A 55,636-nucleotide genomic window follows, 5' to 3' on the forward strand; every position below is an offset into this window, starting at 1 on the left:
CTCCATCAGCCTGGCCCATCCCGATGCGACCGCCGCGTTGATTGCCGGGGGATCGGAGATCAACGCGCACTTCTCCAGCCCGCCGTTCCAGTATCAGGAACTGCTGAACCCTAACGTGCACAAGGTGCTCAGTTCCTACGACATCCTCGGTGGGCCGGCCACGTTCAACGTGCTCTACACCACGCAGAAATTCCACGACGAAAACCCCAAGACCTACAAGGCGTTCTATGACGCATTGGCCGAAGCCGAGACGATCATCAAGGCTGACAAGCCAGCGGCAGCCAAGGCGTATATCCGCGTAGAGCAGTCGAAGTTGCCGTTGGACCTGGTGCAGAAAATCGTCCAGGACCCGGAAATCGACTTCACCATCGTGCCGCAGCGTACCTACATCTACGCCGAGAAATTGCAGGCACTGGGCGTGCTGAAAAACAAGGCCGCCAGTTGGAAGGACTACTTCTTCGAAGAGGCCCATGGCGGCAATGGCAGTTGAGAGGCCCAAGTTCAAGCGCGAGCTCAGTAAGCGGTCGTTCTGCAGGTGGGCAGGGCTGCGCCGCGATAGAAGGACAGAATTGCCAGCAGTTGAACGGTGACGGCCACCACCACCACGGCAACAATCGCCTCTTGCGGATCGACAAATGCCGCGCGTATAAGGCCGAAGCCGGCGGGTGCGAAAGCGTAGATGGCCTGGCTGAGGGCAACCATCAGAGCGATGACCTTCGCGGTATTCTCGTGGCTGAACTCGGTTTGCGCGATCAACGGTGGCAGCGATGTGGCGTTGCCGATCCCGGAGCCGATCAGCACGACTGCTATCCAGGCGACCGCAGGGTCCAATTGCAGGCAAAGCAACATCAAGGTGCCCAGCAGTTGAACCCCATAAGCCAGGCAAGCCAAATGGCGACGATTAATGCCTTGGCTCATCCAGTGCGCGGCGATGTATCGCCCGCCCATGCGCTGGAGGCGCTGCTGGCGATCAGTTCATTTGAACTGCCGGCGTTCAAGCCGTCCACTCCGTGCCATCTGCGCCATGCCCGTAGTTGCTACGATCATTTGGCCGGTGAGTTGGGGGTAAAGGTGCATGACGCCTTGTTGGAGCGCGAATGGATGGCGCTGCAGCAGGGGATGTACCAATTGACGCCAACGGGCATGGAAGGCATGGCAGAACTGGGCCTGGATCTTACCGCTCGAGTCCAGGCGCGCCGGCGCTTCGCCTACCCATGCCTGGACTGGAGCCAACGCTGTGCCCATGTGGGAGGAGCGCTGGGGGCGTTACTGCTGGATCATATGCTGCTAGGCGGGTGGCTGGCGCGAACGCTTGATTCGCGCGCGCTGACGGTGACTGCCAAAGGGCGCAGGCGTTTGGCCAGCGTTTTTGATATCCAATGCGGTGACCGCAGCCAACGCCCTGTAACGGAATGATCAGCGGAAAAACTCACCGGGCGTGGCCTCGAATTGCTGCCGAAACGCATTGATAAACGCCGACGTCGACTCATAGCCACACCCCAGCGCCACATCCGTGACCCGCTCGCCTTGCTCCAGGGCGGGCAGGGCGCTCAATAACCGCAGGCGCTGGCGCCAGGCGCGGAACGTCAGCCCGGTGTCGCTCAAGAACAACCGACTGAGTGTCTTCTCGCTCACCCCCAGTTTCTGGCTCCACTGGCCCAAGGTTGTTTGCTGTTCCGGGTGCGCACTCAGGCTGCGATAGATCGACCGCAAGCGCGGATCCGATGGCAATGGCAGCATCAGATCGACGTGCGGCGCCGCCGCCAACTGATCCAGCACCACCTGGGCCAGGCGCCCGTCCGGCCCATCCTCGGCATACTCCACCGGCAGTTCGCTGAAGCTGCGGATCAGCTCGCGCAGCAGGCTGCTCACCGCCAGCACATGACAGCGCTCCGCCGCCCAGGTGGTGACGCTGCAATCCAGGTACAGGCTGCGCATTTCGGTGTGGGGCGAGCTGAACACGCGGTGCGGTACACCGGCTGGAATCCACACCGCGCGCTGGGGCGGTGCGACGAAGCGGCCGACGCTGGTCTGGATCTCCAGCACCCCGGAAATCGCGTAGGACAATTGCACCCACGGGTGACTGTGCCGGCGGGTCAGGGCGCGGTTGGGCAGCGATTCGGTGCGCCCATACACCGGCCGTGGCAGGCTGGAAAGGCCTGGCACGCTACGGCGCACCGTGTTGGCATGTCCTTTAGGCGGCATTTGTTGGCTCATTGGCGTTAGTCGGTAACAACCCGTTACGTTAGAGTCGCGATGACGCTCTTGGCAACCCCCGGAAGATCCTGCTTATGACTCGCCCCCGTTTCCTGCCTGACAACTTCACCCTGACCCTGATCGCCACGGTGATTCTCGCTTCCCTGCTGCCCGCCAGCGGCCAGACCGCCGTGGCCTTCGGCTGGGTCACCAACCTGGCCATCGCGTTGCTGTTTTTCCTGCACGGCGCGAAGCTGTCGCGCCAGGCCATCGTGGCCGGCGCCGGGCACTGGCGCCTGCACCTGCTGGTGTTCAGCCTGACCTTTGTGCTGTTCCCGCTGCTGGGCCTGGCGCTCAAGCCGGTGCTGTCGCCGCTGATCGGCAAAGACCTGTACATGGGCATGCTCTACCTGTGCGCCTTGCCGGCCACGGTGCAATCGGCGATTGCCTTTACATCGCTGGCGCGGGGCAATATCCCGGCGGCGATCTGCAGCGCGGCGGCGTCCAGCCTGTTCGGCATCTTCCTGACACCGTTGCTGGTGACGCTGCTGCTCAATGTGCACGGCGAGGGCGGCTCGACGGTCGACGCGATCCTGAAAATCAGCGTGCAATTGCTGCTGCCGTTTATCGCCGGGCAGATCGCCCGCCGCTGGATCGGCGCGTGGGTCGGCCGCAACAAGTCCTGGCTGAAATTCGTCGACCAGGGCTCGATCCTGCTGGTGGTCTACGGCGCGTTCAGCGAAGCGGTGAATGAAGGCATCTGGCACCAGATCCCACTGTGGGAACTGGGCGGCCTGGTGGTCGCGTGCTGCGTGTTGCTGGGCCTGGTGCTGGTGGCCTCCACGGTGCTCGGCAAGGCGTTCGGTTTCAATCAGGAAGACCGCATCACTATCCTGTTCTGCGGTTCGAAAAAGAGCCTGGCCACCGGTGTGCCGATGGCCCAGGTGCTGTTCGCCGGGGCGAGCATGGGCGTGCTGATCCTACCGCTGATGCTGTTCCACCAGATCCAGTTGATGGTGTGCGCGGCGTTGGCACAGCGTTATGCGAATCGGCCGGAGTCGATTCCGGAATTGATGGGGCAGGTTGACCCTTGATCTACGCCGAAGGCCTTGTCGCTGTTACGACCAGCGGTATATACGAGCGGATGCCCTCGGCAAGCCCATTCAATCGGGGTCTACGTGCTCATCATGACCGCACCCTGACCCGGTTGAGGTGATTTTGAGCGGGATGAGCGTCAACAGCCGGGCCGGAAACCTATAGAATGCCCGGCGGCGGCGCTTGTCCTGGGTGGCCGTCTGATCATCGTCCGAGTACCGCGCCCTTCAATGACCATTTCAGCCGCAACGCCCCAAGCCAATTGGCAACCGGTCTTCGCCCTCGCGTTGGCCGCGTTTGTGTTCAACACCACCGAATTCGTGCCCGTCGGGCTACTCAGTGCCATCGGCGCCAGCTTCGACATGCCGGTGTCCAGCGTCGGGCTGATGCTCACCATCTACGCCTGGATCGTCTCCCTGACGTCGCTGCCGGTGATGCTGCTGACCCGCAACGTGGAGCGGCGCAAGCTGCTGATCGTGCTGTTCGGCCTGTTCATCGCCAGCCATGTCCTGTCCAGTGTGGCCACCAGCTTTGGCATCCTGATGCTCAGCCGGGTCGGCATTGCTTTGTCCCATGCGCTGTTCTGGTCGATCACCGCCTCGCTGGCGGTGCGCCTGGCGCCGGAAGGCAAGCAGGTGCAAGCTCTCGGCCTGCTGGCTACTGGCACTTCCCTGGCGATGGTGCTGGGTATTCCGTTGGGCCGTCTGCTGGGCGAGGCCATGGGCTGGCGCACCACGTTCCTGGTGATCGGCGCGTTCGCCGCTGCGCTGGTGTTCTGGCTGGCGCGTACGTTGCCGTTGTTACCGAGCCAGAACTCCGGCTCGCTGCGCAGCCTGCCACTGCTGTTCAAGCGCCCGGCGCTGGTGGCGCTGTATGTGCTCACCGCGATGACGGTGACTGCGCAGTTCACCGCCTACAGCTACATCGAGCCCTTTGTCGAAGGCGTGGCCGGCATGAGCGGCAGCGCGGTGACCCTGATCCTGCTGGTGTTCGGCGGCGCGGGCATCATCGGCTCGCTGCTGTTCAGCCTGGTGCACCGTTTCAACCCGCACCTGTTCGTGGTGGGCGCGGTGTTTATCCTGAGCGCCTGCCTGGCGTTGCTGCTGCCCTTGAGCGGAGCCGAATCTTACCTGGTGGTGCTGAGCATTTTCTGGGGCATGGCGATCATGGGCTTCGGCCTGGCCATGCAATCCAAGGTGCTGGTGTTGGCGCCCGACGCCACCGACGTGGCCATGGCGATGTTCTCCGGCATCTACAACATCGGCATTGGCGGCGGCGCGCTGATGGGCAGTTGGGTCGGCAGCCAGTTCGGCTTCGCCTGGATCGGCGTGGCCGGTGGGTTGCTGGCGGCGGTAGCCCTGATCGGGTATTGCCTGGCGATCAGGAAATTTGGGCAGGGCGTTGTAAGCCGCTAAGACCAGACAAGTCCTACACGACATATTGATACCCATTGCTACCGTCGCCTCGGGCCGCCCACCTCCCGTGGCGACGGCACTTGAGCAGCAATGGGAGTTGATTGTGCAAAAACGTTTGACTGCAGAGTTCATGGGTACTTTCTGGCTGACCTTCGGCGGCTGTGGCAGCGCCATCCTGGCGGCTGCGTTCCCCGGGTTGGGTATAGGTTTTGTGGGGGTTTCCCTGGCGTTCGGGCTGACGGTGTTGACCATGGCCTATGCGCTGGGCGGTATTTCCGGCGGGCATTTCAACCCGGCGGTGACCATCGGCCTGTGGGTGGGGCGCCGTATCGAGGGCGCTGATGTGCTGCCGTACATCGTGGCGCAGGTTGCGGGGGCGATTACTGCTGCTGCCGCGTTGTTCCTGATTGCCAACGGGCAGGCGGATTTCTCGGTGGGTGGTTTTGCTGCCAACGGCTATGGCCCGCTCAGCCCCGGTCATTTCGACATGAAGGCTGCCTTGCTGGCCGAACTGATCGCCACGTTTTTCTTCGTCTTCATCATCATGCGTGTGACCGCACCCGGCGCGGTGCCTGGCTTTGCCCCGATTGCCATTGGCTTGGCGCTGACCTTGATTCACCTGGTCCTGATCCCCGTCACCAACACCTCGGTCAACCCTGCGCGCAGCACCGGGCCTGCATTGTTTGCCGGAGTTGATTACCTGGCACAGCTCTGGCTGTTCTGGCTGGCGCCGATCGTGGGCGGCGTGATGGGCGCGGTGGCGGCTCGAGCAATGGATGAGTGCCGTAAAAAAGTGCCCGCCTGAGCCCCAGCGTCGCCATGCCGATTATCTCGGCGGCGACGTTGTGCACGGCGTAACGGTCCAGGGCTCAGAGCGTTGCGAGCACCGCTTCGAGTTTTTCCTGGTCGCGGGCAAACTGGCGAATGCCTTCAGCGAGTTTCTCGGTGGCCATTGCGTCCTCGTTGGAGCCCCAGCGGAACTGCACTTCGTTGAGGGTCTGGCGCGGCTCCCCAACTGCCCCCGGATTCAATCGACGCTCCAGCAGGCCCTGGTCTTCATTTAGCTTTTGCAGCAGCTCGGGACTGATGGTCAGGCGGTCGCAGCCCGCCAGTTGCTCGATCTGGCTGAGGGTGCGGAAGCTGGCGCCCATGACCACGGTGTTGATGGCGTTGGCCTTGTAGTAGTTGTAGATCCGCGTCACGGACTGCACGCCTGGGTCCTCGGTGCCGGTGTAGTCCAGGCCGGTGTTCTTGCGGTACCAGTCATAGATGCGGCCTACGAATGGTGAAATCAGGAACACCCCGGCGTCGGCGCAGGCGGCGGCCTGGACGAACGAAAACAGCAGGGTCAGGTTGGTCTGGATCCCGGCCTTTTCCAGGCGCTCGGCGGTGCGGATGCCTTCCCAGGTGGAGGCCAGTTTGATCAGCACGCGGTCGCGACCGACACCGGCCTGGTCGTACAGCGCGATCAACTGGTTCGCCTTGGCCCACAGCGCGTCTTGGTCGAAGGACAGGCGCGCATCGACTTCGGTGGAGATGCGCCCCGGAATCACCTTGAGAATGCCGCAGCCCACTGAAACCGCGAAGCGATCACATGCCAGGTCCACATCGCCCTTGGACTGGCCCACCGCGCTGCGCAGCAACTCGGCATATTCCGGGATGGCAGCGGCCTTGAGCAGCAGCGACGGGTTGGTGGTGGCGTCCACCGGGCGCAAGCGGCTGATGGCTTCCAGGTCGCCGGTGTCGCACACCACGGTGGTGAATTGCTTGAGTTGTTCGAGCTTGGACGTCATGAGCGGCAGTCTCCGGAAAAGGTTATTGGTTGAGGGCCTGTGCGGTGTCCAGGTCGGTGATCAGGATGTCCAGGTAGCCGCCCTGGAGCGCGCCACGAATGGCCTGGACCTTGTTCAACCCACCGGCCAGGCCGAGCACCCGGTGGATGGCGCGCAGCTTGGGCAGCGCCACCGAGACCACGAATTCTTCATCTTCCTCCAGCACCGGCTTGCCCTGGGCATCGAAGTAACGCAGGCAGATATCGCCCACCGCGCCGCGTTCGGCGAGCAGGCGCAACATGTCTTCGGTGTAGTAGTTGCCGCTGTTGCGCAGCAGTTGCGAGGGCTCCAGGTCGCCGATGCCGACAATCGCCAGGGTGATGCTGTCAAAGCGCTGCAGCACTTCCTTGACCTCTTCCATCTGCACGATGCGCTGCTTGCTCTCCACCGATTGCTCGATGCTTTGCGAGGGCAGCAAAAATGCCGGGCAGTTGAGCAGGGTCGCCAGGCGCTGGGTCAGCAAAGTGGCTTCAAACGCGCCCTTGTGGCCGACGCCGCCCAACAGTTGCACCACTTCCTGGGCGGCCTGTTTGCCCGGCTGCGCGTGCAAGTGGCCGACCATGGCGCGAATGGTGCTGCTCCACGACGAGATACCGATACGGTCCTGGGGCGACAGGCTGGTTTCCAGGTAGTGGGCGGCGGCCGAACCGATGGCCTGCTTGATACTCTCGTCATTGCCGGGCTCGGTGGCTTCCACCACGATCACCCGGCGCACGCCGTAGCGGCGCTGCAACTGGGTTTCCAGTTCCAGGTGCAGGCCTTGCAAGCGCATCACCGTGATCTTCACCACGCCTTCCTGCAGCGCCCGGCGCAGGGCACGGCTGATAAACGATTGGGACAGGTCCAGTTGCGCGGAAATCTCGGACTGCTTGAGCCCTTCTTCGTAATAGAGGCTCGCGATCTTGGTGATCAGGCGCTGTTCTTCGATCTGGCTCATGAAGGCCTCAGGGCTCTTTATAGTAAAAGGCATGACTCAATGGCCGTGAGGATACCAAACCCTTACGACATGATCAGGCCGCCGTCGATATTGATCGCCTGGCCGGTCAGGTAGGCGGCATCGTCCGAGGCGAGAAACGCCACCAGGCCCGCCACATCCGAGGGTTTGCCGGCGCGGCGCAGGGGGATGTTCTTGACCCATTCGGCCATCAATTCACCCTTGCCGTAGCGCTTCTCGTCAGTGCTGAGGATCTCGCCCCACACCCGGTCGTTGTAGTCCCACATCTCGCTTTCGATGATGCCGGGGCAGAATGCATTCACCGTGATGTTATGCCGCGCCAGTTCCAGCGCCAGGCTCTGGGTGATGCCGATCACGCCCATTTTGCTCGCGGCATAGTGGGGCGTGTAGATGAACCCCTGGCGGCCCTGGCCGGAGGAGGTGTTGATCAGCCGGCCGCTGCCTTGCTTGACCATGTACTTGGCGGCCTCCCGGCAGCCGAGCCACACGCCGGTGGTATTCACCTGCAGCACCTTGTCGAAATCGGCACGGGGCATCTTGTCGTAGTGGTCGATGGTGATGATGCCGGCGTTCTGCACCGACACGTCGATGCTGCCAAAACGGGCGTGGCCTTCGCGGTAGAGCTTTTCGATATCGTCTTCACGGGTGACGTCGATGGCCAGGGCCAGGGTGTCGACCTGGTATTCCCGGGCCAGTTGGTCGGCGGTGAAGGTCACGCGTTCCAGGTCGTTGGAAGCCAGTACCAGGTTGGCGCCTTCCTGGGCGAAACGCTCGGCAATGCCGGCGCCGATGCCCCGGCAGGCACCGGTGATGACCACAGTTTTACCGTTGAATCGTTGGGACATGACGAACTCCTACCAGCACACAAAGCCGCCATCGACCAACAGGTCGACACCGGTGCAGAAAGACGAGGCCTGGCTGACCAGGAAAATCGCCGGGCCGACCATTTCTTCCACGCTGGCCATGCGGCCCATGGGCGTGGTCTGTTCAAAGATCTTCACCTGGTCGGCGACTTCCGGGCGCGAGTTCATCGGCGTGGCGGTGTAGCCGGGGCTGATGCAGTTGACCCGCAAGCCCTTGTCGGCCCATTCCATCGCCAGGCTCTTGCTCAGGTGAATCACACCGGCCTTGGAGGTGTTGTAGTGCGCTTGCAGCAAGCCACGGTTGACGATACTGCCGGACATCGAGGCGATATTGACGATGGCGCCTTTGCCACGGGGCAACATCACGGCGGCCTGGGCCTGGCAACTGAGGAAAATTCCGGTGAGGTTGATGTCCAGGGTGGTCTGCCAGCGTTGCAGGTCCAGGTCTTCGGCGGCCTGGGCATTGGCGATGCCGGCGCAGTTGACCGCGACGCTCAGTTGGCCCAGTTCGGCTTCGGTGCGTGCCACCGCCGCGTCCAGTGCGGCGCGCTCGGTGACCGTACCGCTCAAGGCCAGGGCACGACGGCCTAGGGCCTGGATGCGTTCGACGGTGGTGGCGATGCCGGGGCTGCCCGGTAGATCGAAGCAGGCCACATCCGCGCCGGCCTCGGCCAGCCCCACGGCAATCGCCTGGCCAATGCCGCTGCCGGCGCCGGTGACAAAGGCCACTTGGCCTTGAAGACTAAAAAGCTGCATGGATAACTCCGTTATTTGAAATCACAGCCGACCCCTGTGGGAGGGGGCTTGCCCCCGATGGCGGTGTATCAGTTATAAATTTTTCAATTGAACCACTGCTATCGGGGGCAAGCCCCCTCCCACATTGGATCTTCATTGTTTGTGGGTCAGGCAGTCGCCATTTCCATCACCGACACGGGGGTGGCCTCGCCACGTTCCAGAATCCCCATCTGCCGGCCCCGGCTCATGACCAGGACGCGGTGCGACAAACCAAGCACCTCATCCAGATCCGAGCTCACCACAATCACCGCCATGCCTTTGGCCGCCAGGTCCGCGATCACTTCATAGATCGCCGCCCGCGCACCCACGTCGATGCCGCGGGTCGGTTCATCCAGGATGAAGACCTTGGGGTTGCGCGCCAGCCATTTGGCGATGATCACCTTCTGCTGGTTACCACCGGACAAACTGGAGATGCGCGACTGCGGCGCACCTTTCACCCCCAGCCGGGCCACCGCCGTGCGGGCGAATTCGCGCAGCGGGGCAGGGAATACCCAGCCGCGCTTGTCCAGCAGGTCGGTGTTGCCGTAGATCAGGTTGTCTTCGATGCGGTGTTCCACCACCACGCCTTGCTGCTTGCGGTCCTCAGGCACCAGCACCACGCCGGCCTGGATCGCCTCGAAGGGCGAGCGCAGCTGGCGTACTTGACCGTCGAGTACCAGGTGGCCTTGGACATCCTGTGCTGCGCCGGCAATAGTGCGCACCAGTTCGGTCCGCCCGGCGCCGACCACGCCGGCAATGCCGAACACTTCGCCGGCGCGCACGCTGAAATCGATGCCGTGCAAGGCAAATTCGCGGCAGCTGAGGTCCTTGACCTGCAACATCACGCGATCCTGTGGCGCTTGAAGGGCGGGGAAAATCCGCTCCAGGCTGCGCCCGACCATCTGTTCCACCAGTTCGCGCACCGGCACCTGGGCGGTGGCGTGCAAGGCGATCTGGCGTCCGTCGCGCAGTACCAGCACACGGTCGGCGATGCGTGCGATTTCTTCCAGGCGGTGGCTGATATAGATAAACGACACGCCCTCGGCCTTGAGCCGTTCCACCTGTTTGAACAGCAACTCGGTTTCTTCGCCGCCCAATGCCGCAGTGGGTTCATCCAGAATCAACAGGCTGGCCTTGAGGGTCAGCGCCTTGGCGATTTCCACCAATTGCTGGGCCGCCACGCTCAGGCCTTCGACCTTGTGCGATGCCGGCACTTTGAGCCCCAGGCGCTCCAGCTGGATCTGCGCCTGGGCCTCCATGTACGCGCGGTCCACCCGCCCATGACGCATGGGCAGGCGACCGACGAAGATATTCTCGGCGATCGACAATTGCGGCAGCAGGCGGATTTCCTGGTGGATCAGACCGATCCCGGCGCCCAGCGCCGCACCGGGCGAGGCGGGCGCGTAAGGCGCGCCGCGCCAGGTCATGCTGCCCCCGGCTTCAGGCTGTACCAGCCCGGCGATGATCGACGACAAGGTCGACTTGCCCGCACCGTTCTCACCGAGCAGGGCCAGCACTTCGCCGGGGCGGATGTCCACATTGACCTGCGACAGTACCTGCACCGGCCCATAGGCCTTGCCGATATTGCGCAGGCACAGCACCGCGTCGGCGTGGGCGGTGTCCAGGGCTGCTGCTTGCATGACGACCTCCAAGGCTTACGGGTGCTGTTGCAGGAACGGCGCGACGTTTTCTTTGGTGGTCAGCACAGTGGGCAACAGTTGCTCCTTGGGCACGGCCTTGCCGGCGTTCAGGTCGATGGCCGATGCCACGGCCAGGCGGCCCATCTTCTGGGTCTGCTGGGTCATGGTTGCATTCAGCACGCCACTTTCCACGGCCTTGAGCCCGGCGACGTCACCGTCGAAACCGACCACCACGACCTTGTGGTCGAGGTTGCCGACCTTCACCGCCTGGGCAGCGCCCAAGGCCATGGCATCGGCACGGCCGAAGAACACGGTGATGTTCGGGTCACGCTGGAGCAGGTCCTGGGCCACGGCGAAGCCTTTGTCCTGGGCCCACTCGGCGGGTTGCTGGGCGACGACCTTGAGGTCCGGGAAAGCTTTCAAGCCTTCTTCGAAACCCTTGGCGCGATCGTTCTCGGGGGTGGTGCCGAGCTGGCCTTGCAGGATCGCGATGCGGCCCTTGCCATCGGTGATCTTGCCGACGTATTCGGCCAGGGTCTTGGCCCCGGCGACGCTGTCGCTGGCGATAAAGGTGTCACCCGGTGCATCGGGTGCGTTGCGGTCCACGGCGATCACCGGGATGCCGGCGGCCTTGGCGGCTTTTACCGGGACGCCGGCGGCAGTGGCACCAGCAGGGATATAGATCAGCACATCGATCTGGCGGGTGATCAGGTCTTCAATCTGGCTGACCTGGGTGGAGGAGTTGCCCTGGGCATCCACGGTGATCACCTTGATGCCCTTGGCCTTGCCCTCGGCTTCCACCGATTGCTTGATCTGGTTGAAGAAGTCGGCCTGCAGGTTGGCCACGGCCAGGCCGATGGTCAGGTCCTTGGCCCAGGTGGTGCCGGCAGCGGTGAGGGTGGCAGCCGCGAGGGCGGTGGCCAACAGCAGTTTCTTGGGGCTGAACATGTCGGTGACTCCTGGTTTTATTGTTGGAGGGTGTCAACTGTCGAACAGGTTTAACGGGCAGTGCTGGAGCGGCGTCGCAGGGTGTCGATGGTCACGGCGAGGGCGATGACCACGCCGATCACCACTTGCTGAATGAAGGGCGAAACGCCCAGCAGGTTGAGACCATTGCGCAGCACGCCAATGATCAGCACACCGACCAGGGTGCCGCCGATGCTGCCGACGCCACCGCTGAGGCTGGCGCCGCCAATTACGACGGCGGCGATGGCGTCCAGTTCCAGGCTCAGGCCGGCGCTGGGTTGAGACGAGTCCAGGCGCGCGGCCAGGGTCACGGCGGCGATGCCGGCCAGCGCACCGCTGATGGCGTATACCCAAAGGGTGATCGCCCGCACCTTGATGCCGGACAGGCGCGCCACTTCCGGGCTGCCGCCCATGGCGTACAGGTTACGGCCGCCGGCGCGAAAGCGCAGGAACACCCAGGCCACCACCAGCATCACCAGGAACAGCCCGACGGTTGCCGAGAGAAAGCCGAAGTGACGCACCGTGGCCAGGCTGGTGAACCAGTCCGGGTAACCGACGATCTGCCGGCCTTCGGTGAGGATGTTCGCCAGGCCACGGGCCACCGACATCATGGTCAGCGTGGCAATGAACGGCGGCAGCTTGGCATAGGTGATCAAGGCGCCGGACACCAGCCCGGCGAGCATGCCGCTGGCTATCGAGATCGGGATCGCAAACCCCAGTGGCACCGCCTGATCCTGGTACAGCCAGCCGAGCATCATCATCGAGAAGGCCAGCACCGACCCCACCGACAGGTCGATGCCGCCGATCACGATCACGGCGGTCATGCCAATTGCGAGGATGCCCAGCACCGTGACCTGATCAAGAATATTCAGGCCATTGCGCAGCGAGAAGAAGAATTCGGAACTGAAGGAGAAGACCAGCACCAGCAACACCAGGCCGATCAGCGGGCCGCCGATATTGCTGGGAAGCAGTTTCACCAACCGGGGGCGGTGGGGCGGCTTGAGTTCGGCCGGATGCTGGATAGTAGCTTTGGCGTCCACAGTGTTCTCCTGATTTATTTTTTTTGGAGTGCTTTCAAGTGCGCTGAATATTTATGCGTGCTTGACTGTTAATTCAGATTCCAGTGCCACCGTGGCAATGTCAAGCGCTTAATTTTTCCAACAGGCCTCTGGATCGCGACTTTCATCCGGCGCAAAGCCACGGGATAGATACGCGCATGTGGGATTTCGGCCGTTTGTCCGAGGGACATTTCCAGGTTTTATTTGATTTTTCCACCGGTCATTCACTTGACCTGTCGAGCGTTCGGCGTCTAAATAGAAATATATTGTCACTGCTGAATAAATATTCAAATACAGCTTTGCATACTTTTACCCCGCGTGGTCAGCCTCAAAGGAGCCGCTGCATGAATGCCTTCCAGTACGACGCCCACCAGATCAAAGAACAGGCCCGCCTGATCCGGCGCCATGTGATCCGCCTGAATGCCGACTCACCGGCCGGCGGCCACACCGGGGCCGATCTCTCGGAAACCGATATTCTTGCCACCCTGTATTTCCGCATTCTCAATACCGGGCCGGAACGCACTGAAGACCCTGAGCGCGATATCTATATCCAGAGCAAGGGCCACGGTGTCGGTGGTTTGTATTGCTGCCTGGCGCAGGCGGGCTACATCCCCGTCGACTGGCTGCCCACCTACCAGCACTTCAACTCCCACCTGCCGGGTCACCCGGTGCGGCAGAAAACCCCTGGCATCGAACTGAACACCGGCGCCCTCGGCCACGGCCTGCCGGTGGCGGTGGGGCTGGCGCTGGCGGCGAAGATGTCCGGCAGCAAAAAACGCATCTATGTGCTGACCGGCGACGGTGAATTGGCTGAAGGCTCCAACTGGGAAGCGGCGATGGCGGCGGCCAAATACGGCCTGGATAACCTGTTCGTGATCGTCGACAAGAACAAGCTGCAACTGGCGGGCCTGACGGCGGACATCATGCCGCTGGACCCGCTGGACGTGAAATGGGCGGCCTTCGGTTTTCGTGTCAGCGAGTGCGACGGCAACGACGCGGGCCAGTTGATCGAAGCCCTGGAAAGCATGCAGGCCAAGACCGGCGCGCCCCAGGTGCTGATCGCCCACACCATCAAAGGCAAGGGCGTGTCGTTTATCGAAGCCCGTCCCGAATGGCACCACCGCGTGCCCAAGGGTGATGAAATCAACGCGGCACTGGAGGAGTTGAATCATGGCGAGTGAACATCTGGCGAGCGTCATGGTGGAAGCCTTTATTGCCGCCGTCGATGCCGGGCTGGACGTGGTGCCGGTGGTCAGCGATTCCACCTCCACGGCCAAGATCGGGCCGTTTGTGCAGCGCTTTCCCGAGCGTCTGATCAATGTGGGGATTGCCGAGCAGTCGCTGGTCAGCGTCGCGGCGGGCCTTGCCCTGGGCGGCAAGATCGCTGCGACCTGCAACGCAGCGCCATTCCTGATTTCGCGGGCCAATGAGCAGATCAAAGTCGACGTCTGCTACAACCAGGCCAACGTGAAGATGTTCGGCCTGAATGCCGGTGCCAGTTACGGCCCGTTGGCCAGCACGCACCACAGCCTCGACGATATTTCGGTAATGCGCGGCTTTGGCAACGTGCAGATCTTTGCTCCGGCCGACGCGCTTGAATGCCGGCAGATCGTCGACTACGCGCTGCGCTACCACGGCCCGGTGTATATCCGGCTTGACGGCAAGGCGTTGCCGGACCTGCACACGGGCGACTATCAATTTGCCCCAGGGCAGGTGGATATCCTGCGCCAGGGCGCGGACGTGAGCATCGTCGCCCTGGGCTCGGTGGTGCATGAAGCGCTGGATGCGGCACGGGTGCTGGCGGAGCAGGGTATCCAGGCGCAGGTGATCAACCTGTCGTCGATCCGGCCATTGCAGCGTGACGTGTTGCTCAGCGCCCTGCGTGGCACGCGGGCGGTCATCACGGTTGAAGAGCACAACATCAACGGTGGCGTCGGCAGCCTGGTGGCCGAAGTGCTGGCCGAAGCCGGGCTGGGGATTGCCCTGGTGCGCCTGGGCATCGGCGATGGTGAATATGCCGCCGCCGGCGCTCGCGAACCGACCCGCGCCTTGCATAACATCGACGCGGCTGGGATTGTGGCGGCTGCCACTCGGTTGCGGTGAATGCGATGACAGACAATACGCCGCTGATCCTGGCGATAGATGAAGGCACCAGCAACGCCAAGGCGGTGCTGGTCAACGAGCGCGGACAGGTGATTGCGCGGGGCTCGCGGCCGCTGAGCATTACCCATCCGCAGCCGGGGTTTTCCGAGCAGGACCCGCTGCTGATCTGGCACAGCACCCTGGCCGCCATTGAGGAGTGCCTGGCCCAGGTGGACCGGCCGATCACCGCGCTGGCCATCAGCAACCAGCGAGAATCGGTGGTGGCCTGGGACCCGCATACCGGCGAAGCGCTGTCGCCGTGCATCAGTTGGCAATGCCGGCGCTCCACCGCGTTGTGTGCCCAGTTGCATGAGCAGGGGCATGAAGCGCTGATCCTGGAAAAAACCGGGTTGGCCTTGGACCCGATGTTCTCGGCCGGCAAGTTCCGTTGGATTCTCGACCACCTTGAGGATGGCCACGCACGCGCCGCTGCCGGTGATATCTGCCTGGGCACGGTGGACAGCTGGTTGCTGTGGAAACTCAGCGGCGGCCAGGTGTTCGCCACCGACTACTCGAATGCCGCCCGCACGCAACTGTTCAACCTGCACACCTGTGCCTGGGACCCGGCGCTGCTGGCGCTGTTCAAGATTCCATTGGCCGCATTGGCCCCCATCCAGCCCAGTGCAGGCTTTTTTGCCGAAACCGTTGCGGCGGGCGGGTTGCCCGCCGGCATCCCGGTAATGTCGATGATTGGCGACTCCCACGCTGCGCTGTACGGGCAGGGCGGCTTTGCGCCGGGGCTGGTGAAAGCGACACTGGGTACAGGGTCGTCGTTGATGACGCCCATGGGCGGCCCGATTGCCTCGACTCACGGCTTGTCCACCACCCTGGCCTGGCACGACGGTGGTCAACCGACGTTCGGCATGGAAGGCAACATCGTCCATACCGGCGCCGCCGTGCAGTGGGCCTCGCGCCTGGTGGCGGGGGAATCCCTCGATGCCCTGACCGAGCAGGCGGCGCAACTGTCGGATAACGGCGGCGTGTATTTCGTGCCGGCGTTGTCCGGGCTGGGCGCGCCCCACTGGAAGGCCGATGCACGGGGTCTGATCTGTGGGCTGACCGAGGCCACCTCCGGTGCGCATATCCTGCGGGCGTCGCTGGAGTCCATCGGTTATCAGATTCGCGATGTGTTCGAGGCCATGCAGCAGGACATCGGCAGCCCGTTGAAAGAGCTGTGGGTGGACGGCGGTGCGACGCGCAACCGTTGGCTGATGCAGTTCCTCGCCAACCTGCTGCAACGCCCGGTGGTGCGCAGCCTGTCACCCGAAGTCTCGGCATTGGGCGCGGCGCACCTGGCGGGGAGGGCGTCGGGGGTGTGGGCGAGTGATGCAGCGCTGGGGGCGCTGGAGCGGCAGCGGGAGCGGTTTCAGCCGCAGGATGATCCCGCGATGGCGGGGCGTTACACCGAATGGAAAAAGGCCCTGGCCCGCACCCTGTTGTGACCATCGTGATCCAAATCTGTGGCGAGCGGGCTTGCCCCGCGTCGGGCTGCGAAGCAGCCCCCACACCAGCGGCCGAAGAGTGCCTGACTCACCGCATTCCTCCTTCCAGGGTCGCTTCGCAACCCAACGCGGGGCAAGCCCGCTCGCCACAGTTGCAGTACTCCCTGTTACGCCCTCAAGGCTTCCAGGTCTGTACATCCTTGGCATCCACCGCCTTGGGCAATAACCCCGCCTTGAAGAACGCATCGGCGATTTTTTGCTGTTCGCCCAACTGATCGAGCGTCACCGGTTGCACCAGGTAGCTGCGGTGCGCATTGGCTGCTTCAACCGTCGCTACATCCAGGTTGCCCCACAACGGCCCCAGTACCTTGGCTGCATCCTGGGGATGGGTTTTCACCCACTGCCCGGTTTTTTCCAACTGCTCGTACACCACCCTCAATACTTCCGGGTGCGCCTTGGCGTACGGCGTACCGGTCAGGTAGTAACGCTTGTAGCTGGCCAGCCCTGCGCCGTCCGCCAGGGTGCGTGTGGGCAATTGGCGCTGCACGCTGGTCAGGAAGGGTTCCCAGGTAACCCAGGCGTCCACCTTGTTGTTCTCGAACGCCGCGCGACCGTCGGCGGGTGACAGGTAGGCCGGTTCGATATCCGAAAAGGCCAGCCCCGCCTTGGCCAGTGCGGCGATCAGCAAGTAGTGGGTGCCAGCGGCCTTGGTCACGGCGATCTTCTTACCCTTGAGGTCCGCCAGGTTCTGGATCGGCGAGTCCTTGCGTACCACGATGGCCTGGGCGGCGGGCGAGGGCGCTTCCTGGGCGAAATAGGTGAGTTTGGCCTGGGCCGCCTGGGCGAAGATCGGCACGGTGTCGGCCACGTCGGCGCTGATATCCACATTGCCCACGTTCAGTGCTTCGAGCAGCGGCAGGCCGCTGGGGAACTCGTGCCAACTCACGTCGATGTTGTCGGCCTTGAGGGCTTTTTCCAGGGTGCCCTGGGTTTTCAGCAGGGTGATCAGGGTCGAGGACTTCTGGTAACCGATGCGTACGGTTTCCTGGGCCTGCGCGCTGATGGCGACGGACAGAGCCAGCAAGCCGAGGAGTGCGGCGAAGGGGTGAGGTAGGGACATGGCGAGCTCGATCTGTGACGAAATAGGCCTGAGCTTAAAGTTCTAAAAACTATTCGTTAAATACTCTTTCGATCTGAGCTTAGGACGCTTTTCCCTGCCGCCTATGAATTGGGCATAACCATAGAATTATAAGATTCTTTCATCATTGCTCATCGTTAATATAATCGAACAAGCTTTATTGCCAGGCCTGACGCGGTTTTTTGGCATAAGCAGCGCCCTTCATTTCTTCCTCGCCAAGGCCTCCCATGACGTTCAAAAACCTAATCGTCGCCGCCAGCCTGCTGTTCGCCGCCACGGCGGCCCAGGCCGAGCAAACCCTGGATATCAGCTACCAGCGCTCATCCACCCTGTGGATCCTGCTCAAGCAAAATGGCCAGTTGGAACAGCGCCTCAAGCCCCTGGGCTTCACGGTGAACTGGCATGAATTCAGCACCGGCCTGCTTAGCTCGCTGAATGCCGGCAGCGTCGACCTGCACGCCGATGTGGCTGACGCATTCGCGCTGTTTACCCAGGCCGCCGATGCACCGCTGACCTATTACGCCCAGGAAAACGCATCGCCGGGCGCCCAGGCGATCATCGTTCAGGACCCGTCGCCGATCCACAGCATCGCCGACCTCAAGGGCAAGACCGTTGCCGTGTCCAAGGGCTCGGGCAGCAACTACCTGCTGATCTCGGCGTTGAAAAAGGCCGGGCTGACCCTGGCCGATATCACCCCGCGTTACCTGGAAGCCCCGGATGGCGGCGCGGCCTTCGCTAATGGCAGTGTCGACGCGTGGGTGATCTGGGACCCGTTCTTCGCCACCCAACAGTTGGATCACCATGTGCGGGTAATCGCCGACGGCAAGGACGGCCTGGCCGACTACAACCGTTTCTATCTGGCGACGACGACGTTCGCCAAGGCCCACCCGGACGTGTTGCAGGTGACCTTCGACACCCTGCGCGAGACCGGCCAATGGGTGAAAGCCCATCCCAAGGAAGCCGCCGCCATCCTTGGCCCGCTGTGGGGCAATATCGCCCCGGCCACGGTCGAGCGCGCCAATAGCCGCCGCAGCTACGACATCATCCCGGTCAAGCTGGACAACCTCGCCGAGCAACAGCGCATCGCCGACACCTATTACGCCGCCAAGCTGATTCCCAAGCCGTTGCAGGTCAGCGCCATTACCGTGTGGACGCCCAAGCCATGAGCCGCCAGATCCATTTATCCGCGTTCCTGTTGAGTGGGCCCGTGGTGCACAGCCACGCGGTGTGGCGCCACCCGGAAACCGTCGGCAATTACCTCGACCCCGAGTACTACGCGCGGGTCGCCAAGGTGGTGGAAGAGGGGCTGTTCGACTTCCTGTTCTTCGCCGACCGCCTGGCCGTGGGCGACCAGATGGGCGGCTCGCGCGAGTTGGCCTTGCGCTACGGCGCCCAGGACGCCACGCGTCTGGACCCGTTGCCGATCCTGTCTTACCTGGTCGGCAAGACCAGCAGGCTGGGCCTGGGCGCAACGCGGTCCACCACCTATTACGAACCGGCGCACATCGCCCGTGAATTCGCCACCCTCGACCACCTGTCCAGGGGCCGCGCGGCGTGGAACATCGTCACCTCGATGAACGACAGCGAGGGTCGCCTGTTCGGCAAGGACAAGCACCTGGAGCACGACCTGCGCTACGACCGCGCCGATGAGTTTGTCGAAGTTGCGCTGAAACTGTGGAACAGCTGGGGCAAGGACGCGCTGAAACTGAACCGCGAAAGCGGCGTGCTGGCAGACCCTGGATTGATCCGTTCGGTGCAGCACCAGGGCGAGTGGTTCAGGGTGGAAGGCCCGCTGAATATCCCGCGCACGCCCCAGGGCCGACCGGTACTGATCCAGGCCGGTTCTTCCGGGCGTGGTCGGCGCTTCGGTGCGCGTTGGGCCGAGGCGATCTTCACTATCCATCCGCACTTGGCGGCCATGCGTGCGTTCCGCGATGACGTGCGTGCCCAGGTGGTGCAGCAGGGGCGTGACGCCGACAGCTGCAAAGTGCTGACGGCGGTGATGCCGTTCATGGGTGGCAGCGAGGCCGAGGCCCGCGCCAAGCGCGATCGGCACAATGCGCTGGCCCGTCCGGAACTGGGACTGGTGACACTGGCTTCGCAGTTGAATGTGGACCTGTCGCCATTCCCGCTTTCGGCGACACTGGCCGAGATCGCCCAGTCGACGCTGATCCACCCGGCTGCGGCGGAAAAGCTGTTGATGCAAGGCCCGCAAACCACCCTGGAACAACTTGGGCGCATCTTCGCCAGCAGCGTGCGCGTGCCGCAATTGGTGGGTACCGGCGCGCAGATTGCCGATCAACTGGCCGAGCTGTTCGAGCAGGGCGGTTGCGACGGGTTTGTGATCTCTCCGGGGTATTTGCCGGGCTCGTTCACGGAGTTTGTCGAGAGCGTGATTCCGCATTTGCAGCGCAAGGGGCTGTTCCGCACCGCGTATGAAGGGGCGACGTTGCGTGAGCATTTGGGCTTGGCTGATCTGGACAGTTGACTGTGTGGCGAGCAGGCCTGCAGATCCGGGTAGCCAGCCCCTTCAGTTCAGCGCAATCGTCGCCGGGGCCAGCGAGCTCAATGCCCCGGCGCGGTCCGCCAGGTAACGCGCCGGCGGCTGGCCTACCGTCTTGCGGAACATGGTGATAAAACCGCTGGCGTTCTCATAGCCCAGGTCCAGGGCCACGCGTTGCACGCTCTCACCCCTGGCCAGGCGTTGCAGCGACAGGATTACATGCAACTGCCGGCGCCAACGGCCAAAACTCAGGCCCAGTTCCTCCAGCAGCAGGCGCGTCATGCTGCGTTCGCTCATGCCGATGCGCACCGCCCATTGACCGAGGGTGGACTTGTCCGCCGGTTCAGCCAGCAGGCTGTCGGCCAGGCGACGCAGGCGCGGATCTTGTGGCATGGGCAGGTGCAGGGCTTCAACAGGCGCGACGGCCAATTCATCCAGCAAGGTACTGATCAAACGGCCCTGGGCGCCGTGCTCGTCATACAGTTGCGGGAAACTCAACGCCTTGCTGATCAGCTCATGCAACAGGGCCGACACCGCCAGCGTGCAGCATTGCCGGGGCAGGGCGCAGGCGGCATCGGGGTCGATCAGCAGGCAATAGACTTCCGCAGCGCCAGCCCCCCGTGCCGCGTGAGGCGTTCCGCCGGGAATCCACAGCGCGCATTGCGGCGGCACGATCCAGATACCGGCCTCAATCTCGCAATGGATGACCCCGCGCAAGGTGTACATCAGTTGGCCTTTGCGATGGGCATGCTGGGTATGTTCCCAGGTATCCGACGTGGCGGTGGCCCCTACGGCCACTACGGCGCGGGGGAATACGTCGGCGTCTCTGGACAGTGACGGATCGTGCATTTCCAGGCGATGGTGTTTCATGACAAGGGATCGCAGGTTGGCTGAATTGCGAAACAGTCTGGCTATTCTGTGCAATGCCGTCCAGTGGCTTGAACCTTATAGTGAGATCAATTCTCAACAAGGAGCTCGGCCATGCGACTCGACAGTTCAACATTCCCGGTGGTGAAAATCGTCTTTGATGCGCCCAATGAAGGTGGGCCGGAGGATGCCTTCGCCGTGTTCGAAAGCCTGCTGGCCCGCCAGCAACCGTTCCTGCTGCTGCACGAAAAATCCGTGGACGAGAACAATCACGAACACTCCCATGAGGAGCGCAAGCAAGCGTCGATCTGGATGAAGAAAAACAAACAGGCGCTGCATACCTACGTCAAAGGCATGATCCAGGTCGAGCCCAGTGCCGCGCAGCGCCTGGCGCTCAAGCCGTTTGCCGCGATGTTCGGCAAGGCCTGGGGTTATCCGTTGCTGGTGGTGGAATCCCGGGACCGGGCCTGGGCACTGGCGCGGGATGTGCTGGATGAGCGGGTGTCGGATGTAGCGCACTTTTGAGCGCACGCAACATTGAGCTGCGGCGAGGGAGTCCCCACTCCCTCTGTGGCGAGCGGGCTTGTCCCGCGTTGGGGTGCGAAGCGCCCCTGATGAAGCTTGACCTGCGTGTTTCAGGTATCATCCGCGCCCCGCTTACCACCGATTCAAAGACAGATGACTGGACAAGACATGCAGGCGCTGCTGGAGTCGATCCTCGACGAAGTGCGCCCCCTGATCGGCCTCGGCAAAGTCGCCGATTACATCCCGGCATTGGCCGATGTGCCTGCCAACCAATTGGGCATCGCCGTGTACGGCAACGACGGCTCGGCCTACTGCGCCGGTGACGCCGACACGCTGTTCTCGGTGCAGAGCATTTCCAAGGTGTTCAGCCTGGTGCAGGCCATCGACCACGGTGGCGAAACCATCTGGGAACGCCTGGGCCATGAGCCTTCGGGGCAGCCATTCAACTCCATGGTGCAGCTGGAATTCGAACGTGGCCGCCCGCGTAATCCGTTCATCAACGCCGGTGCGCTGGTGATCTGCGACATCAACCAATCGCGCTTCGCCGTGCCGATCTTGTCGATGCGCGATTTCGTCCGGCGCCTGTCGGGCAACCCGCAGATCCTGGTCAACAGCGTCGTCGCCGAATCCGAGGCCCAGCACGGCGCCCGCAACGCGGCCATGGCCTACCTGATGAAATCCTTTGGCAACTTCCACAACGACGTGGACGCGGTGCTGCACAGCTACTTCAACTACTGCGCCTTGCAGATGAGCTGCCTGGACTTGGCCAAGGCATTCAGCTTCCTGGCCAATGAAGGCACGAGTGCCCACAGCGGCGAACAGATTTTAACGGCGCGCCAGACCAAGCAGGTCAACTCGATCATGGCCACCAGCGGGCTGTACGACGAGGCAGGCAATTTTGCCTATCGCGTGGGGTTGCCGGGCAAGAGCGGGGTGGGCGGCGGGATTGTCGCGGTGGTGCCGGGGCAATTTACGGTGTGCGTGTGGTCGCCGGAGTTGAATACGGCGGGGAACTCGCTGGCGGGGATGAAGGCGTTGGAATTGTTGAGTGAGCGGATTGGGTGGTCGGTGTTTTGAGGGTGCGCCCCGTTCATGGGAGCGATCGCCTTTGGCGATTGAGAGTATTAATCGCTTTACGCGTGCAATAGGTTCTCCCAGAAAAGGAGATCCAGTGTGGGAGCTGGCTTGCCTGCGATGGCGGTACATCAGCCAGCACATCCAGCGGCTGACACACCGCTGTCGCGGGCAAGCCCACTCTCACATGGGGAGTGGTGTGAGTGAGGGCTCTGTTCAGCTCACATTGAGCCGATCCAGCAAGCTGTACCACGCCACCCCGGCCCCTATGTAAAACCGCTGCAACCCATGCATCGGCAAGCGCTGCAACGGCGTTACCGGGTAGGCGAACTCCGCCGTGCTGTCGCACAACCGCCCCGCCAATTGCTGCCCCAGGCTGGTACACAGTGCGATGCCACGGCCATTGCAGCCCAGTGCCAACGTCAACCCTGGCGCGGGCTGGTGCACATGGGGCATGAAGTCCCGCGTGATCGCAATACGGCCCGCCCAGCGATATTCGAATTCCAGTGGCCCCAATTGCGGAAACAGCAGCGCCAGCGAGCGTTCCAGGTGGGCGAAATCCGTGGGTGACGTGGGGTCGTTGAACAGCCCGCGTCCGCCCATCAGCAAGCGGCCATGGCTGTCTTTGCGAAAGTACAGCAGCAGCCGTTGTGCGGTGGAGACGGTTTCCTGCCCCGGCAAGATGCTGTCCGCCGCTTGCCCGCTCAAGGGTTTGGTGGCGACAATAAAACTGTTCGCCGCCAGGATGCTCTGCGCCATGCCCGGCCACAGGTTGCCGCTGTAGCCGTTGGTGGCCAACACCACTTGATCGGCCGTGACCTGCGCACCGCCAGCCGTCTGCAATTGCCAGCCGCAACCCTGGCGCTGCAACCCGGTCACCGCGCTCTGCCCATGGATCCGCACACCCGCCACCAACGCCGCGCCCACCAGCCCACGGGCATAGGCCAAAGGCTGAATCGCCCCGGCGCGACCGTCCAGCCAGCCACCGGCAAACGCCTCACTGCCCATGCGCGAAGCCACCGCTGCGGCATCCAGCCGCTGCACGGGTACACCGCGCCTGGCCCATTGATCTGCCCGTGCGTGCAACCCGGCGACGCCTTTTTCGCTGTACGACACTTGCATCCAGCCTTTGCGTACCGGCGCGCAATCGATGCCGTGTTTTTCGATCAGCTTGAACACCAGGTCGGCCGAGTTCGATACAGTCGAGATCAACGGTTCGGCGCGCTCCGCTCCGTACATCTGCACCAGTTGCTGCGGGTCGTATTTGAGCGTCGGGTTGACTTGCCCACCGTTGCGTCCGGATGCGCCCCAGCCCGGCTCGTTGGCCTCCAGTACGCACACGCTGACGCCGCGCTCGGCCAAATGCAGCGCCGTCGACAAGCCGGTATACCCGGCGCCGACAATCGCCACGTCCACCTTCACCGACTCGCTCAACGCAGGCGTCGGCACCACTGAGGGCGCAGTCGCTGACCACAATGACTTCATGACAGGCTCCGCGTGTTACCGGTAGGGTGCAGCACGCGCCGCAGGAAGTCCTGGGTCCGCGCATGCTGCGGGTTGCCCAGCACCTGTTCGGCCGGCCCGCTTTCGACGATGTAGCCGCCATGCAGGAAGCACACACGGTCGGCCACTTCGCGGGCAAAGCCCATTTCGTGAGTGACGACGATCATGGTCATGCCCTCATCGGCCAGGGTGCGCATCACCGCCAGCACATCACCGACCAGTTCCGGGTCGAGGGCCGAGGTGGGCTCATCGAACAGCATGGCTTCGGGTTTCATCGCCAGGGCACGGGCGATGGCCACGCGTTGTTGCTGGCCGCCGGAGAGCTGCTCCGGGTAGGCCTCGGCCTTGGCGCTCAGGCCGACTTTTTCCAGCAGCACCAGGGCTTCTTCGCGAGCCTGCCTGGGCGGCTCGCCTTTGACGTACACCGGGCCTTCCATCACGTTCTCCAGCACGGTGCGGTGGGGGAACAGGTTGAAGCGCTGGAACACCATGCCCATGCGGCTGCGCAGGGCGTGTACGCTCTTGCTGCCGCGCTGCACGGTTTCGCCGAACACGTTGATGTGCCCGCCGTCATAGGCTTCCAGCGCGTTGATGCAGCGCAGCAAGGTGGATTTGCCTGAGCCCGACGGCCCGATCAGGCATACCACTTCGCCCTTGGCCACGTCGAGGTCTACGCCGTGCAGCACGCGGTGGCTGCCGTAATGTTTTTGCAGTTGGCGAATCTCGATCATGCTTTTTTCCTCCGGCCCAGGTGTTGTTCCATGCGGCGCAGGCCGTACACCAGCGGCAGGCTCATCAGCAGGTAGAGCAGGGCGACCAGGGTGTAGACGGTCATGTTCTGGAAGGTCGACGAGGCAATCAGTTGGCCCTGGCGGGTCATCTCCGCGACGGTGATGGTGGACACCAGCGACGAGTCCTTGAGCATCATTACCAACGTGTTGCCGTACGGCGGCAGGGCGATGCGAAACGCCTGCGGCAGGATCACCCGGCGCATCATCAGTGCCGAGCGCATGCCCAGCGCTTCGGCGGCTTCACGTTGGCCCTGTTCGACGGCAATGATGCCGGTGCGGAAGTTCTCGGCCTGGTACGCCGAGTAGGCGATGCCCATGCCGATCACGCCCGCGTAGAACGCGGTGAGGTGCACGCCCATGTCCGGCAGCACGAAGTAGATGTAGAACAACTGCACGATGATCGGCAGCCCACGGATCACATTGATGATGGTGCTCGCCGCCCACGACAGTGCACGGATCGGCGACAGCTTGAGCAACGCCAGCACCAGGCCGATGGCACTGCTGAGCAGGAACGACAGCACGGTGATCTGGATCGTCACCCACGCGCCTTGCAGCAGAATCGGCAAAAAGTCCTGGGCGTTCTGCAGGAACTCCGCCGGTTTCATGGGCGCACCTGGGTATCCAGGCCCCACTTCTTGAGAATGCTGTCGAGGGTGCCGTCTGCCTTGATGCTGGCAATGGCGGTGTTCAGGCGCTCCAGGGTTTGCGCGTCCCCCTTGCGCACCACCAGGCACACCTGGCCGACGTTGGTGGGCTTGTAGTCAGGGGCGAGTTTCACGCCTTTGAACAACTTCTGGCGGATCTGGTAGGCGACCACCGGCTGGTCACCCACGGCGGCCTTGATGCGGCCCAGGGACAGGTCGCGGACCATCTCGCCGATGGAGTCGTAGGTGCGGATTTCCTTGAAGATGCCGAGCTTGTTCAACTGGTCATAGAAGACGGTGCCGGCCTGTACGCCGACCACCTGATCCTTCAGCGGCATCAGGTCAGGGTAGGCGGTGTTGTCGTCGGCGTTGATGATCATGCCTTCGCCGTAGGCGTACACCGGGGCGCTGAAGTCGACGACCTTGGTGCGCTCTTCGGTCTTGAGCATGCCGGCGGAAATAAAATCCAACTTGCCGGAGGTGAGAGAGGGGATCAGCGCAGCGAAGTTGGTCTGCTCGATCTGGCTGGTAAAGCCGCCAGCCTTGCCCACGGCCTCGGCCACGTCGACCATCACGCCCTGGATGCTGTTGCTCTTGATGTCGAGGAAGGTAAACGGCGAACCACTGGCCGTTGCACCGACTTTGTACGAGGACGCACTTTCTGCGTGCACCGCGGTGACGCACAGCGTGGCGCAAAGACCGAAGGCGAGGCGGCGAAACAAGGGCGAAAGACTGTTCATCGGGTTACTCCAGAAGGAAAACGGATAGTCAGTACCGCAAGCGGCTGTCGATGAAATCGCAAGCTCTGTGCCATTTCGATTGATTGGAATCGAATATCGCTATAGAAAATCGACAAAATGAACTGTTCGTATCGCTATGCGATATTAATTGGTCTATTTCTGTGATTTGAGGTAGAAATATCACCACGCCTGATCGACCTGACCGCGAGTCCGCCATGTCCGAAGAACGCAACAGTCTGCACAACCAATCCCTGGAAAAAGGCCTGTCGGTGCTCAAGGCATTCAGCGCACAGCGCCGCAGCATGAGCCTTGCAGAGGTGGCCGAGGCCGCCGGCATGACCAAAAGCTCGGCCCAGCGCATGGTGTTTACCCTCGAAAGCCTGGGTTACCTTCGGAAACACTCCCGCACCCGGCATTACCAACTCACACCCCGGGTGCTGGAGCTGGGCTTCAGTTACCTGGATGCGCATTCGTTGATCGAGGTGGCGAATCCGTTCCTGTCGGAGTTGACCCGGCTGACCGGCGAGACCTCGTGCCTCACCGAGCCTGCGGGCTACGACATGACCTACATCGCACGGTTCGTCAGCGCGGGTTTTGTGCCGGTGCACATGCCGATCGGCTCGCGGGTGCCGATGTACTGCACGGCGTCGGGGCGGGCGTATTTGAGCGCGTTGCCGCAGGAGGAAGCGCTGGTGTTGATCGAGAACAGTCAGCGTATTGCCCACACCAGCCAGACGCTGACTGAAGTCGACGAAATCATGGCGTCGTTGCAGCAGGTGCGTGAGCAGGGCTATGCGGTCAATGGCCAGGAACTGTTCCTGGGCGACATGACCATCGGCGCGCCGGTACTGGGTGCCAATGGTCGACCGGTGGCGGCGGTGCATGTGGTGGCGCCGACCAGCCGATGGAGTAGGGCGGATGCAGAGAAACAGTTGGCGCCGGCGTTGTTGCAATGTTCGAGAGCGCTGAGTAACTCAGCCCGTAACCTCGAATAACTCCACTCCAACATCCGCTGCAAATCAACTGTAGAGCCGGCTTGCCGGCAATAGCGATACGTCAGTAACAAATACACAAATGACACACCGCCATCGCCGGCAAGCCAGCTACAGTTGACCTCATCGGTCGTGAGGGCTGTGTTTATCTCAGCAACGGTGTAACAGTACCGAATACATCTGCTGGCACGCCGCTACTTGAATAATTCCCGCTGGTTCTGACAAAAAAAGAGCAGTGTCGTCAGCCATTGCTTAATGACCATCTGTGACCTTCACATTCCTTAGCGGTTGCCCGACAATGCGCCCCTGTTCCGGAGTAGTTCAGCGGTAGAACACTCGGCTCTTAACCGGGTGGGCGCTGGTTCGAATCCAGCCTCCGGACCCATCACATTAAAAGGCAATCTGGATACCTCTCCAGAGCAAACGGAGTGACTGGCATGGACGCGGGTTATGCGGTCTTCCAACTTTCCAAGGCATTGATTGCACACGATCAAACCCGTGGCCCTCTCGCCCGATTCAATGCCCACAGACGTATCTCACAGTGGCAACAAGTGATTGCGCACATGCTGCAAGGCACCGCCGAGTATGGCTCGCGAACCCCGCTTGCCGAGATACCTGTCTGGGTGACGCTGGAAGTCATTACAGGCGGCTTTGCGACCGGCAACCTGTTGGCGGGTGGCGAGTTAACTGACTATGAGCGTGAATTGGTCGCTTCTATTCCCGGCATTCGCAGAGGGTTTGAGCGACTGGATCTCAACGCTTGGCATCTGACAGACGAAGGCCTTGAACATCTGCAACAGCGTCTGACCCGTTGTGACTATCGCGTTGATGTTCCGGAAGAAGCCGCGTTACTGACCGTGGCATGGCTGTCGAGCCAGCGTCGCAACGACGAGGCCAGGGCACTGCTAGACGTGATTGTTCCGTTTTTCGACCGATTGCGTTTCTTTCCGGCAAAGTCCGCACAGCTACCGGTATCAGCTACGCAGGTCCACATCGCCAATGCAGGTGAGGTCAAGCAGTTACTTTCAACCTTGCCACCTCGGGCTCAAATCGTTGCTCAGAAACAGGCGATCGAAGCCCGTCTACCTCTTTATGATTCAGCCGTCGCGCATTTCCTCCTGACGTACCAGGTGGGCTGGCCATGCCGTATCTACCCGGCAAAGTGGCACGAACAGGCAGCCGAATTGGCTATGCGTTATGAACAACTCGGAATCAACAAACGCTCTCCTGATCGTGTAGCGGAATTGTTTCTGTTGCTAGAGCAATGCTCTCGCGATGCAGAGTCGCTTACAGGGCGTCAGGTGGGTCGCATACGGCGAATAGTCGATGACTTTGTGCGCAAACATGGTGCGCCGGATTCCGGCTCCCACCTCGCGTTCCGGGAGGACCAGCTTCGCCAGGTATCAGGACCAGAGCATCATCTGATCGGGCGTGCCGTCGCAAAGCGCCTCTCTAAGTACCCCGCACACAGTGGCATCTTTGATTTTGCCGATTTGGCCAAGCCGCTTGATGTTCAAGAGGCGGTGGATTGCGCACTGGGCGAAGGTGTCGCGATACCCGCGCCAATTCTGCGACGTGTTCAACGCTGTCGCAGCGGAACAATCAGCGAGTTGATTGAGCATGGGCTGATTACTTCGGGTGACACAGTCGCACGAGTACTGCCCGCGATGACCGCACAGCTGAGTAGCGCAGGGCTGCACGACGAAGCGTTGAGGAAGGTCTATGCCTCCACCTATCAGGCTTTCCGCCTTAGGCGTTCGTTGTTGCTATTAAATCTTCAACGTCAGGTGGGCTTCAGTGAGTTGCCTTGGATTGCAGCCATTGAGGGTGATCGACAGTCAGGTACCGGGGCAGCGGGTGCAGCGAGCCAGGCTCTCGTTGAGTCTTCGGCATTGACGCTTCATGCGTTCCCCTACGCCATCCTTCCTAACAAGCTTCTCCAGGAATTTGGAACGCTGGTGGACACTGCGGAGCTAGACCTTCCCTTTGTGGAGGAGGTCGCTGCAGATATCTTCATGGGGCAGTTCTCAACCAAGTTCGCTGACACTGCTCGGCGAGCGAGTCGGGTAATCGCAGGCTCCCTTTATGCACGTTACTACTCTATCGATACCGACGAACTGGCCGGCTTCGTCACAAGAGGGCGACGGCGTGCGCGAGGTGCAAGTGAGGCTTTTGCTGCCTTATGCGCAAAGCGGGCGGGGGCAGAGCTGGGCACTTGGCACCCTGCAACTAATGGCACCATCCTTGAGCAACAGCAGATCTTAACGACGCAAAACCTTGCGCTGCTTTTCGGCGAGTTTGGGTTGAAAGGTTTGCTGAGCGCCCGGCTGGCGGGAATGGTCCAGGCGAGCTTTGAGTGGATCTGCAAACGACACCTGGTGCGTACTGATTCCTACCATGCTCGGTTGATAATGCTTAAGAACACAGCTTATGCCTGGCGCCAGATGGTGTTTTACCTCGCGATGCTTAACGAACATGAAGGCACATATGCCTTGAAGTCGATCGAGGCTTGTTTCGCTAAGCAACCACAGGCTTTCCGCGAAAGGTTTCTGCCAGTGATGATCGGTTTGCGCAAGGCTGCCGCAGGCGAAGTGTTGTCTCAGCAAGGTCAGACCGCCGACGGTGCGAGGGTCTTTTTGGGGTGGACCACTACACGGCATTGGTTACTACCACCACAGGGCGTCACTCCAAATTAAGTGTTTGGGGGCAGTAGGTCATGCACGGTGTAACGGCGCTTTTGCAGTGTTCAAGGCCACTGAGCAATTCGGCTCGGAATCTGGAATAACAGACTCTGGAAATTTAACTGTGGGAGGGGGCTTGCTCCCGATAGCAGTGTGTCAGCTGATATATGTGTTGACTGACACACCGCCATCGGGGGCAAGCCCCCTCCCACAGTTGACCTCATTGGTCGTGAGGGCTGTGTTTGCCCCAAACAAAAAATGCGCCCCAGAGGGCGCATTTTTTTGTTCGGGCCGCTATCGCCTATCAGGCAATCGCATCCCAAGCCCGATCACCGTTCTCGTCTTTGATCCGAGTCGGCAACCCCATCACATCCAGCGCCTTCAGGAACGGCTCGGCCGGCAGTTCCTCGACGTTGGCCATGTGCTTCACATCCCATTCGCCACGAGCCACCAGCAGCGCTGCGGCCACCGGTGGTACGCCGGCGGTGTAGGAGATGCCCTGGCTGTCGGTCTCGGCAAAGGCTTCTTCATGGCACGCCACGTTGTAGATGAACATCTCGTGGGGCTGGCCGTTCTTGGTGCCCTTGACCAGGTCGCCGATGCAGGTCTTGCCGGTGTAGCCGGGGGCCAGCGAGGACGGGTCGGGCAACACGGCCTTGACCACTTTCAGCGGCACGACTTCCAGGCCTTCAGCGGTGGTGACCGGTTTTTCGGAAAGCAGGCCGAGGTTTTTCAGCACGGTGAACACGTTGATGTAGTGTTCGCCGAAGCTCATCCAGAAACGCACGTTGGGCACGTCGAGGTTTTTCGACAGCGAGTGCACTTCATCGTGGCCGGTCAGGTAGAGGTTCTGCGAACCGACGACCGGCAGGTCATCGGTGCGTTTGACTTCGAACATGGTGTTGCTGGTCCACTGGCTGTTCTGCCAGCTCCACACCTGTCCGGTGAACTCGCGGAAGTTGATTTCCGGGTCGAAATTGGTGGCGAAGTATTTGCCATGGGAGCCGGCATTGACGTCGAGGATGTCGATCGAATCAATGCGGTCGAAATGCTGTTGCTGCGCCAGCGCGGCATACGCGTTGACGACACCCGGGTCGAAGCTCACGCCAAGGATGGCGGTGATGTTCTTCTGTTTGCACTCTTCCAGGTGGTTCCACTCGTAGTTGCCGTACCACGGCGGGGTCTCGCAGACCTTGCCCGGCTCTTCGTGGATGGCGGTGTCGAGGTACGCAACGCCGGTGTCGATGCAGGCCCGCAAAACCGACATGTTGAGGAACGCGGAACCGACGTTGATGACGATCTGCGAGTCGGTCTCGCGGATCAGGGCCTTGGTCGCTTCCACGTCCAGGGCGTTCAGCGCGAAGGCTTGGATATCGGCGGGTACCTTGAGGCTACCCTTGGCCTTGACGCTGTCGATGATGGCCTGGCATTTGGAGATGTTGCGCGACGCGATAGCAATACGACCGAGTTCGTCGTTGTGCTGCGCGCACTTGTGGGCCACCACCTTGGCGACACCTCCTGCACCAATGATAAGAACGTTCTTTTTCAATTGCTTTATCTCTCCTTTATCCGCCAGCTTACGAAAGGCTGGACAGGTAGTCGTCGTAACCAAATTCACGAACCACCTCGACTGTACCGTCGAGTTGTTTCACTACGATGGACGGCATTTTCAGGCCGTTGAACCAGTTTTTCTTGACCATGGTGTAGCCTGCGGTGTCGATGAACGACAGCCGATCGCCGATGGCCAACGGACGATCAAATTGATACTCGCCGAAGATGTCCCCGGCCAGGCAGGATTTGCCGCACACCATGTAGGTGTGTTCGCCCTCGCTTGGCGCCAGCTTGGCGTTGAGGCGGTAGATCAGCAGGTCCAGCAGGTGGGCTTCGATGGAGCTGTCGACCACGGCGAGGTTCTTGCCGTTGTAGAGGGTGTCGAGCACGGTCACTTCCAACGAGGCGCTGTTGGTGATTGCCGCTTCGCCGGGTTCCAGGTACACCTGCACGCCGTACTTCTCGGAGAACGCCTTCAGGCGGGCGCAGAACGCGTCCACGGCATAGTCTTCACCGGTGAAGTGGATGCCGCCGCCGAGGCTGACCCACTCGACCTTATGCAGCAGCGCGCCGAAGCGTTCTTCGATGACGCCGAGCATCTTGTCGAACAGGCTGAAGTCGCCGTTCTCGCAGTTGTTGTGGAACATGAAGCCAGAGATCTGCTCGATCACACCTTCGATCTTCACCGGGTCCCATTCGCCCAGGCGGCTGAACGGACGCGCCGGGTCGGCCAGCAGGTAGTCGGAGCTGCTCACCTGCGGGTTGACGCGCAGGCCGCGGGTCTTGCCTTCGCTGCGCTCGGCAAAGCGCTGCAGCTGGCTGATGGAGTTGAAGATGATTTTGTCGCAGTTATCCAGCATCTCTTCGATTTCATCGTCGGCCCAGGCCACGCTGTAGGCGTGCGCCTCGCCTTCGAACTTCTGGCGGCCGAGCTTGAGCTCATACAACGACGACGAGGTGGTGCCGTCCATGTATTGCTGCATCAGGTCGAACACCGACCAGGTGGCAAAGCACTTGAGCGCCAGCAGAGCCTTGGCGCCGGACTGTTCGCGCACGTAAGCAATCTTCTGCATGTTGACCAGAAGCTTCTGTTTATCGATGAGGTAGTACGGCGTTTTGATCATTTTTGAGAGCCTGCGGCGGTGCCTGCCAAAAAAGGACACGCATTGTGCCCGCACTTGGATCGAATCGAAAGGTTAGTGGGCGGATTTTGCTGCGTCCGGTTTGTGACCCTATGGATGGGCACCGGTCCAATGTGGGAGGGGGCTTGCCCCCGATAGCAGTGTGTCAGCCACCCAATCCAGCACTGACCCACTGCCATCGGGGCAAGCCCCCTCCCACAGTTTGGCCCCTGTATATCGGGTCCACCGACATCAAACTGTCATCACCCTACCGCCGAATTGCCACATTCCGCCGCTACTGTCCTCGCCAATGAGATCGATCTCAAGCGAGTGACAATGACTGACCTGAAAGACGTCGCGCGGCTGGCCGGCGTATCCCGCGCCACCGCCGCCCGCACTTTTGCCTCCCCCGACCAGGTGCGCCCGACCACCCGTGAGCAGGTGTTCGCCGCCGCCCGTGAGTTGGGGTTCCGGCCCAATCTGCTGGGCCGCCAATTGCGCCTGCAAACCACCCGGTTGATCGGCGTGGTGGTGCCCAACCTGCTCAACCCGGTGTTCGCCGAACAGTTCCAGGCCATGGAGCGCGCGGCACGGTTGCGTGGTTATAGCCTGTTGTTGGCGACCACCGACTACAGCAGCGAGCGCGAAAGCATTGTGGTGGAAGAGCTGTTGCGCCAGCGCGTGGACGGCCTGGTGCTGACGGTCACCGATGCTGAAAGCAACGTGGTGCTCAGCAGCCTGAATACTGAGAAAACCCCGTTTGTGCTGGCCTACCACCAACCCAGCAACCCCAACTACAGCGCCGTATCGGTGGACAACCGCGCCGGCATGGCGCTGGCCACGCGTTACCTGCTCGAAGCGGGGCACCGCCGCATCAGTATGGTCGCCGGCCCCGCGTTGCAGTCGGACCGTGCGCGCCTGCGCTACGCCGGCTATTGCGATGCGATGCGCGAATACGGCCTCGAACCCCGCCCGGTGATCGAAATGCCGGCCCACACCCAGGCCGAATTCGCCGCCATCGAACCCTTTCTTCAAGGCCCAGGCGCACCCACCGCACTGCTGTGTTCCAACGACTTCCTGGCCATCAGCCTGATCGCCGAACTGCGCCGCAACGCCTGGAACGTGCCCGAACAACTCTCGGTGATGGGCTTCGATGGCATCAGCCTCGGCACCCAGATGCACCCGACCCTGTGCAGCGTGGTGCAGCCGATTGCGCTGCTGGCCAGCACCGTGATTGACCAACTGCTGGCGCAGATCGCCGGCCATGCCCCGACGTCCCATTGCCTGCCTTGCCACATCCGGCCGGGCGAAAGCACTCAACCCCACGAGGAAACCCCTGATGCGCGCATTCCGTAAAACACTGGCAGCCGTGCTGCTGTGCGGTGTGGCCAGCCTGGCCCAGGCCGCCGAAACCGCGATCTGCTACAACTGCCCGCCGGACTGGGCCGACTGGGCCACCCAGCTCAAGGCCATCGCCGCCAGCACCGGCGTGCAAGTGCCCTTGGACAACAAGAACTCCGGCCAATCCCTGGCGCAGTTGGTGGCAGAGAAAGCCGCACCGGTGGCCGACGTCGTTTACTACGGCGTGACCTTCGGCCTGCAGGCGCAAAAGGCCGAGGTGGTCGGCACCTACAAACCCAAGGCCTGGGACCAGATTCCCGCCGGGCTGAAAGACCCGGCCGGCCATTGGTTCGCGATCCACTCCGGCACCTTGGGCATCATGGTCAACGTCGATGCGCTCGGTGGTCTGCCGGTGCCGCAAAGCTGGGCCGACCTGCTCAAGCCTGAATACAAAGGCATGGTCGGTTACCTCGACCCGTCCAGTGCCTTCGTTGGCTACGTGTCGGCGGTGGCGATCAACCGCGCCATGGGCGGCGACCTGGACAACTTCGCGCCGGCCATCGACTACTTCCAGAAACTGGCGAAAAACGCGCCCATCGTGCCCAAGCAGACCGCCTATGCGCGGGTGCTGTCCGGCGAGTTGCCGATCCTGGTGGACTACGACTTCAACGCCTACCGCGCGCGCTACAAAGACAAGGCCAACGTCGCCTTCGTGATTCCCCAGGAAGGCAGCATCAGCGTGCCCTACGTGATGAGCCTGGTGGCCAACGCGCCGCACCGCGCCAACGCAGAAAAGGTCCTCGACTTCGTGCTGTCGGACGAAGGCCAGGCGCTCTGGGCCAAAGCCTACCTGCGCCCGGTACGGCCGATGAAGATGCCGGCGGAGGTGGCCGCACAGTTCCTGCCCGACAGCGACTACGCCCGCGCCGGCGTGGTGGACTACGAGAAAATGGCCGCTGTGCAGGAAGCCTTCGCCGCCCGTTACCTGAACGAGGTCAAGTAAGTGGCCGCATCGGCAAGACACGCAGCCTGGGCGCTGGCCCCGGCCTTTGCGGTGCTGCTCGCGTTCTGGCTGCTGCCGCTGGCGCACCTGATGGTGCTCGGTGCCGAGAGCCGCGACAGCCATGGCAGCGGCTACTGGCAGGTGCTCAGCAGTGCGCAGTACCTGGGCAGCCTTGGGCAAACCCTGCTGCTGGCGGTGGCGGTGACACTGGTGGCGCTGCTGATCGGCGGCATCAGCGGGGTGTTCCTCGCCCGGCAGCAGTTTTTCGGGCGTTCGGCGCTGGTGGCATTGCTCACGTTTCCCCTGGCGTTTCCCGGTGTGGTGGTGGGTTTCCTGGTGATTCTGCTGGCTGGCCGTCAAGGCCTGCTCGCCTCACTGGGCCTGCAATTGGCCGGTGAGCGCTGGATCTTCGCCTACTCGCTGGCGGGGCTGTTCGTGGGCTACCTGTATTTCTCGATCCCACGGGTGATCCTCACGGTAATGGCGGCATGCGAGAGCCTCGACCGCAGCCTGGAAGAAGCCGCCCATTCCCTGGGCGCCGGGCATTGGCGAGTGGTGTGCGATGTGATCGTGCCAGGCCTGGCGCCGGCGCTGGCCTCCTGCGGGGCGATCTGTTTCGCCACCTCCATGGGCGCCTTCGGCACCGCCTTTACCTTGGGCACGCGTCTGAACGTCACCCCGGTGGCCATCTACAACGTGTTCACCAACTACGCCAACTTCGCCGTGGCGGCCGCACTGTCGGTGGTGCTTGGCGCGGTGACCTGGGCCGTGCTGCTGCTCACGCGACGGTTGGTGAAAAATTCGGGGACTGTGCTGTGAAGCGCTCATCACTGTTTGTGTTGCAATTGCTGTTCACCCTGATGGTGTGCGCCTTCATGCTGGTGCCGGTGCTGATGTCGCTGCTGGCCGGGCTGACCCGCAATTTCTTCGTCGGTCTGTCCAGTGGCTTGGCCTTCGATTGGCTGGTGCAGGTGTGGCAGGCATATTCGCCCACCGTGTGGTTGTCGCTGCAACTGGCGCTGGCCTGCGCGGTGTGCGTCTGCGTGATTGGCGTGCCGGCGGCCTACGCCTTGGTGCGCATGAACAACCGCTTCAGCCGCGCGTTTGAAGAATTGATGGTGCTGCCGGTGGCCATGCCGGGGTTGGCCAGTGCGTTGGCCTTGCTGTTGACCTACGGCCAATTCGGCAGTTTTCGCAGCAGTTGGCTGTTCATCCTGGTCGGCCATGTGCTGTTCACCCTGCCGTTCCTGGTACGCCCGGTGATGGCGGTGATGCAGCGCCAGCAACTGCCGGTGCTGGAGGAAGCGGCGGCCAGCCTGGGGGCCGGTCCGATCAAGCGCTTCTTCAGCGTGGTGGTGCCCAACTGCCGGGCCGGGATCCTGGCCGGTGTACTGATGGTCGTCACCTTGTCCCTGGGTGAATTCAACCTGACCTGGATGCTCCACACGCCGATGACCAAGACCTTGCCCGTGGGCCTGGCCGACAGCTACGCCTCGGCGCGCCTGGAAATCGCCAGCGCCTACACCCTTATCTTTTTGCTGATGATCGTGCCGCTGTTGATTGCGCTGCAGGCCATCAGTGCCCGTTTGTCCCGTGGAGAGCGTCGATGACCGCTATCACTATCCGCCTGCAAGGCTGTCGCAAGGCGTTCGCCGACGGCACTGTGGCCGTGCATGACTTGAACCTGACCGTCGAAGGCGGCGAAACCCTGGCCATTCTTGGCCCGTCCGGCTGTGGCAAGACCACCACCTTGCGCCTGATCGCCGGCCTCGAACGCCCGGATGTGGGCCAGGTGTGGTTCGGCGACCAGGACGTGACCCGCCTGCCCATCGAACGCCGCGATGTGGGCATGGTGTTCCAGAATTACGCGCTGTTTCCCAACCTGGATGTGGCCGGGAACATCGTTTATGGCTTGAAGATTCGCGGTATGTCGGTGGTGGAGCGTAACCAGCGCTGCAACGAGTTGCTGGAACTGGTGGGCTTGCAGCACCACGGCAAACGCAGCATCCATGAGCTCTCCGGCGGCCAGCGCCAGCGCGTGGCCTTGGCGCGTGCGTTGGCGCCGCGCCCGAAAGTGTTGCTGCTGGACGAACCGCTGGCCGCCCTGGATGCGCAACTGCGCGAACGCCTGCGCAGCGAGCTGAATGAGTTGCTGCGCGGCCTGGGCATCACCTCGGTGTTCGTCACCCACGACCAGGGCGAAGCCATGGCCCTGGGCGACCGCATCCTGGTGATGGAGCACGGACGTGTCGCGCAATTGGCCAGTCCGCGCGATATCTACCAGAAACCGGCCAATGCCTTCGTCGCGGGCTTTGTCGGCAACCTCAATGCCTTTGCCGTGCTCGAGCCATCGGCCCATGGTTTGAAAGTCTGTGGCGGCGAGTTGCCGTGGCATGACGTCAACCTGCCCAGCACCGTCTATTGCCGCCCCGAACACCTGAGGGTGATGGAGAGCGAAGGGCACTTGCACGGCCACCTGCTGGCGCAGTTCTTCCAAGGCGCGCAAAGCCGCCTGCTGGTGGATGTGGGCGGCCCGCAACCGCTGCTGGTCGACAGCAGCGACAACCAGCTGTACGCCGTCGGCGCACCGATTGCCCTGGCGATCGCGCCGCACATGTTGTTCACCCTGAATGCTTGAGACTCTATCGTGAATCGTCCGTTTCTCGTCGCGCAGATCAGCGACCTGCACCTTAAAGCCGGCCAGCGTCTCACTTACGGGGTTGTCGATACGTTAGGCGCCCTGCGCCGCGCCGTCGACCACTTGAACGCCAGCCACCCACGGCCCGACATTGTGGTCATCAGCGGTGACCTGGTGGACTTCGGCCGCGCCGATGAATACGCCGTGCTGCACCCCGAACTCGCGCGCCTGCACATGCCGTGCTACCTGGTGCCGGGCAATCACGACAGCCGTGGGCCGTTGCTGGAGGCGTTCCGTGATCACGCGTATTTACCATTGTCTGCCGAGGGCCCGCTGGACTGGGTGGTCGACGATCATCCGCTGCGTCTGATCGGCCTCGACTCGACCATTCCTGGCGGCCACGGCGGCCAGTTGCTCGATAGCCAATTGCACTGGCTGGACGAGCAACTGGCGTTGCGCCCGGATGCACCGACGCTGCTGATCCTGCATCACCCGCCGTTCATCAGTGGCATCGGCCACATGGACCGCGAACCCTTCATCAATGCCAGCGCCCTGGAGCAAGTCGTTGCCCGCCATCCGCAAGTGGAGCGCTTGCTGTGCGGCCATCTGCACCGGCCGATGCAGCGGCGTTTCGGTGGCAGCCTGAGTTGTGTGTGCCCCGGCACCTCCCACCAGATCGTGCTGGATTTGCAAGAAGCGGCGCCCGCGCATTTCAACCTGGAGCCGGCGGGCTATCTGTTGCATCGCTGGGAGGTGCAGCAGGGTTTGATCAGCCACAACGGCGTGTTCGGGGAGTACCCGGGGCCGTATCCGTTCTATGACGCCCATGGATTAATTGACTGAGGTTGTGATGAAAGCCACTTTGCATGTGTTAAGCGTATTGACCGGCGGCCTGGGCATTGCCCTGAGCCCCCTGGCCTCGGCTGATTTTCTGAGTGACAGCAAAGCCAACTTGAGCCTGCGCAACTTCTACTTCAACAACGACAACCGTGACGGCGCCGCCGCACCGTCGAAGACCGAAGAGTGGGGCCAGGCATTTATCCTCAACTACCAGTCGGGCTTTACCGACGGCACTGTCGGCTTCGGCCTGGATGCCGTGGGCATGCTCGGCGTCACCCTCGACAGTGGCGCCGGTCGTCATGTGGGCAGTTCGATGATCCCCACCGACGACGGCAAGGCCGCCGACACCTGGGCCCGTGGCGGCGCGACGGCCAAGGCGCGTTTCGCCAAGAGCGAACTGCGCTACGGCTACCTGCGCCCGAACCTGCCGATCCTGGTGAGCAACGACGGGCGCCTGTTGCCGCAGTCGTTCGAAGGCGGGCAGATCACCAGCAAGGACATCGACAACCTGACCCTGATCGGCGGCCAACTGCAGCACACCACCGGTCGTGGTTCCAGCGACCGCAGCGGCCTGGCGGCGGCCGGTGGCACCCAGGAAAGCAATAAATTCAACTACGCCGGTGCCGATTACCAGGTGACCAAGGACCTGCTGGTCCAGTACTACTACGCCAACCTTGAAGACTATTACCAACAGCACTTCGCCGGTTTGATCCATGTATTGCCGCTGGGCGACTACGGCTCATTGAAAACCGACCTGCGCTACTTCAAGACCAGCTCCGACGGCAAGAACAGCAGCGTCGCCGGCCGTGCCGAAGGCTACAAGCTCGGCGGCTATACCAAAAATGGCACGGGTGAAATCGACAACAACACCTGGAGCGCAGCGTTCATCTACTCCCTGGGCCCGCACGCGGTTACCGCCGGTTACCAGCAAGTCTCGGATGACAGCAACTTCGCCCAACTCAACCAGGGCGGCCTGGTCAACAAAGGGGAGGGCGGTTCCAGCCTGTACCTCTACACCGACCGTACCGTGCAGACCTTCATCCAGGCCGGCGAACGCACGGCCTTTGCCCAATACGCCTATGACTTCGCCTCGCTTGGCGTGCCGGGCCTGAAGGCGTCGGTGATGTACTTGAAGGGCGAGCACATTCTCACTGCCAGCGGCAACGATGCCAGCGAGTGGGAGCGCGATATCTCACTGGATTACGTGGTGCAGAGCGGCACGTTCAAGAACGTCGGGTTCGGCTGGCGCAACGGTGTGTCGCGCAGTGACGTGGCGCGGGACCAGGATCAGAATCGGGTGTTCGTGAGTTATTCGATTCCGTTGATGTAAGCGGTTTGAGGAAAGCACCAACCTGTGGTGAGGGGCAAGCCCGCTCACCACGTCAAGCCCCTGGCCACCAGTCGATAAAACGCAGGGGTTCGCCATCGGTCGTGCCAGGCAGCAGTTCAGCGTGCTCATGTGAGTGTTTTTGTGATTCAAGTGTGGGTAATGGATAGGTACGGGCCGACCACAAACGTACAAGATACGCCCCGACCCTCCTCAGTAGACTCGCTCGACTTCTTCTACTGCAGGGTTTCCATGGACATCTTCCTCTACGCCTTCAGCGTCATGTACAGCCCCGGTCCCGTGAATTTCATGGGCCTCAACGCCGGGCTCACCGGTCAGTTCCGCCGCTCCACTGGATTCTTCATTGGCGTGGGCTGCGCGATGCTGGTGTTGTTCGTGCTGTTCGGCTACACCGGCGAGGCGATCATCTCCCAGGCCGCGTTGCCGTATATCTCGTTGGTCGGCGGTGTGTACACGCTGTACCTGGCCTATCAAGTGTTCACCGCACGCACGGTGGTGGATGAAAGCGCCTCATCGGCACCCGTCAGAACCCTTACGTTCTGGAATGGCCTGGTGATCCAGTTGCTCAACCCCAAGGGCATCATGGCCGTGTTGCCGATCACCAGTGTGATGCTGCCGGCGGCGCATATCACCGGGGCGTCCATTGCCGTGGTCTCGGCGGTCCTGGCCTTCGGGGCGTTCGGCGCGCCGTGGGTCTATGCGCTGCTGGGGGCGGTGCTGGGGCGGCGGATCAACGGGACGTCGGCGTTCACCGTGTTCAACCGGTGCATGGGGCTGGCACTGGCGGTGTGTGCGTATTTCATGTTTCACGCGTTTTATGCGCATCTGGTCGCAACATGAATGGATCTTGTCACCTCGACTCACGCATAGATCGAGTTTCTACAGGTACTTGAGCCAGACCAGGTCGCGGCGCCGGGCCTTGAGCCCGGCGAACCAATGTACCGGCGCGTACAGCGCCAGCGGCAGCAGCAACGCCACCAGCCAAATGGCGCCCATGCCGTCGAAGCCGAAGTAGTTGCCGTGATTCAGGCCAAACAGTGCCACACACGTGACGTAGAGGATTTTCAGCACGTACAGGTGCAGCAGATAGAAGAACATAGGCGCTGCACCGAAGGTGGCGAGCATGCTGATCCAGCGCTTGCTTCCCGCCTTCTCGAACGCCAGCAACAGCAGTAGCCCAATCCCCAGCGTCAGCGCCAGAAACAGCAGCGAAGGCGGGTACTTGGTGATGTTGAAAAAGCTCATCAGGGTTTGCACGCCGTTGTCATAGGCTTGCCATGGTTTTTCGCCATACCCATTGACCGCTCGCACTACCACGAACCCTATCAATGCACTTGCACCGCCCAGCCACAGATAACGCTGGCGCTGCGCCGGCTGCATGTCTTTGGCAAACCAGGGGCCGAGGCTGTAGCCCAGGGCGATCACGCCGATCCACGGTAGCACCGGATAAGTGACGCGCAGGCGCAGCGACTCGCCCACTTCGATCCAACTGCGCTCATGCAGGATTGTCCACGGAATATGCAGTGCCGAACCGGCCTCGAAGTGCAGCCCATCCAGCAGGTTATGCCCGCCAATGATCAGCAGCGCCAACACGACCACCAGCGGGCGCGGCAACCACACCAGTGCCGCCAGGGCGAGCATGCTCACGCCGATAGCCCAGATCACCTGCAGGTAGATCACGCTGGGCGGCAACTGGAAGGTCCAGGCAAAGTTGACCAGGGTGAACTCCAGCACCACCAGGAACAGCCCACGCTTGAACAGGAACACCGACACATCGCGACGGCCCTGGTACTTCTGGCCGTAGAGCCAGGCCGACAGCCCGGTGAGCAACACAAACACGGGCGCGCACAGATGGGCGAGGGTGCGGCTGGCAAACAGTGCGGGCTCGGTGCTGTCGATGGCCATCGGGTCGCTGACCTGGCGGTGCAGCAGGAAGGTTTCGCGCACATGGTCGAGGAGCATGAACAGGATCACCAGGCCGCGCAGGGCGTCGATGGAAAGCAAGCGTTGGCGCAGGGGAACAGCGTCGGTCATGGGCGTGATCACAGGGCAAGGTGGCAAGGGAGCGTTATCCTATAACATTGGATTCTGATACCGTCAGCTAAATCATTTTTCCAGGTACTCACCATGACGACGCCGCAGGATGTCATCGACTTCTGGCAACACGCCGGCCCCAAGCGCTGGTTTGCCAAGGACGCTGCTTTCGACGCCAGCTTCCGCGACACTTTCCACAGCGCGCATCTGCAAGCCGCCCGGCGTGAGTTGGAAAGCTGGCTGGACTCGGCGCACGGTGCCCTGGCGTTGCTGATCCTGCTCGACCAGTACCCGCGCAATGCCTACCGTGGCACCGCCCATATGTTCGCCACCGACCCGTTGGCGCGGCTGTATGCGCGGCGCATGGTGGACGCCGGGCTGGACCGGCAGGTCGAACCGGCATTGCGTGCGTTCTGCTACCTGCCGTTCGAGCATTCGGAAGACCCGGCCGATCAACAGCGCTCCCTGGACCTGAACCGGCAACTGGATGCCAACACCTACCATTGGGCCAAGGAGCACGCGCGCATCATCGAGCAATTCGGGCGTTTTCCCCATCGAAACGAGGTGTTGGCGCGTGAGACCACGGATGAGGAACGTGCCTTTCTGGACGAGGGCGGATTTGCCGGTTAACCCGGTATTCCACCCAGGAATGCCCCCATAAAAACAGCGCATTGTCTTTCTTGTGGCGCATCTCGTAGCGTGGTGTTCCCCCCCAAGGAGAATCGTTATGCGCCTGTATGTGGATCATCTGTACACCAGCCCCTACGCCATGTCGGTGTTCGTGACCCTGCGCGAAAAAGGCCTGGCTTTCGACACGGTTACCCTGGACCTGGATGCCGCGCAGCAGCACGCGGCCGACTTTGCCCAACTGTCCCTGACCCAACGCGTACCGACCTTGCTGGAGGGCGACTTTGCCTTGTCGGAGTCGTCGGCGATCACCGAGTACCTGGAGCAAGCCTACCCTGAAGTGCCGGTGTATCCGGCCGATCCAAAACAGCGGGCGAGGGCGCGGCAGGTCCAGGCATGGCTGCGCAGCGATTTGCTGCCGATCCGTCAGGAGCGCTCGACGATGGTGGTGTTCTATGGGCAGAAGATGCCCGCACTGTCGCCTGTGGCTCAAGCGGCGGCAACGAAGTTGATCAGTGCGGCCCAGACGCTGTTGGCGGGTAATCCGCCGTACTTGTTCGGTGAGTGGTGCATCGCTGATGTGGACCTGGCGGTGATGCTCAATCGCCTGATCCTCAACGGTGACAGCGTGCCTGCCGAGTTGGTGGCATACGCCCGACGTCAGTGGCAGCGGCCCTCCGTGCAGGCGTGGGTGCAGCAACAACGCCCGGCGCAGTAACCACCATTCATCTTCCGTCTGCGGTGAGGCGCTTGACAGGCATCACCCGGCGGAAGAATACTCTGGTCATATTCATATATATGACTACATAACAAAGTGAATGTGACCCCATGAATACGCTGTCCAGTGATGCCCGCCTGCCGCTTTACCAACGCTTGCGCGACCAGCTGATCGAGCAGATCGCCAACAATCGCTGGCGCCCCGGCGAAGCGATTCCCACCGAAGCGGTGTTGTCCGCCGAGTACGCGCTGTCGACCGGTACCGTGCGCAAGGCCGTGGATGCACTGGTCAGCGAGGGCATTCTGGAGCGTCAGCAGGGCCGTGGCACCTTTGTGCGCCGCCCGCAATTCCAGTCGTCGCTGTTTCGCTTCTTCCGTTTTCAAGGCCCGTCGGGCGAGCGTCAGGTGCCGCAAAGCCGCATCCTCACGGTCGAGTCCGTGGCCGCGCCGTCGGCGGTCAGCGAGGCGCTGGGCCTGGCCTCCGAAGCCCAAGTGATCCGCATCGTCCGGACCCGTCTGTTTGACGTGCAGCCGCTGCTCGCCGAAGAAATCTGGCTGCCGCGCGCACGCTTCCAGGCGCTGCTCGACATCGACCTGGCCGTGCAAGGCCCGTTGCTGTATCCGGTGTATGAGAGTGTCTGCGGGCAGGTGGTGGCCTCGGCCGAGGAAACCCTCACGGCCGAATCGGTCAACGCGGTGTACGCGCGCTTGCTGCAAGTACCGGTCAACAGCCCGGTGGTGGTGATCGAGCGCCTGGCCCGCGACTACGCCGGCCAGCCCCTGGAGTGGCGACGCTCCCGTGGGCATGCCGAACACTTCCGCTACCGCGTGGACATTCGCTGACCGCACATCCGCACCGTTAACTGTTTGCCCAACACTGGCCCGGCTGTGGCGCGGTTCGCGCCCGGCTGCCTCGCGTTTGACCTATAAGGATAAAAATCATGTTCAGTTGGTATCGCCAAGTCACTCCTCGGGAGCGCAAAACGTTCTGGGCCTGCTTCGGCGGCTGGTCCCTGGATGCATTGGAAGTGCAGATGTTCGGCCTGGCGATCCCGGCACTCATCGCGGCCTTCACCTTGAGCAAGGGCGATGCGGGGCTGATCAGCGGCGTCACGCTCGTGACCTCGGCCATCGGCGGTTGGGTCGGCGGTACCTTGTCCGACCGATACGGTCGGGTGCGCACGTTGCAGTGGATGATCCTGTGGTTCTCGTTCTTCACGTTTTTGTCGGCGTTCGTTACCGGCTTCCACCAACTGCTGATCGTCAAGGCGCTGCAAGGCTTCGGCATCGGCGGTGAATGGGCGGCGGGCGCGGTGTTGATGGCCGAGACCATCAACCCGAAATATCGCGGCAAGGTGATGGGCACCGTGCAGAGCGCCTGGGCCGTGGGCTGGGGCGTGGCGGTCGGGGTGTTTGCGCTGATCTATTCGTTTGTGCCCCAGGACATGGCCTGGCGGGTGATGTTCGTGGTGGGCCTGCTGCCGTCGTTCCTGATTATCTGGGTGCGGCGTAACGTTGAAGAACCCGACAGCTTTCAGCGCCTGCGAAAGGAACAGGCGATTCCCCAGAGTTTCTTCAAGTCGCTGGCGGGCATCTTTCGCCCTGAGCTGATCCGCGTCACGCTGTTCGGCGGCCTGCTGGGCCTGGGTGCCCACGGTGGTTACCATGCGGTGATGACCTGGCTGCCGACCTTTCTCAAGACCGAGCGCAACCTGTCGGTACTCAACTCGGGCGGCTACCTGGCGGTGATCATCTTTGCCTTCTGGTGTGGCTGCATCGCCAGTGGTTGGCTGATCGACCGCATTGGTCGCCGCAAGAACATCGTGCTGTTTGCGCTGTGCTGCGTGATCACCGTGCAGGCCTATGTGTTCCTGCCGCTGAGCAATACGCAGATGCTGTTCCTTGGCTTCCCGCTGGGCTTTTTCGCCGCCGGTATCCCGGCCAGCCTGGGGGCGTTGTTCAACGAGTTGTACCCGGCGGATGTGCGCGGCGCCGGCGTGGGCTTTTGCTACAACTTCGGGCGCGTGCTGTCGGCGGTGTTTCCCTTCCTGGTGGGGCATATGAGCGACTCGATGTCCCTCGGCTCGGCCATCGGCATCGATGCCGGGATCGCCTACGGCGTCGCGGTGATCGCCGCGCTGTGCCTGCCGGAAACCCGTGGCCGTGTGCTGGAAGCGGCACCCGCCGAGAGCGTCGTGACCGGCCAGCGCGCCCAGGCCTGATCCTTTTTACTTTTGAAAGACGACCCCATGCTTGATAACCGTTCCATCACCGGCATCGACGCCCACGCCCATGTATTCAGCCAGGCGCTGACCCTGGCCGGTGAGCGTCGCTACACCCCAGGCTACGACGCCACGCTGGCGGACTACCTCGGCCACTTGCACGCCAATGGCCTGAGCCACGGTGTGCTGGTACAGCCCAGTTTCCTGGGCACCGACAACGGCTATCTGTTGGCCGCTTTGCAGCAAGCCCCGGATCAGTTGCGCGGCGTGGTGGTGCTGGAGCGGGATATCCCGCACGACGCTTTACAGGCGATGGCCCGCGCAGGCGTGGTTGGCGTGCGCTTGAACCTGGTGGGCCGGGCGCTGCCAGACTTTGCCGAGCCCGGCTGGAAGGTTTTTTTCGAGCACCTTGTCGCCCTGGGCTGGCATGTGGAATTGCACCGCGAGGTGGCCGACCTGCCGCAATTGGTGCGCCAGTTGCTGCCGTTCGGGATCAAGCTGGTGGTCGACCATTTTGGCCGGCCGGATGCACGACTCGGCGTCGCCCAGCGCGATTTTGCCGAGTTGCTGGACTTGGGCCTCAGCGGCCAGTTGTGGTTGAAAGTCTCGGGGATCTATCGCCTGGGCGGCAGCCCGGCGCAGAACCTTGAGTTCGCCCGCCAGGCCATGCCGTTGCTGCAGCAGAGTTTCGGTCTGCACCGCTTGGTGTGGGGCAGTGACTGGCCGCACACCCAGCATGAAACGTCAGTCGACTACCCCACGGTGATCGAGCAACGCCAAGCCCTGGGCTGGTCGACACCGGTCGCGCAGGCCTTGCTGATCGATACGCCTCGCGCGTTATTCGGCTTCGACCACCCGTAGCCAATCCTCTTTCACACGACGGTCCAGCTCCTCCCAGTCGGCCATGCCCAGTACCCGCGTGGTGTTCAGGCCGCGCAGGTAGCCGCGCAGTTGCTGGGCACTGGCGCTGATCCGATCCGCGTCCGCCGCCTCGTCCTGCAGCACGTGTTCATAGTCGACCAGGTAATCGGCGACCCGTTCGCGGAACTCCGGTAGTACGGCTTCGCGGATGCGGTCGAAGGTTTTCTGGTAGGGCTTCATGGCGTTGTCCTTATAGGTTTTATGTCAGCACTATCGGTTCAGATAATAGTCACCATCAAGCATCGCAAGTTCTGTTTTTGCAGGAAAAGCGGAAAATCGCCCCATCGAGACGCTGTTCAAGGAAATGCGCGATGAGGACGTTTATTCAGGTGGCTTTGATGGCTCTGATGCTTGGCACGGTGGTCATCAACAACGCGGCAATCGCCGATGATCTGCATACCAGCCATTTGCTACCTATCATCGGTAGCGTAGACTCCCTGCAGCACGCGCAGTCAGTGGGTGTGTTGTTGAGCGACAACACCCGCGACAACCTCAGCTACCTCGAACGCTACCACGATATGGCCTTGAATGGCGCCAAGGATGCCCTCGACGGACGTATCCGCCAGGCGTTCGTCAACAGTTCCGACCCGGAACTGGCCATCGATTGGTTGATGAGCTCGCTGCAAGGCACCTTTTTGTCGGTAACGGTCTACGACAACCTGGACGCCCTGGTGCAGGCGCACCCCGATGTGGTGGTGATGCTCGATACCCATAACCAACTGCTGACCCAGCGTAACGATGTGGTGGAGGCGCGTTTTATCGCGCGGTTCTACGACGCGAACCTGCAGTACATCGCCAAGGCCGAAGGCTCGGTGCACAAGCAGGTGCCATCGGTGTGGGTACATGACAAGGCCGCGCCGGAGATTGCCGCGCAGATCGAGCAGCAGCGTGATGTGCAACTCGATGCCTTGAAGCAGTTCGATGCGTCGCTCAAAGCGTTGGTCCGTGCCGGTTGATGTGAACCTTTATTTTTATAGTCAGGAATTTTTCATGCGCGCTTTTTTCGCCCCGGCCTTGGCCATTGCTTCCCTGTTGTTGGCTGGTTGTGTAACCGCCCCCAACGCCCCGAGCCTGACCCTGCAAACCGGCAAGAGCCCGCAAGCCTATGTGCAGTGCGTGCTGCCCAAGCTGGAAAAGCACGGGATCACTTCGACCGTCACCCAGAACTCGCGTCACGCCAAAGTGGTGCTGACCAGCAAGATTGCCGCCGATGATGTGCTGGAAGCCTACAAGTCCCAGGAGGGCGGCAAGGTGTTCCTGTATGAGCGCAAGCCGCTGGCGTCGACGATCACGCCGTCGCGGCTTGAGCTGGCGGCAAAGGACTGCCAGTAATCCCAGGCCATACATAAAACCACATGTGGGAGGGGGCTTGCCCCCGATAGCGGTGGATCAGTCAATACATCTGTGACTGCCATACTGCTATCGGGGGCAAGCCCCCTCCCACAATTGGATTTGCGTAGGGCTTAAGGTTTGGCTTCGTTGCTGAAGCTGTTCACTGTCTTGACCAACCCCTGCGCGGCCAGCGCCACCAATTCCCCACCTTTTTCCACCGTCGCCAGCGCCGGGTCCGAGCCCATGCGCCCATCCGGGAAGCGCGCGCGGAAGTCCAGGGCTTCGCGGATCGGCCCGGTGTTGGCGATTTGCGGCGAGTAGTCGGCGGTCTTGATCGCGTCCGGGTAGGCCCATTGGGTCACCGCAATCTCCGACGGCGTGGCATGGCTGCCATGGCCCACCGGGAACTGGCGCTGGGCCAGGTCGGTCACGCCTTCCAGGTCCCACCAGTTCACCAGCTTCAACGCAAACCCGGCGGGGCGGCGGGCGAAGCTTGCTTCGGCGTACAGCTCGGAAAACGCCGCTTCAATCGTGGCGATATTGCCGCCATGGCCGTTCAGAAACAGAATCTTCTCGAAACCATGCCCGGCCAGCGAACGCACCCAGTCGCCAATCGCGGCGATAAAGGTGGACGGGCGCAGGGAAATGGTGCCGGGAAACCCCAGGTGATGCTGGGCCATGCCGATATTGAAGGTCGGGCCGACCAGGATGTCGGCGCTCTTTTGCGCCTCATGGGCGATGATTTCCGGGCACATCCAGTCGGTGCCGAGCAGGCCGGTGGGGCCGTGCTGCTCGTTGGAGCCGATGGGAATCACCACCGTGCGGCTGCGTTCCAGAAACTGCCCGATCTCGATCCAGGTGGACTTATGTAGAAGCATGCGGCGCTCTCTTATCTATGGGGACAGGCTATCCGCCACGGATTGTACGACTACTCGCCACCTGTTGGGGTTTGCAATTGAGGTAGGTCGAAGACTTCAACCAACGCTGGTCGGGGTACCACGAAAACATGAACTGCCCATCCTTGAGCTTGTCCACTACCTGGCGGGCTACCTGCGGGCGCACGGCCGGGCAACCCTGGCTGCGACCGATACGACCTTCACGCTTGCTCCACAGGGGGCTTACGTAGTCGGCGGCGTGGATCACAATGGCGCGGTCGCGGGCCTGATCGTTGAAACCCGGCTCCAGGCCGTCCATGCGCAACGAGTAACCGTGGGTGCCCAGGTAGCTTTCCTGGGTGCGGAACAGACCCAGGCTGGACTGGTGGCTGCCTTCCAGGTTGGAAAACTGGGTGGCGAAGTTTTCCCCGGACTTGGCGCCGTGGGCCACCAGGTCGCGCAGTACCAGGGTCTTCTTGCGCAAATCGAAGATCCACAGCCGACGGGCGGTGGAAGGCTGGGAGTAGTCAATGACCGCCAGGCGTTCGGAGCGCTCTTCGCCGTTATTGACTGCGCACTGCACCGCGTTCAGGGCGCTTTTGAGTACAGTGGGATTGAGTTCTGGAGCCGAGCGCGCCAGGCTGCTATACAAGTTAGGCGAGGTCTGATTGGCGGCGAGCGCGAAATTGCTCAGCGTGGCCAACGTCACGGTCATCAAGCCGAGGCGGCGCATGAAAGTCAGCATCTACAAAGTATCCCCCCGCTGTGGATTGGAGCCAGGTCAATTGTTCAAAAAACACGCATGTTACTTGAGCATTTGCCTGCTCGTTGCACCATTGGTCGCGACAGCCGATGCGCTGCCGGTCGAGCCGTTGCCGGTGACCACGCCCGCACCGGTCGACCTGGCACCCGTGCAGCAGGCCTTGGCGCAATTGCCGAGCGTCTGCCCCGGCCTGGTGCCGCAGATTGACGCGGCTGCCCAACTGCGTCTGCAAGCGTTCTACCAGCAGCAGGGTAATGGGCCACTGTGGTCCGCCGACGAGCGCCGGCAAGCCCTGCAATCTCAGTTGCTGATGCTCGCCGATGACGGCCTGGACCCCACCCACTATAGCCTGCCTGCGCCAGATGCCACGGCCAACGTGCTGTGCAGCGACATCGCCAGCAGCCAGCACTACCTGCAAGCCCTGCAGGATTTGCACTACGGGCGCCTGCAGCAATCGCGCTTCGAGCCGCTGTGGCATTCCCAGCCGTCGACCCGCGACCCCAATATTGAAGTGCTGGCGTTTGCCGCCACCGGCCTGCAAGACATGGCCCAGGCGTTCGATCAGGCACGCCCCAGCGCGGACCTCTACCGCAGCCTGCGCAATGCCTATGCCACTGTGCGCCAGCAGCCATTGCCGCATTGGGACCCGGTCGCCAACGGCCCGCTGTTGCGCCCCGGGATGGACGACCCGCGCGTACCGGAACTGGCGCGGCGCCTGATCGGCGGAGGTTACCTGGCCAAGGCCCCCGGTGGCAGGCAGTACGGTGACGAGTTGGTCAAGGCGGTCAAGGCCTTCCAGCTGAGTCATTCGTTGCAGGCCGACGGCGTGATCGGCGCCGGTACGGTGGCCGAGCTCAATATCAGCCCGGCGATCCGTCGCGAGCAACTGCGCATCAACCTCGAACGCTTCCGCTGGCTGGCCCAGGACCTGGAGCCCGAGGGCGTGCTGGTCAACGTCGCGGCTGCGCAATTGAGCGTGTACCAGAGCGGCATCCCGGTGTGGCAGACCCGCCTGCAAGTGGGCCGCGCCGAGCGCCAGACGCCATTGCTCAAATCGCGTATTACCCGGCTGACCCTCAACCCCACGTGGACCATCCCGCCCACCATCATGCGCGAGGACAAACTCCCGGCCATCCGCCTCAACCCTGAATACCTGCGCCAACAGAACCTGCAAGTGCTCGATGCCGAAGGCCACCCGCTGGCGCCGGAACAGATCGACTGGGCGCGCCCGGGCAATATCCTGCTGCGCCAGGAAGCTGGCCCGCGCAACCCGCTGGGCAAGATCGTGATGCGCTTTCCCAACCCGTACTCGGTGTACCTGCACGACACGCCGAGCCAGCCGCTGTTCACCAAAGGGCCACGGGCGTTCAGTTCGGGGTGTGTGCGGGTCGAGCAACCGCTGCTCCTGCGCGATCTGCTGGTGAGCCCGGCCGAACGCGCGCGCACCGATGAACTGCTGGCCACCGGCGTGACCCACGAATTCAGGCTGGCCACGCCGGTGCCGGTGTTGTTGAGTTACTGGACGGTTGAGGTCAACCGTGAGGGCGGGTTGGTATACGCGCCGGATATCTATGGGCGGGACCTGGTGTTGATGAAGGCGATGGGCAGCGTGTTGTAGGCGGCTCAACCTCGTGGCGAGCAGGCCTGTTGTGGCGAGCGGGCTTGTTGTGGCGAGCGGGCTTGCCCCGCGTTGGGCTGCGCAGCAGCCCCGGTAAGCTCCTGCATTTCCCCTGTCAGAACGCATTGCCTGGTTTCAGGGCCGCTTCGCGCCCCAACGCGGGGCAAGCCCGCTCGCCACAGAGGTGAGGTTCGCCATCGTTGTTGTCACGGCTTGCTCCGGTGTCATGCAGGCGGTATCGAGCGTCAAGGGCACTTCATCCCAAACCTCATACTCATGCGCCAACACAGACGCCCAGGAGGGCGGAACCAGGCCGGGAATATCCCCCGTGCGGGTTTCCACCCGTCGTTGATGTTCCTGCTGGTCTGAGCAGATCACCCGAACATTCAGTAATGCCACCTTTGCTGCTGCAGCGACGGCCTTCCACGCTTGCCGGCTTTCCCTGACCGGATTTACGCAGTCCGCCACCACGGTGTGGCCCAGTTGCAGACTGCTCAGCGCCAGTGCATTCGCCACGCCATAACCGCTGGCACCCACGTCCCCTGCCAGCACACCGGCCTCGCGTATAGCCTGTTCAATCAAGTCGATACGCAGGTAAACCGCCGCGGTCTGGCGTGCGAGTTCGCGGGCAATCGTGGTTTTGCCGGTGCCGGGCAGGCCACTGAAGACAATTAGCATAGGTGGGTCTCATAAGAGTGGGCCGGTTCAGAGTATCCTTCAGTTCCCCCACAGGTCGACCACAGGACAACCGATGCTTTTGCCGTTCGTGAAAATGCACGCCCATGGCGATGACTTCATCATCATCGACCGCCGTGGCTTGCACGACCCCATCACCGCGCAGATCGCCCGCCGCCTGGGCGACCGTCACACCGGTATCGGTTTCAACCAGCTTGCCGTGGTACTCGACTGCGATGATGCCGCCGCGCGCATCAAGTTCTGGAACCCCAACGGTACGCCGCTGGCCACCTGCGGCAGCGCGACCCGTGGCGTGGCTGATCGCTTGATGCATGAGGCCGCTACGGATTCGGTGCTGTTGCGTACCGACCGGGGCCTGCTGACCTGCGTACGTGCCCCCGGGCGGCAAGTCTCGGTGAACATGGGCGAGCCGTCGCTGGACTGGCATGCAGTGCCGCTGGCCGGGGCCATGGATACGCTTGTTCTGCCTATCGAGGGCGAACCGGCCGCGTGCAGCATGGGCAATCCGCACTGTACGTTTTTCGTGGATGACCTCACCACGATCGAGGTCGCCGCCGTGGGCCCTGCACTGGAAAAACATCGGTTGTTCCCGGACAAGACCAATGTGCATTTCGTGCAGGTGCTGGACCGTGGCCGTATCCGCCTGCGCATCTGGGAGCGTGGCGGCGGCGTGCCGCTGGGCTCCGGCTCGTGCTGCTGCGGCGCGGTGGTCAATGGGATCCGGCGCGGGTTCCTGGATGCCACGGTGCAGGTGGAGTGCGACGGCGGCATCGTGACCGTGCACTGGGCGGGTGAGGGCGGTGTGGTGCTGACCGGCAGTGTCGAGCCGGTGATGCAAGGCAGCGCCTACGTGTTCTGAAACGTCACGGTGAAGGTGGTGCCGCCGGTGGCGCAGGAACTCACCGCCACATCCCCGCCGTGCACCTTGGCCAACTCGCGCACGATATACAGGCCCAGGCCCACGCTGCGCACATCACTGCCCTGGTCGGTACCTCGGGTCATGGGCTCGAACAGCCCGGCCAGCAACGCTTCGGGAATGGCCGCGCCGTGGTTGTGTACCGCTACTTCGCAGCCGCCAACGCCCAGGCGTGAGGTAATCCGGATCGGCCGTTGCAGGTCGCCATAGGCCACGCTGTTGGCCACCAGGTTGCCGATGATCTGCTGCACGCGGTCGGCGTCCAGGCAGGCGTCGCCATGGCCTTCTGCGTGATGTTCCAACGTCGCCTTGGGAAACGCCACGCGCAGTTCGTCCACGGTGCGATGAATCACGCCATGCAAGTCCAACGGCAGGGCCTTGATGGAGATGCCCTGGCCGACCCGGGCCTGGGTGAAGTCCAGCAGGTCGGCGATCATGCGTTGGGCGCGTTCGGACGACTGGCCGATGTGCCCCAGCAACTGGCGCTCCTTGGCCGTGCGTTCGCTGCGGCTGAGAAAGTCGGAGGCCATGCGGATGGCGGTGAGCGGGTTTTTCAGGTCATGGCTGACAATCGCCACCATCTGCTCGGCGAACAGTGCGCGGCGCTGGGCGATGGCATAGGCCTCGCGCAGTTCGGCCTGGGCTTGCTGCAAGGCCAGTTCGGTGGCGGTTTTTTCCTGCAGCAGGGCTTCGGCCAGGTTGCGTGCGTTGAGCAGCTCGCGTTCGTACTTGTCGCGGTCGGTGGTGCCGAACAGAGCCAGGTCGTACATCGTAGCGTCGGCCTGCTCGCGCTTGTTGCCGTTGAGCAGCACGGTGATCTTGTGGCCGTCACGGTGCAGCATGTCCAGCTTCACTTCGGTGATGCTGCCATGCATGTGCAACATGGGCGCCAGGTGGGTCTGGTGGAAAATCCGGCCGCCCATGGTCAGCAGGTCCTGGAAGCGCTTGCCGCACAGCTCGGCGGCACTGAACCCCAGCCATTCGCTGAAGCGTGCGTTGGTTTGCACCAGGGTGCCATCTTCCGAGGTGACGGCCAGTGCGCAAGCGGCGCTATCGAATAGATCAGCTGGCACGTGCAGTTGCCCACGGCGCAAGGAAGCTGTCAATGGCCACCGCGCAAGCCTGGGGCGCGCTCATGTGCGGGCAATGGCCGACGTTATCCACCAGGTGATAGGTGCTGTTGGGCAACACGCTGTGCAGGTATTCGCCGACAGCCACCGGTGCGATCAGGTCGTCGGTCGATTGCAGGATCAGCACCGGGGTGGCCAGGTCGATCACATCCTGACGGTTGTCCGACATGAACGTCACCCGTGCGAATTGCTTGGCGATATCCGGCTCGGTGCGGCAGAAACTCTTGGTCAGCTCTTCGCCCAGCGCGGGCTGATCAGGCGCGCCCATGATCACCGGGGCCATGGCGCTGGACCAGCCGAGGTAGTTGCTGTCGAGGGTGTCGAGCAGGTCTTCGATATCGCTACGCTTGAAACCGCCGATATAGCCGTCTTCATCGATATAGCGCGGCGACGGGCCGATCATCACGTGAGCGGCGATCCGTCCCGGTGCCTGGCGGTCGGCGAGGGTGCCGATCATCGCGCTGACCGAGTGACCCACCAGAATCACCGGGCCTGCGGCATGGGCGTCGATGATCTGATTGAGGTCCCGGGCATAGCCGTCCAGCGTGCTGTATTTGTCTTTGTCGTACGCGCTCAGGTCCGACAGGCCTGCACCGACGAGGTCGTACAGGACCACACGAAAACGCTCGAGGAAATGCGGTGCCAGGTAGTTCCACATGGCCTGGTTGCAGCCAAAACCATGGGAGAACACCAAAGTCGACGCGCCGGTGCCCATCACATTGACGTTGTTGCGCTGACGTAGATCCATGGGCTTCTCGGTTATGGCGTATTGCTATGTGTGTGCGCAGTTTAGATAGTCAACGCCGTGGGGTCACGCGTTATAGCGTTGATAAGGTAAAGTCGGCGCCTTCAGGAAGAAACTTCGGGTAACAAAGCATGATGGCGATTTTGCGGCAATCGATCCTGGGCCTGGTGGCGCTGGTGCTCATCGGCCTGTTGAGCACCGCCCATGCGGAGGATTCGCCCATCGGCGTGGCCCTCGACCAGCGGGTGATCGACCTCACCAACACCCTGGACGCTGCCACCGCCACCCGTATGAAAAACCAGCTCGCCGACCTTGAACAGCGCAAAGGCGCGCAAATTGCGGTGCTGCTGGTGCCCACCACTGGCGGCGCGAGTATCGAGGACTACGCCAACCAGCTGTTCCGTGCCTGGAAGCTGGGGCGCAAGGACATCAACGACGGCATCCTGCTGGTGGTGGCCAAGGACGATCGCAAGGTGCGTATCGAAGTGGGCTACGGCCTGGAAGGCACGGTGACCGACCTGCTGGCCCATCGCATCATCGAAGAACACATCACGCCAGCGTTTCGCCAGGGCGATTTCGCGGGCGGTGTTTCCCAGGGCGTGAACGATCTGGTGGTGCTGGTCGACGGCGGTGACCTGCCCGCGATTGCGGCGCCGGGGCTCAATCCACAGTTCATTGCGATACTGCTGGCGTTTGTCATCGGAGCCATCGGCGGTGTGCTCATCGCCGCCGGCAAGCTGCATTGGCGCCGCGCGTTGATTGCCACCGCGGTAGTGACAGCGCTTCTGGCGATCTATGGCGGCGGGCGCGATTGGCCGATGTACCTGTTTGTAGTGCCGCTGACGTTGCTGATCGGCGGCGCCACATTCGGCGCATTGTGGTTGGCGCGTGGGGTGTTTTACAGCGTGTTGGGACTGCTGGCGTACATCGTCGCGGTGCTGGTCGCGAACCACTTCGTCGAGGTCAACTTCGTCCATTGGCTGGTGTGGCCGTTTGGCAGCGCCTTGGTGCTGGGATTGTACGTGGGGCTGTTTTTCGTCATCCGTGAATCCTGGAAAAAACGCCCACGCTTTTTCATCCTGCGTGTGTTGGTGGTGCTGGCGGTCTATGTGGCAGTGGGGATGTTGCTGGGGCAGGGTTACCAGGGCTGGATAGTGGCGATACCGGCTGCGACGATCGTGGCGTTTATTGTGTTTATCCAGAGTATTTCCGAGGGCGGCTCGGGGTCGGGCGGTGGTTCCGGTTCCAGCTCCGGCGGCTCCCGGTCCAGTTCCAGCAGCAGTTCATCGGGCGGCGGTGGTTCCAGTGGCGGCGGCGGGGCGTCAGGGAGCTGGTAAAACATCACAGCGATTTAGACAGAAA

56 protein-coding genes, 1 tRNA gene and 1 pseudogene (2 of these 58 running past the window's edge) are annotated in these 55,636 nt (G+C 62.3%); 33 read left to right on the top strand and 25 right to left on the bottom strand.

Features of this window, described 5'->3' with window-relative positions; translation table 11 throughout:
• Positions 1-490, top strand: the 3' end of a protein-coding gene (locus BM017_RS14000) for an ABC transporter substrate-binding protein (RefSeq protein ID WP_092245191.1). Its footprint begins 512 nt before the window's first position; only the last 490 of its 1,002 coding nucleotides appear in the window; the start codon falls outside the window, past its left edge; its stop codon occupies positions 488-490.
• A 23-nt stretch (positions 491-513) separates the two neighbouring features.
• On the opposite strand, the gene BM017_RS14005 is transcribed toward BM017_RS14000, so the two are convergent.
• Positions 514-918 (bottom strand): MFS transporter, encoded by a 405-nt coding sequence (locus BM017_RS14005; RefSeq protein ID WP_256575629.1) that lies wholly within the window; start codon positions 916-918, stop codon positions 514-516.
• Here BM017_RS14005 and BM017_RS14010 point away from each other — a divergent pair.
• A complete protein-coding gene (locus BM017_RS14010) occupies positions 892-1,416 on the top strand; it encodes a hypothetical protein (RefSeq protein WP_170856074.1) in 525 nt (174 codons plus the stop codon). The two genes, BM017_RS14005 and BM017_RS14010, sit on opposite strands and share 27 nt — an antisense overlap.
• On the opposite strand, the gene BM017_RS14015 is transcribed toward BM017_RS14010, so the two are convergent.
• A complete protein-coding gene (locus BM017_RS14015; RefSeq protein WP_092245197.1) occupies positions 1,417-2,205 on the bottom strand; it encodes an AraC family transcriptional regulator in 789 nt (262 codons plus the stop codon).
• An 86-nt stretch (positions 2,206-2,291) separates the two neighbouring features.
• Here BM017_RS14015 and BM017_RS14020 point away from each other — a divergent pair, with 86 nt between their 5' ends.
• From BM017_RS14020 to aqpZ, 3 genes are all read left to right on the top strand, one after another.
• A complete protein-coding gene (locus tag BM017_RS14020) occupies positions 2,292-3,290 on the top strand; it encodes a bile acid:sodium symporter family protein (protein ID WP_071491778.1) in 999 nt (332 codons plus the stop codon).
• Between the two features lie 231 nt (positions 3,291-3,521).
• Positions 3,522-4,706 carry a sugar transporter gene (locus BM017_RS14025; protein WP_092245199.1) on the top strand — a complete coding sequence of 395 codons (1,185 nt, stop codon included), beginning with the start codon at positions 3,522-3,524 and terminating at the stop codon, positions 4,704-4,706.
• Positions 4,707-4,809: 103 nt separating this feature from the next.
• Positions 4,810-5,511, top strand: a complete 702-nt coding sequence (aqpZ, locus tag BM017_RS14030; protein WP_092245530.1) for an aquaporin Z — start codon at positions 4,810-4,812, stop codon at positions 5,509-5,511.
• A gap of 64 nt (positions 5,512-5,575) precedes the next feature.
• On the opposite strand, the gene tal is transcribed toward aqpZ, so the two are convergent.
• From tal to BM017_RS14065, 7 genes are all read right to left on the bottom strand, one after another.
• Positions 5,576-6,499 (bottom strand): transaldolase, encoded by a 924-nt coding sequence (gene tal, locus BM017_RS14035; protein WP_092245202.1) that lies wholly within the window; start codon positions 6,497-6,499, stop codon positions 5,576-5,578.
• Between the two features lie 22 nt (positions 6,500-6,521).
• Positions 6,522-7,475: a sugar-binding transcriptional regulator gene (locus BM017_RS14040; RefSeq protein WP_071491775.1), complete on the bottom strand. Its 954-nt coding sequence runs from the start codon at positions 7,473-7,475 to the stop codon at positions 6,522-6,524.
• Between the two features lie 62 nt (positions 7,476-7,537).
• Positions 7,538-8,338, bottom strand: coding sequence for a glucose 1-dehydrogenase (locus BM017_RS14045; RefSeq protein WP_092245205.1), 801 nt, complete (start codon positions 8,336-8,338; stop codon positions 7,538-7,540).
• Between the two features lie 9 nt (positions 8,339-8,347).
• A complete protein-coding gene (locus BM017_RS14050; RefSeq protein WP_256575376.1) occupies positions 8,348-9,127 on the bottom strand; it encodes an SDR family oxidoreductase in 780 nt (259 codons plus the stop codon).
• 131 nt (positions 9,128-9,258) lie between these two features.
• The gene (locus BM017_RS14055) at positions 9,259-10,770 is read right to left on the bottom strand and encodes a sugar ABC transporter ATP-binding protein (RefSeq protein WP_092245212.1); all 1,512 of its coding nucleotides are present in this window, start codon (positions 10,768-10,770) and stop codon (positions 9,259-9,261) included.
• A 15-nt stretch (positions 10,771-10,785) separates the two neighbouring features.
• Positions 10,786-11,718, bottom strand: coding sequence for a sugar ABC transporter substrate-binding protein (locus tag BM017_RS14060; protein ID WP_092245215.1), 933 nt, complete (start codon positions 11,716-11,718; stop codon positions 10,786-10,788).
• A 50-nt stretch (positions 11,719-11,768) separates the two neighbouring features.
• Entirely contained in the window at positions 11,769-12,776 is a 1,008-nt protein-coding gene (locus tag BM017_RS14065; protein WP_092245218.1) for an ABC transporter permease, read from the bottom strand.
• A 362-nt stretch (positions 12,777-13,138) separates the two neighbouring features.
• On the opposite strand from BM017_RS14065, the gene BM017_RS14070 reads away from it, so the two are divergent.
• The 3 genes from BM017_RS14070 to BM017_RS14080 are packed head-to-tail and all read left to right on the top strand — an operon-like array spanning position 13,139 to position 16,378.
• Positions 13,139-13,975: a transketolase gene (locus tag BM017_RS14070; protein ID WP_092245221.1), complete on the top strand. Its 837-nt coding sequence runs from the start codon at positions 13,139-13,141 to the stop codon at positions 13,973-13,975.
• Positions 13,965-14,897 carry a transketolase family protein gene (locus BM017_RS14075; RefSeq protein WP_092245224.1) on the top strand — a complete coding sequence of 311 codons (933 nt, stop codon included), beginning with the start codon at positions 13,965-13,967 and terminating at the stop codon, positions 14,895-14,897. Before BM017_RS14070 ends, BM017_RS14075 begins: the two co-directional genes overlap by 11 nt.
• 5 nt (positions 14,898-14,902) lie before the next feature.
• Entirely contained in the window at positions 14,903-16,378 is a 1,476-nt protein-coding gene (locus tag BM017_RS14080; RefSeq protein WP_092245227.1) for an FGGY family carbohydrate kinase, read from the top strand.
• Positions 16,379-16,553: 175 nt separating this feature from the next.
• Here BM017_RS14080 and BM017_RS14085 read toward each other — a convergent pair whose 3' ends face one another.
• A complete protein-coding gene (locus BM017_RS14085; RefSeq protein WP_092245230.1) occupies positions 16,554-17,498 on the bottom strand; it encodes an aliphatic sulfonate ABC transporter substrate-binding protein in 945 nt (314 codons plus the stop codon).
• A 245-nt stretch (positions 17,499-17,743) separates the two neighbouring features.
• On the opposite strand from BM017_RS14085, the gene BM017_RS14090 reads away from it, so the two are divergent.
• Positions 17,744-18,682, top strand: a complete 939-nt coding sequence (locus tag BM017_RS14090; protein WP_092245233.1) for an aliphatic sulfonate ABC transporter substrate-binding protein — start codon at positions 17,744-17,746, stop codon at positions 18,680-18,682.
• Positions 18,679-20,004, top strand: a complete 1,326-nt coding sequence (locus BM017_RS14095) for an LLM class flavin-dependent oxidoreductase (RefSeq protein WP_092245236.1) — start codon at positions 18,679-18,681, stop codon at positions 20,002-20,004. The genes BM017_RS14090 and BM017_RS14095 overlap by 4 nt, the downstream gene beginning before the upstream one ends.
• A 42-nt stretch (positions 20,005-20,046) precedes the next feature.
• Here the strand turns inward: BM017_RS14095 and BM017_RS14100 are convergent, their stop codons facing one another.
• Complete coding sequence (locus tag BM017_RS14100) at positions 20,047-20,889, bottom strand: AraC family transcriptional regulator (RefSeq protein ID WP_092245240.1); 843 nt, start codon at positions 20,887-20,889, stop codon at positions 20,047-20,049.
• 111 nt (positions 20,890-21,000) lie between these two features.
• Here BM017_RS14100 and BM017_RS14105 point away from each other — a divergent pair, with 111 nt between their 5' ends.
• Together BM017_RS14105 and glsB are read left to right on the top strand one after the other, a co-directional pair.
• Positions 21,001-21,411: a hypothetical protein gene (locus BM017_RS14105; RefSeq protein WP_071491762.1), complete on the top strand. Its 411-nt coding sequence runs from the start codon at positions 21,001-21,003 to the stop codon at positions 21,409-21,411.
• Positions 21,412-21,579: 168 nt separating this feature from the next.
• Entirely contained in the window at positions 21,580-22,488 is a 909-nt protein-coding gene (gene glsB / locus BM017_RS14110; protein WP_071491761.1) for a glutaminase B, read from the top strand.
• Between the two features lie 213 nt (positions 22,489-22,701).
• Here the strand turns inward: glsB and BM017_RS14115 are convergent, their stop codons facing one another.
• Genes BM017_RS14115 through BM017_RS14130 form a run of 4 tightly spaced genes read right to left on the bottom strand, consistent with a single transcriptional unit; the run spans position 22,702 to position 26,163 of the window.
• Positions 22,702-23,970 carry an NAD(P)/FAD-dependent oxidoreductase gene (locus tag BM017_RS14115; RefSeq protein WP_092245242.1) on the bottom strand — a complete coding sequence of 423 codons (1,269 nt, stop codon included), beginning with the start codon at positions 23,968-23,970 and terminating at the stop codon, positions 22,702-22,704.
• Positions 23,967-24,719, bottom strand: a complete 753-nt coding sequence (locus BM017_RS14120) for an amino acid ABC transporter ATP-binding protein (RefSeq protein ID WP_071491759.1) — start codon at positions 24,717-24,719, stop codon at positions 23,967-23,969. The genes BM017_RS14115 and BM017_RS14120 overlap by 4 nt, the downstream gene beginning before the upstream one ends.
• Complete coding sequence (locus BM017_RS14125; protein ID WP_092245245.1) at positions 24,716-25,384, bottom strand: amino acid ABC transporter permease; 669 nt, start codon at positions 25,382-25,384, stop codon at positions 24,716-24,718. The genes BM017_RS14120 and BM017_RS14125 overlap by 4 nt, the downstream gene beginning before the upstream one ends.
• Positions 25,381-26,163, bottom strand: a complete 783-nt coding sequence (locus BM017_RS14130) for an ABC transporter substrate-binding protein (protein ID WP_092245248.1) — start codon at positions 26,161-26,163, stop codon at positions 25,381-25,383. Before BM017_RS14130 ends, BM017_RS14125 begins: the two co-directional genes overlap by 4 nt.
• A 215-nt stretch (positions 26,164-26,378) precedes the next feature.
• On the opposite strand from BM017_RS14130, the gene BM017_RS14135 reads away from it, so the two are divergent.
• From BM017_RS14135 to BM017_RS14145, 3 genes are all read left to right on the top strand, one after another.
• Positions 26,379-27,158 (top strand): IclR family transcriptional regulator, encoded by a 780-nt coding sequence (locus BM017_RS14135; protein WP_092245251.1) that lies wholly within the window; start codon positions 26,379-26,381, stop codon positions 27,156-27,158.
• Between the two features lie 307 nt (positions 27,159-27,465).
• Positions 27,466-27,540 (top strand) — tRNA-Lys (locus BM017_RS14140).
• Positions 27,541-27,592: 52 nt separating this feature from the next.
• Positions 27,593-29,851: a hypothetical protein gene (locus BM017_RS14145; protein WP_092245254.1), complete on the top strand. Its 2,259-nt coding sequence runs from the start codon at positions 27,593-27,595 to the stop codon at positions 29,849-29,851.
• Positions 29,852-30,140: 289 nt separating this feature from the next.
• On the opposite strand, the gene BM017_RS14150 is transcribed toward BM017_RS14145, so the two are convergent.
• Together BM017_RS14150 and BM017_RS14155 are read right to left on the bottom strand one after the other, a co-directional pair.
• Positions 30,141-31,385, bottom strand: coding sequence for a saccharopine dehydrogenase family protein (locus tag BM017_RS14150; RefSeq protein WP_092245257.1), 1,245 nt, complete (start codon positions 31,383-31,385; stop codon positions 30,141-30,143).
• Positions 31,386-31,413: 28 nt separating this feature from the next.
• Complete coding sequence (locus BM017_RS14155; protein ID WP_092245260.1) at positions 31,414-32,511, bottom strand: carboxynorspermidine decarboxylase; 1,098 nt, start codon at positions 32,509-32,511, stop codon at positions 31,414-31,416.
• 333 nt (positions 32,512-32,844) lie between these two features.
• Here BM017_RS14155 and BM017_RS14160 point away from each other — a divergent pair, with 333 nt between their 5' ends.
• The 8 genes from BM017_RS14160 (at position 32,845) to BM017_RS14195 (ending at position 40,518) form a co-directional block, all read left to right on the top strand.
• Positions 32,845-33,864, top strand: coding sequence for a LacI family DNA-binding transcriptional regulator (locus BM017_RS14160; RefSeq protein WP_092245263.1), 1,020 nt, complete (start codon positions 32,845-32,847; stop codon positions 33,862-33,864).
• The gene (locus tag BM017_RS14165) at positions 33,848-34,852 is read left to right on the top strand and encodes an ABC transporter substrate-binding protein (protein ID WP_071491753.1); all 1,005 of its coding nucleotides are present in this window, start codon (positions 33,848-33,850) and stop codon (positions 34,850-34,852) included. The genes BM017_RS14160 and BM017_RS14165 overlap by 17 nt, the downstream gene beginning before the upstream one ends.
• Positions 34,853-35,671 carry an ABC transporter permease gene (locus BM017_RS14170; protein ID WP_092245266.1) on the top strand — a complete coding sequence of 273 codons (819 nt, stop codon included), beginning with the start codon at positions 34,853-34,855 and terminating at the stop codon, positions 35,669-35,671.
• The gene (locus BM017_RS14175; protein ID WP_092245270.1) at positions 35,668-36,462 is read left to right on the top strand and encodes an ABC transporter permease; all 795 of its coding nucleotides are present in this window, start codon (positions 35,668-35,670) and stop codon (positions 36,460-36,462) included. Before BM017_RS14170 ends, BM017_RS14175 begins: the two co-directional genes overlap by 4 nt.
• Complete coding sequence (locus BM017_RS14180; RefSeq protein ID WP_092245273.1) at positions 36,459-37,490, top strand: ABC transporter ATP-binding protein; 1,032 nt, start codon at positions 36,459-36,461, stop codon at positions 37,488-37,490. The genes BM017_RS14175 and BM017_RS14180 overlap by 4 nt, the downstream gene beginning before the upstream one ends.
• 9 nt (positions 37,491-37,499) lie before the next feature.
• Positions 37,500-38,333: a phosphodiesterase gene (locus BM017_RS14185; protein WP_092245275.1), complete on the top strand. Its 834-nt coding sequence runs from the start codon at positions 37,500-37,502 to the stop codon at positions 38,331-38,333.
• A gap of 7 nt (positions 38,334-38,340) precedes the next feature.
• A complete protein-coding gene (locus BM017_RS14190; protein ID WP_092245278.1) occupies positions 38,341-39,660 on the top strand; it encodes an OprD family porin in 1,320 nt (439 codons plus the stop codon).
• 249 nt (positions 39,661-39,909) lie between these two features.
• Complete coding sequence (locus BM017_RS14195) at positions 39,910-40,518, top strand: LysE family translocator (RefSeq protein ID WP_092245281.1); 609 nt, start codon at positions 39,910-39,912, stop codon at positions 40,516-40,518.
• Between the two features lie 39 nt (positions 40,519-40,557).
• Here the strand turns inward: BM017_RS14195 and BM017_RS14200 are convergent, their stop codons facing one another.
• Positions 40,558-41,712, bottom strand: coding sequence for an acetyltransferase domain-containing protein (locus BM017_RS14200; RefSeq protein WP_092245284.1), 1,155 nt, complete (start codon positions 41,710-41,712; stop codon positions 40,558-40,560).
• A gap of 93 nt (positions 41,713-41,805) precedes the next feature.
• On the opposite strand from BM017_RS14200, the gene BM017_RS14205 reads away from it, so the two are divergent.
• The 5 genes from BM017_RS14205 to BM017_RS14225 all read left to right on the top strand — a co-directional run bounded on the left by BM017_RS14205 (position 41,806) and on the right by BM017_RS14225 (position 46,139).
• A complete protein-coding gene (locus BM017_RS14205; protein ID WP_092245287.1) occupies positions 41,806-42,342 on the top strand; it encodes a DUF924 family protein in 537 nt (178 codons plus the stop codon).
• Between the two features lie 97 nt (positions 42,343-42,439).
• Positions 42,440-43,057 (top strand): glutathione transferase, encoded by a 618-nt coding sequence (gene yfcF / locus BM017_RS14210; protein ID WP_092245290.1) that lies wholly within the window; start codon positions 42,440-42,442, stop codon positions 43,055-43,057.
• A gap of 110 nt (positions 43,058-43,167) precedes the next feature.
• Positions 43,168-43,899, top strand: coding sequence for a GntR family transcriptional regulator (locus tag BM017_RS14215; RefSeq protein ID WP_092245293.1), 732 nt, complete (start codon positions 43,168-43,170; stop codon positions 43,897-43,899).
• A gap of 98 nt (positions 43,900-43,997) precedes the next feature.
• Entirely contained in the window at positions 43,998-45,278 is a 1,281-nt protein-coding gene (locus tag BM017_RS14220) for an MFS transporter (protein WP_092245296.1), read from the top strand.
• 27 nt (positions 45,279-45,305) lie between these two features.
• On the top strand, positions 45,306-46,139 hold the full coding sequence (locus BM017_RS14225; RefSeq protein ID WP_092245299.1) for an amidohydrolase family protein: 834 nt from the start codon (positions 45,306-45,308) through the stop codon (positions 46,137-46,139).
• Here the strand turns inward: BM017_RS14225 and BM017_RS14230 are convergent.
• Positions 46,116-46,379, bottom strand: a complete 264-nt coding sequence (locus tag BM017_RS14230; protein WP_071491739.1) for a hypothetical protein — start codon at positions 46,377-46,379, stop codon at positions 46,116-46,118. The genes BM017_RS14225 and BM017_RS14230 overlap by 24 nt on opposite strands.
• 131 nt (positions 46,380-46,510) lie before the next feature.
• On the opposite strand from BM017_RS14230, the gene BM017_RS14235 reads away from it, so the two are divergent.
• Together BM017_RS14235 and BM017_RS14240 are read left to right on the top strand one after the other, a co-directional pair.
• Entirely contained in the window at positions 46,511-47,155 is a 645-nt protein-coding gene (locus tag BM017_RS14235; RefSeq protein WP_092245301.1) for an ATPase, read from the top strand.
• Positions 47,156-47,189: 34 nt separating this feature from the next.
• Entirely contained in the window at positions 47,190-47,531 is a 342-nt protein-coding gene (locus tag BM017_RS14240; protein ID WP_092245304.1) for a hypothetical protein, read from the top strand.
• A gap of 131 nt (positions 47,532-47,662) precedes the next feature.
• Here the strand turns inward: BM017_RS14240 and BM017_RS14245 are convergent, their stop codons facing one another.
• Positions 47,663-48,409, bottom strand: coding sequence for a creatininase family protein (locus BM017_RS14245; protein WP_092245308.1), 747 nt, complete (start codon positions 48,407-48,409; stop codon positions 47,663-47,665).
• 28 nt (positions 48,410-48,437) lie between these two features.
• The gene (locus BM017_RS14250; RefSeq protein ID WP_071491735.1) at positions 48,438-49,151 is read right to left on the bottom strand and encodes a murein L,D-transpeptidase catalytic domain family protein; all 714 of its coding nucleotides are present in this window, start codon (positions 49,149-49,151) and stop codon (positions 48,438-48,440) included.
• A 40-nt stretch (positions 49,152-49,191) separates the two neighbouring features.
• Between BM017_RS14250 and BM017_RS14255 the strand changes: the two genes are divergently transcribed.
• Positions 49,192-50,787, top strand: a complete 1,596-nt coding sequence (locus BM017_RS14255) for a L,D-transpeptidase family protein (RefSeq protein WP_092245311.1) — start codon at positions 49,192-49,194, stop codon at positions 50,785-50,787.
• A gap of 135 nt (positions 50,788-50,922) precedes the next feature.
• On the opposite strand, the gene BM017_RS14260 is transcribed toward BM017_RS14255, so the two are convergent.
• Complete coding sequence (locus BM017_RS14260; protein ID WP_092245314.1) at positions 50,923-51,465, bottom strand: P-loop nucleotide/nucleoside kinase family protein; 543 nt, start codon at positions 51,463-51,465, stop codon at positions 50,923-50,925.
• A gap of 73 nt (positions 51,466-51,538) precedes the next feature.
• On the opposite strand from BM017_RS14260, the gene dapF reads away from it, so the two are divergent.
• A complete protein-coding gene (dapF, locus tag BM017_RS14265) occupies positions 51,539-52,342 on the top strand; it encodes a diaminopimelate epimerase (protein ID WP_092245317.1) in 804 nt (267 codons plus the stop codon).
• Here the strand turns inward: dapF and BM017_RS14270 are convergent.
• Positions 52,330-53,472, bottom strand: a complete 1,143-nt coding sequence (locus tag BM017_RS14270) for a PAS domain-containing sensor histidine kinase (RefSeq protein WP_092245533.1) — start codon at positions 53,470-53,472, stop codon at positions 52,330-52,332. The two genes, dapF and BM017_RS14270, sit on opposite strands and share 13 nt — an antisense overlap.
• Positions 53,462-54,277, bottom strand: coding sequence for an alpha/beta fold hydrolase (locus tag BM017_RS14275; RefSeq protein WP_092245320.1), 816 nt, complete (start codon positions 54,275-54,277; stop codon positions 53,462-53,464). Before BM017_RS14275 ends, BM017_RS14270 begins: the two co-directional genes overlap by 11 nt.
• Before the next feature lie 128 nt (positions 54,278-54,405).
• Between BM017_RS14275 and BM017_RS14280 the strand changes: the two genes are divergently transcribed.
• Complete coding sequence (locus tag BM017_RS14280) at positions 54,406-55,611, top strand: TPM domain-containing protein (RefSeq protein ID WP_092245322.1); 1,206 nt, start codon at positions 54,406-54,408, stop codon at positions 55,609-55,611.
• Between the two features lie 4 nt (positions 55,612-55,615).
• Here BM017_RS14280 and BM017_RS29350 read toward each other — a convergent pair.
• Positions 55,616-55,636: pseudogene (locus tag BM017_RS29350) on the bottom strand (GNAT family N-acetyltransferase); its annotated part runs 126 nt beyond the window's last position; the annotation flags it as partial.

It is taken from the genome of Pseudomonas sp. NFPP04, assembly GCF_900113815.1.
GTDB classification, from domain to species: Bacteria; Pseudomonadota; Gammaproteobacteria; order Pseudomonadales; family Pseudomonadaceae; genus Aquipseudomonas; species Aquipseudomonas extremorientalis.

Excerpts from the sequence above, each read along its gene's own strand:
- BM017_RS14080 (WP_092245227.1), top strand. The coding sequence starts at position 14,903 with ATGACAGACAATACGCCGCTGATCCTGGCGATAGATGAAGGCACCAGC.
- dapF (WP_092245317.1), top strand. The coding sequence starts at position 51,539 with ATGCTTTTGCCGTTCGTGAAAATGCACGCCCATGGCGATGACTTCATC.
- BM017_RS14250 (WP_071491735.1), bottom strand. The coding sequence starts at position 49,151 with ATGCTGACTTTCATGCGCCGCCTCGGCTTGATGACCGTGACGTTGGCC.
- BM017_RS14220 (WP_092245296.1), top strand. The coding sequence starts at position 43,998 with ATGTTCAGTTGGTATCGCCAAGTCACTCCTCGGGAGCGCAAAACGTTC.
- BM017_RS14275 (WP_092245320.1), bottom strand. The coding sequence starts at position 54,277 with ATGGATCTACGTCAGCGCAACAACGTCAATGTGATGGGCACCGGCGCG.
- BM017_RS14085 (WP_092245230.1), bottom strand. The coding sequence starts at position 17,498 with ATGTCCCTACCTCACCCCTTCGCCGCACTCCTCGGCTTGCTGGCTCTG.
- BM017_RS14225 (WP_092245299.1), top strand. The coding sequence starts at position 45,306 with ATGCTTGATAACCGTTCCATCACCGGCATCGACGCCCACGCCCATGTA.
- BM017_RS14045 (WP_092245205.1), bottom strand. The coding sequence starts at position 8,338 with ATGTCCCAACGATTCAACGGTAAAACTGTGGTCATCACCGGTGCCTGC.
- BM017_RS14090 (WP_092245233.1), top strand. The coding sequence starts at position 17,744 with ATGACGTTCAAAAACCTAATCGTCGCCGCCAGCCTGCTGTTCGCCGCC.
- BM017_RS14015 (WP_092245197.1), bottom strand. The coding sequence starts at position 2,205 with ATGCCGCCTAAAGGACATGCCAACACGGTGCGCCGTAGCGTGCCAGGC.
- tal (WP_092245202.1), bottom strand. The coding sequence starts at position 6,499 with ATGACGTCCAAGCTCGAACAACTCAAGCAATTCACCACCGTGGTGTGC.
- BM017_RS14240 (WP_092245304.1), top strand. The coding sequence starts at position 47,190 with ATGCGCGCTTTTTTCGCCCCGGCCTTGGCCATTGCTTCCCTGTTGTTG.
- BM017_RS14200 (WP_092245284.1), bottom strand. The coding sequence starts at position 41,712 with ATGACCGACGCTGTTCCCCTGCGCCAACGCTTGCTTTCCATCGACGCC.
- BM017_RS14280 (WP_092245322.1), top strand. The coding sequence starts at position 54,406 with ATGATGGCGATTTTGCGGCAATCGATCCTGGGCCTGGTGGCGCTGGTG.
- BM017_RS14100 (WP_092245240.1), bottom strand. The coding sequence starts at position 20,889 with ATGAAACACCATCGCCTGGAAATGCACGATCCGTCACTGTCCAGAGAC.
- BM017_RS14245 (WP_092245308.1), bottom strand. The coding sequence starts at position 48,409 with ATGCTTCTACATAAGTCCACCTGGATCGAGATCGGGCAGTTTCTGGAA.
- BM017_RS14180 (WP_092245273.1), top strand. The coding sequence starts at position 36,459 with ATGACCGCTATCACTATCCGCCTGCAAGGCTGTCGCAAGGCGTTCGCC.
- BM017_RS14230 (WP_071491739.1), bottom strand. The coding sequence starts at position 46,379 with ATGAAGCCCTACCAGAAAACCTTCGACCGCATCCGCGAAGCCGTACTA.
- BM017_RS14010 (WP_170856074.1), top strand. The coding sequence starts at position 892 with ATGGCGACGATTAATGCCTTGGCTCATCCAGTGCGCGGCGATGTATCG.
- BM017_RS14115 (WP_092245242.1), bottom strand. The coding sequence starts at position 23,970 with ATGAAGTCATTGTGGTCAGCGACTGCGCCCTCAGTGGTGCCGACGCCT.
- BM017_RS14075 (WP_092245224.1), top strand. The coding sequence starts at position 13,965 with ATGGCGAGTGAACATCTGGCGAGCGTCATGGTGGAAGCCTTTATTGCC.
- BM017_RS14055 (WP_092245212.1), bottom strand. The coding sequence starts at position 10,770 with ATGCAAGCAGCAGCCCTGGACACCGCCCACGCCGACGCGGTGCTGTGC.
- BM017_RS14260 (WP_092245314.1), bottom strand. The coding sequence starts at position 51,465 with ATGCTAATTGTCTTCAGTGGCCTGCCCGGCACCGGCAAAACCACGATT.
- BM017_RS14105 (WP_071491762.1), top strand. The coding sequence starts at position 21,001 with ATGCGACTCGACAGTTCAACATTCCCGGTGGTGAAAATCGTCTTTGAT.
- BM017_RS14195 (WP_092245281.1), top strand. The coding sequence starts at position 39,910 with ATGGACATCTTCCTCTACGCCTTCAGCGTCATGTACAGCCCCGGTCCC.
- BM017_RS14155 (WP_092245260.1), bottom strand. The coding sequence starts at position 32,511 with ATGATCAAAACGCCGTACTACCTCATCGATAAACAGAAGCTTCTGGTC.
- BM017_RS14005 (WP_256575629.1), bottom strand. The coding sequence starts at position 918 with ATGAGCCAAGGCATTAATCGTCGCCATTTGGCTTGCCTGGCTTATGGG.
- BM017_RS14120 (WP_071491759.1), bottom strand. The coding sequence starts at position 24,719 with ATGATCGAGATTCGCCAACTGCAAAAACATTACGGCAGCCACCGCGTG.
- BM017_RS14130 (WP_092245248.1), bottom strand. The coding sequence starts at position 26,163 with ATGAACAGTCTTTCGCCCTTGTTTCGCCGCCTCGCCTTCGGTCTTTGC.
- BM017_RS14025 (WP_092245199.1), top strand. The coding sequence starts at position 3,522 with ATGACCATTTCAGCCGCAACGCCCCAAGCCAATTGGCAACCGGTCTTC.
- BM017_RS14235 (WP_092245301.1), top strand. The coding sequence starts at position 46,511 with ATGAGGACGTTTATTCAGGTGGCTTTGATGGCTCTGATGCTTGGCACG.
- BM017_RS14145 (WP_092245254.1), top strand. The coding sequence starts at position 27,593 with ATGGACGCGGGTTATGCGGTCTTCCAACTTTCCAAGGCATTGATTGCA.
- BM017_RS14095 (WP_092245236.1), top strand. The coding sequence starts at position 18,679 with ATGAGCCGCCAGATCCATTTATCCGCGTTCCTGTTGAGTGGGCCCGTG.
- BM017_RS14160 (WP_092245263.1), top strand. The coding sequence starts at position 32,845 with ATGACTGACCTGAAAGACGTCGCGCGGCTGGCCGGCGTATCCCGCGCC.
- BM017_RS14125 (WP_092245245.1), bottom strand. The coding sequence starts at position 25,384 with ATGAAACCGGCGGAGTTCCTGCAGAACGCCCAGGACTTTTTGCCGATT.
- BM017_RS14205 (WP_092245287.1), top strand. The coding sequence starts at position 41,806 with ATGACGACGCCGCAGGATGTCATCGACTTCTGGCAACACGCCGGCCCC.
- BM017_RS14060 (WP_092245215.1), bottom strand. The coding sequence starts at position 11,718 with ATGTTCAGCCCCAAGAAACTGCTGTTGGCCACCGCCCTCGCGGCTGCC.
- BM017_RS14040 (WP_071491775.1), bottom strand. The coding sequence starts at position 7,475 with ATGAGCCAGATCGAAGAACAGCGCCTGATCACCAAGATCGCGAGCCTC.
- BM017_RS14070 (WP_092245221.1), top strand. The coding sequence starts at position 13,139 with ATGAATGCCTTCCAGTACGACGCCCACCAGATCAAAGAACAGGCCCGC.
- BM017_RS14190 (WP_092245278.1), top strand. The coding sequence starts at position 38,341 with ATGAAAGCCACTTTGCATGTGTTAAGCGTATTGACCGGCGGCCTGGGC.
- BM017_RS14135 (WP_092245251.1), top strand. The coding sequence starts at position 26,379 with ATGTCCGAAGAACGCAACAGTCTGCACAACCAATCCCTGGAAAAAGGC.
- BM017_RS14165 (WP_071491753.1), top strand. The coding sequence starts at position 33,848 with ATGCGCGCATTCCGTAAAACACTGGCAGCCGTGCTGCTGTGCGGTGTG.
- BM017_RS14020 (WP_071491778.1), top strand. The coding sequence starts at position 2,292 with ATGACTCGCCCCCGTTTCCTGCCTGACAACTTCACCCTGACCCTGATC.
- BM017_RS14215 (WP_092245293.1), top strand. The coding sequence starts at position 43,168 with ATGAATACGCTGTCCAGTGATGCCCGCCTGCCGCTTTACCAACGCTTG.
- glsB (WP_071491761.1), top strand. The coding sequence starts at position 21,580 with ATGCAGGCGCTGCTGGAGTCGATCCTCGACGAAGTGCGCCCCCTGATC.
- yfcF (WP_092245290.1), top strand. The coding sequence starts at position 42,440 with ATGCGCCTGTATGTGGATCATCTGTACACCAGCCCCTACGCCATGTCG.